This window comes from Acidocella sp. (assembly GCF_050253495.1).
Taxonomy (GTDB): domain Bacteria; phylum Pseudomonadota; class Alphaproteobacteria; order Acetobacterales; family Acetobacteraceae; genus Acidocella.
The window spans coordinates 1-50,614 of record NZ_JBFWIX010000023.1 but is presented as its reverse complement, the minus strand read 5'-3'; the positions used below and the strand labels follow the sequence as shown (position 1 = coordinate 50,614).

The window sequence follows — 50,614 nt, the reverse complement described above, 5'->3', positions numbered from 1 at the left end:
CCGCTTCGAACCCGCACCCTCTGGGTGATCCATCAAACGCGCCCCTCACGGCCATCAACACCATGATTTATATCGGAAATATTGAGATCCTGACAGCAAAATCAGCGATTTACTTGGGGAATGTGGGGTGAACGAATTTCTCGAATGCGTCGATCTCATGAAAAAACACATGCGGATCGAACGTGCTTCTCTCCTTTTCTCTGAAAAGGAATATTTTTGGTGGACCGGGAGAGGCGAGTCAGCACTTTCCGATGAACAGCAATCGACAATAGACGATCTTCTGGAAACCGCGTCCGGGGTTCGGTTTGACCATATGAGCACCGCCACGAAACAAATCGTGTGGAAAGGCGTCCGGTTTTACTACGGTCTTTCCGAAACCGATTTGCCTTACCCTGCCTTCCTTGATACAAAATCGCGTGCATCCAAGCTTCCATTTGCCAATCCACTCGACAAAGAGAATCCGAAACCCACGTGGTCAATCCCTGGCGCCGCGATCATTGCTTTCATTGCTTGCGCGTTCGCTGCTGGAATGCTTGCTGGCAATGTATTATTGCCGCCTGCCTCTCAAAATCCATCGCCGGTTGCAGCCGCTCTTTACAATCGTTCAACCCCGAATGTACCCGAATTTGGCCGGCACGAACAACAAAGCGACGCTGTTCAAATGCGTTCTTCTACCGTTCGGGCGCCTTGATCCCTTAGCACACCCTTTTTCTATCACAGATCCGCCCAAACCGTGTTCTTGATCGAACTCTCTCAAGAGAACCTTCACTTTTACCAAATCATACTCGCTTTCCGAGGCACATAATGAGCGAGCTACAGCAAAACACCTGGACGCATCAGGCGGCCAAGAGGCCGCCTGACCGGGCTCTACTCCGCTTCGCTCCACCAAGCCCCCTGCGGGGTCTCGGCCCTTCGGGTAACGATCCCTTGCGCAAAAGGGACACCGGCACCACCACCGGCAGGCCGCAGGCCGCAACCAGCTCACGGCAGCCCAAAGGCCGAAGCCTCGATCCGCTCCGCTTACGACGATCTGGCCCTGCCGAACCACATCCAACGACCACATCCGATCACCGCCGTCGCACGATGATCGCGCTTGTTCGAGACTTCGCCGCCCATAGCATGGCGTCAATCACCTCTCCCCGATCCCGCGAAACGGGCAATCCCGTCAAAAGGCCATCGCAAACCCCGACCCAACCTGTTCAAGACAATTCAGCGGGCATGAGTGGCGAGTCCGCGACCTCGCCGCAACCGGCACCAGATCGCCATCCGTCTCCCAATGCACGGACACCTACCGACCTCTACCGATGGGGACGATCACCGGCCTGCCGCAACCCCGCAACCTCCACCTGCGGCTATTTTCCCCTGCCCTGCGGGCATTCCTCGCGAAGCAAAATAGCCGCCGGTTCCGGCCCTTCGCTGCGCTGCGGCCGCTCCGCGGTGCAGGGCTCCGGCAGGCCGGTGCTTTTACGTCCCATCGAGGCCGATAGGCGGCCCGTAACCACAGGAGACTAACCATGGCGATCATCGGCACCTTTACCCGCGACGAGAACGGCTTTACCGGCACCATCAAGACCCTGACGCTGAATGTGAAGGCACAGATCAAGAAGGTCGAGGTTGCCAGCGAGAAGGCCCCTGACTACCGGATCACCGCCGGCAGCGTCGAACTCGGGGCCGGCTGGACCAAAACCAGCAATAACGGGCGTGAATACGTCTCGGTGAAGCTGGACGATCCGAGCTTCCCCGCCCCGGTGTTCGCCAGCCTGGTCGAACAGGATGGCGGCTTCGGCCTCATCTGGACCCGCTCCTAACCGGGTCCATCGCACAACGGCGGCCTTCGGGCCGCCGTTCGCATGTCTATGGCCTGCCATCGAAAGCGGGCCAGTAAAAACACGTCGCCGCCGACGCGGCAGCAAAGGGGAGGCGAGCTTTCCCCTCGCCTCCCCAAAGCGCCGCCTACAGGCCAGCAGGGCCGCCCAGGGCGGCAGGGCTACGCCCCGCGCCCCGCGCAGCCCGGCTTGCCCCGCCAGCACTTCTCCCCGCCACACCCCTGTTCACACCAGAAAAAAGGGCGGCGGGTTTTTTCCTTAATCGACGGCCCAATCTGCTATAGTGGCAGCACCCCGCGCCTCGGGGTTCAACAGGGGCAGGAGATTAACAGATGACGGTCATGGCGTTCGACACACTCAAACTGGCGCGGGCACTCAGAGATGAAGCCCATTTCACTCAGGACCAAGCGGACGGTGCCGCCAACGCTATCGCGCAGGCCGTGCACAGCGAACTGGTCATGAAATCCGATATCAACCAACTCGACCTGTCATTGCGGCAGGCCATTAGCGAAGCCAAATCCGACCTGCTCAAATGGACATTCGGAGCGGTAGGGTTTCAGATCGTGGTGATCGTCGGGTTCTTGCTGGCATTGCTCCACGGGATGCACCCGTAATCCGGCATGACCAATCATCCGAATAGAAGTCGCCGGGACCGCCCCGGCGACCGCCTACAGGGGCTAGGCGCAACCGTGTCGCGCGTACCCGAAAAATCCGAACTGCCCAACCTGATCGCCCATATCGTCCGCCTATGGGGCGAACTTCACGAGGCCGATCCGGCCCTCGCCCGCGAACTCGCCCGGAAACTGCCCGCAGCCGATATCCGGCAAGGATACCCCCCTATCCCGCTGGCGTAACTCACCGGCCCTGACGGGCCGGGGTCTTTTTTCGCCGCAGACGCGGCTACGCGGGGCGGCGCGCAGGCTCGCGCCTCCCCAAAGCGCGGCCTGCTGGCGGGCAGGGCCGCTTCCTGGCAGGGCTTCACCCCGCCAGGGCGCAGCCCGGCCCGCCTCGCCCGCACTTTCCCCCTCCATCCGCCTTCGCACCCCAGGAAAAAGAGCCGGGGTGGTCCCGGCCTTTTGACGGAGACAGGGCGATGTCTGAAACCACCACCGAAAATTGCCGGGCAATGGCGGCAATCCTTCATCACTCTTACGACCAGGTTGATTACCTGAACCGGCAGGGCCGCATCAGCTTCGCCACCTGGCGGCTTTACAAGGCACTCTGGACATGGAGCGCCCCACGCTTCTCAGGCCCCGCCAATCTCGCACAAGCCGCTTTCGCGGAAACACTTGGCTGGGATGCCGTGTTTCGGAAGATCGAGCGCACAAAACGACTGATCCAGATCATCGCACGCCTTGGCGAAGGCAAAACCCCGTGGCCCGTGCATGTGACGCCTGCACCCACCACCAGCAGGACCATCGCTTATGGTCATGACGATGCCGTGCAAATCTTCGCGGAATTTGCCGACGCAAGGCCGTCCATTTTGAATTTTGCCACGCGGCTTTGCCATGACTACGGCAAACCCGGCCGTCCGGCGATGATCTGCATCGATCACGAGGATCATTTCTATATCGCCGTTGGCCCCTAATCGCCGCCTTCATCCCGAAAGCGCGCCCGCCCGGTATTCCGGGCGGGCGATCTCATGATGTCTTGATTTCTATATCACTAGAGTCCCTGGCTTCATGCCGGTTCTGCCGCCCGAGGTGATGGCGGCCCTGGCGGGCCGGGACCGATCGCCGCAGACGCGGCGACCGCAGGGAGGGGCGGAGCACCGCCCCTCCCGCAACGGCCCGCTACAGACCGGCAGGGCCGCCCAGGGCGGCAGGGCTACGCCCCGCGCCCCGCGCAGCCCGGCCAGTCCCGCGCGCCATTGCCCCCTCCCCTCGCTCTCACACGCCAGAAAATAGCCGGGGCCTGAAACCGGCATAACCAAAATAGGATTTACGCAATGAACGATATCAATGTTTCCGCCGTGCCGCTGACCAAGCTGGTCCCGAGCGCAATCAATGTCCGCACCACCGGACGCGATAAAGGCATCGATGGCCTTGCCGCCAGCATCGCCTCTCGCGGCCTGCTGCAAAATCTCGTGGTCCGCGCAACCGATGATGGAAAATATGAAGTGGTCGCCGGGGGCCGCCGTCTCGCCGCCCTCAAGCAGCTTTGCAAAACCAAGAAACTGCCGAAATCCTACATGGTGCCGGTGCAGATCGTGGGCGAGGAAGCCGCTCTTGAAGCCAGCCTTGCCGAGAACGTCATGCGCGAGCAGATGCACCCCGCCGACCAGTTCGCCGCCTTCTCCGCCTTGATTGCACAGGGACACAGCATCGAGGACGTGGCCGCCCGCTTTGGTGTCACCCCCGGCGTGGTCACACGCCGCATGAAACTCGCCAGCCTGTCGCCCGTTATCGTCGAAGCGTTCCGGGCCGACAAACTCACACTTGAGCAGGTCATGGGCTTTACCGTTTCGGACAATCACGCCGAACAGGAACAGGTTTTTGCCGATATTTCCGAATCGCACTACCCGGCAGAACGGTCGAGGATCGTTCAGCTTCTCACTCATGAGAAAATGAAAACGACCGACTATCGTTTCCGCTTTGTTGGCGAAGAAACCTACATCGCGGCTGGTGGAGCCATCACGCGCGACTTGTTCGATGACCGGGATACCGGATATGCCGAGGACAGCGCGCTGGTGATGCGGCTCGCCACCGAGCGGCTGACCGCCATGATCCCCGATGTTCTGGCACAAGGCTGGAAATGGATCGAGGCCACCCCCTCCCTGACCTACGACACGTTGCGGACCTTTGCCCGTATTCATACGCGCCATGTTCCGTTGAACGAGGATGACGCGGCCCGCCTGAGCGCCTTGGCTGAGGAATACGACCGGCTCGCGGAAGATGGCGAGACGCCGGATGACGAAACCTGCGAACGGCTTGACGCCATCGATGCGGAGATCGAGACCTTGCGCGACAAGGAACGGGCCTTCAACCCGGAAGAGATGACCCTTGCCGGTGGCTGGCTGACCTTGCACAACGATGGTTCCGTCAATCTTGAACTCGGCTATGTCCGGCCCGAAGATCGGCCCGCGCTGGACGCGCTGCGCCGCCCTTCCCGCGAGAGTGATCTGACCGAGACCAGCGACGACGAGGCCGAGCCGGTGACACCCGCGCCGACCGGCCCCAAGGTTCCCGATGCGTTGCTGACCGAGCTTCACGCCGCCCGCACCATTGCGTTGCGTCTCGAATTGGTAAAACGCCCGGATATCGCATTGCGCGTGCTGGCCCATAGCCTCGCCGTGCGGGAGCTTTCCCACGGCACGCCGGTTCTGACCGTTCACCCGAGCACAACCTACATTCCCGAGAGCCAGCGTGTCGGCAGCCCCGACGAAAGCCCGCTGAACGAGCGGCGCGGACATTGGAATCTCCGCATCGGTGGCGATCCGGCGCGCATGTGGGATGCGGTCATGGCCCTCAGCAATGAGGACGTGCTGGACCTGATCGCGGTTCTCTCCGCCTCTCTGGTGGATGCCACCTACAGCAAGGGGCAACACGGCACCCCCGCCAAGCCCGGCATTTATGCCGATAAACTCGCGGCAACACTGGACCTCGATATGAGGCAACACTGGACCCCGACCGCCGAAACCTATTTCGGACGAGTCAGCAAGGACGCAATCACCGAGGCCGTGACAGAAGCGGCGGGCGAGGCCGAAGCCGCCAAGCTCGCGGGGCTGAAAAAAGCCGTGATGGCCGAGGAAGCCTCCCTCATCGCCGCAGACACCACGTGGCTCCCGGCTCCGCTGCGGACCAACCGGGGCTGACGTTCCGGGGCGGGGAGACCCCCCGCCCCTTTCCCTCACCGGCGTTGGCGTAAATTTCCGGCCCTCCGGGCCGGGGCAAGCGCCGCCAAGGCGGCGCAGCAAAGGGGGCGGCGCGCAGGCTCGCGCCTCCCCCGAAACGCGCCCTGCCGGGCAGCAGGGCCGCGCCAAGGCGCAGCCCGGCTACCCTCGGGCGCATTTCCCCCCTCCATCAGCCTTCAACGCCAGAAAAGGACGGCGAAAGCGCCGCGTATCACGGAGACACGACATGGCATTTTACAAGGAAAAAACCCAATCCGCGCTGGCTGTGCTGGATGCCGAGCGCGAGACAATTCGCCCTGAAAGCTATGCAATCGGCGTGGCGACAATCAAAGCAAATGATTTTCTCGCCTATGCTCAGGACGTGCAGACCGCGCTTGGCAAAGCACGAAATTTCTACTGGACATATCACGGTTCCCAAAAGCTGGTCAGGGCTGCTTATGCCGAGAACCGGCCAGTTGCCGAAGTGGCGGCGGAATTGCTGGACCTGCGCAAACAAGAAATCGCACGGCAACGGCAAGCCACCCGTGAGCTAAACCGCCGAATGGGATGGACATAGAGAAACCCGCAATGTGGTCACATGGTCCCGGATCATGTGACCACATCTCCTTCTGATCCGGCTCGGCCGAGAGATTGCCGGCCCTGGCGGGCCGGGGACCGATCGCCGCAGACGCGGCGACCGCAGGGAGGGGCGGAGCACCGCCCCTCCCGCAACGGCCCGCTACAGACCGGCAGGGCCGCCCAGGGCGGCAGGGCTGCGCCCCGCGCCCCGCGCAACCCGGCCAGTCCCGCGCGCCATTGCCCCCTCCCCTCGCTCTCACACGCCAGAAAAGAAGCCGGGGCGGTCCCGGCCTTCTGACGGAGAACTTTCATGAGCATCGCAACGATCAACCCGGCCCCCGTGAACGTCCCTTCCCAGCCCATGCGTCCGATGCGGCTGATCCTGCGAAACGGATATCCTTATCCCTATCCAACAAACATCAGCGAAGCTGAACACGAGACCCATGCCAGCCAAGCCGCCGGAGTTATGCTGGAACTCCCCGGCGTCGTGCATTTTGAGTGGCTTCACGTTGTCACCGTCGAATTTGCAGACGATGACGCTTTGGAACACGCGCAGCGCACCACCGGATGGAAAACGTGGGGCTATCGCGTGCTGGAAGCGCAGACAAGTGCCGCCGATGGCTATCAGCATCCGGCGATCATCGCCGCCAACTGCGCATTTTGCGGGTTCAACCTGATTCCCGAATAAGCCGAGCAAGGGGGCAACCCGCCCCCTCTTTTGGGCTTGTCGAAGGCTCCCCGCCCAACCCCCACGACAGAAGCAAGGCGACAATCACGCCGCCATAACTTGGAGAAAATTAAATGTCCTCACGTCTCATCGATGATTTTGCCGCAGTCCGGTTCAAGGCGGCTGACCTGAACGCTCTCTTTGAAACCGATCCGTTCTACGCCGATCAATTCATGTTTTTCGAGCTGGGAGGCGACAACAACCTTTTCGAGTGCAGGAGCGGCGGCAGACAAATCCGTGTCCGCTCATGGTCCCTGCTTGGCGTTGGGATGGAGTGGGAAATCATGCAGAAAATCGTGACCTTCGCATCCGCTTGTGAAGGCGGTTGCCTGCGTTTCGCAGGCGACCGTCAGACATTAGCCGAAAGCTACATTCGCAAGGCACGAAACACCCTCAGCGAAGCCGTCGAACCGGCAGCACTCTACAATGCCGGTCTTTCGTGCGGCTTTGAAATCAAAGTGGACGCAAACGAGGCACGCGGGCGATACATGGAGGACCGGATGGAAGAATTGCGCAACTACATGCCCGCGCATGAGCATGGCGATGTGTTGTCGTGGAACCTGCTACCGTTCAACGACCCGAAACATGCCGCCCTTATGTTCATCTATCGCGGACTCGATACGCGGGAGACTTACAATAAGGCTCGCGTGTCAGGACAGGAATATGCCGGTGCCGCAATCATGAAACGCGCCCGCCTCCGGGGTCAAATGGCGATGGCTGACCTCTAGGCTTAATGGTCTCATGATGCCCTGATATCATGGTGTCATGAGACCTTGAACTATAGATGACTTTAGAATCACAGGCACCGCCCTAAAGATTGCCGGCCCCGGCGGGCCGGGGACCGATCGCCGCAGACGCGGCGACCGCAGGGAGGGGCGGAGCACCGCCCCTCCCGCAACGGCCCGCTACAGACCGGCAGGGCCGCCCAGGGCGGCAGGGCTACGCCCCGCGCCCCGCGCAACCCGGTCGGTCCCGCGCGCCATTGCCCCCTCCCCTCGCTTTCACACGCCAGAAAATAAGCCGGGGCGGTCCCGGCAGTGATGGAGATGAGCAATGCCCGATGAACGCACACAATGGATCGAAGCCTTGAAAGAGTTGGAAGCGAACAAAAAGGCTTACGCCGAGAGCAACAATTCCCGCGATCTCGATAAGGTCTATGACGCATTTTACATGCTCGACCTGCAAGGGCTGATCGAATTTCTGGAAACGGTTTGAGGGGGCAGGACAATGGAATTTTACACATCGAAGGAAAAGGCTCAGCTTCTCGCCAACAATCTGGCCGGGCTGGCGGCAAGGGAAACAGAAGCCGACCATGATCCCTTGCCGGTTATTAAACTATTCCTGCCCGGCACGGGGATGACCTGGCTCATCACCGAACTGGATGACGAGAGCGGGGAGGATGAAATTGCTTTCGGCTTGTGCGACCTCGGATTTGGAACCCCCGAATTAGGCTATGTGTCTCTAGCGGAGTTGCGCGACCTGAAATCCCGTGTCGGGTTGCGGGTCGAGAAAGATCAAGGCTTCAAGCCCGAAAAACCCCTCTCGGCCTATACCGCCGAAGCCTCAGAAAAAGGAATGATCCTGGCGTGAACTCAGCCGCGCCTACCCCTCCTTGATTGGAGCCCAATGTGGCGGGTTCACGCCCGCCACCCATTGGTGAAAAAACCGCGGTTGTTGGCCCGCGCCTCTGGCGCGGGGATCTCTCGGCCGCAGACGCGGCCAAGAGGGGAAGGCGCGCTGGCTCGCCCCTTCCCCAAAGCGCCGGCTACAGCTTGGCAGGGCCGCTCTCTGGCAGGGCTTCGCCCCGCCAGACCGCAACCCGGCCAAGCCCGCCCGCGCTTTCCCCCATCCACCAGCCATTTAACGCCAGAAAATAAGCGACACGCGATTTTGAAAGGATTGATAGAGATGGCTGCGAAAATGATGATTTGCACGATGTATCCGGTGACGCGGACTCACACGGCGGAATTGCGGGAACAGATGAAGGCGGCAGGCGTTGAGAAGCCTCGCGCCCGGTGTTTCCCGACCGGCGTCGGACGCATCAACATCAAAACCATCGCCGACCGCGAGAAGATCATCCGCATTTTGCTGGATCGTGGCGCCTGTCATTCGTGGGGTGTGCCGCTCACCGAGAAGGATATGGAAAACTGGATCGGCAATGGCGGGCTTGAATATTTCTTTCAATGGAGCCGCCCGCAGACGGCGGCGGGGTAGGGCAAACACGTCACCGGCCCCGACGGGCCGGTGAAATCGAAAAAACTTGAAGTTGATTGGCGAAAGTCGCCATACCACCAGAACGTAAGAACAGAGAGTGAACAGTATGACTCAGCTTATCTACGGCCTCGGCCTTTTGGCGATTCCCGCCTTGCTCTATCTCGGCGTCGCTACCAGACAAGAACAAACAAAGCCCGCCTTGGTTATTCCGGCGATGCTTTGGATTTTGCTTGACGCTTATCTCGCTTACCGCCTGGCGTTTCCTTCTGTTGATCCGGGTCAAACAGGCTGCTCAATTTTGGCGTATTCCTGCCCGCCGCCCCCGAGCGAGCTGGGCCATTTCATGACAAACGCCCACCACATCCTTGATCTGGTCCTTCTGTTGGTGCCGCTCGGCATTGTTTCCTTTATAGGGACTCACTTCGGCGCGAAGCGCCGGTTCTGACTTCCAGGCCCGCCCCGGTCAGGCGGGCATTCCCACAAGCCAAGAGATCAAGGGTTTCTTGTCTCTTGGCTTCATGACTCCCTAATATCATGATGCCATGACGCCTTGAACTATAGATGACTTTAGAATCACAGGCGCCGCCCTAAAGATTGCCGGCCCTGGCGGGCCGGGGACCGATCGCCGCAGACGCGGCGACCGCAGGGAGGGGCGGAGCACCGCCCCTCCCGCAACGGCCCGCTACAGACCGGCAGGGCCGCCCAGGGCGACAGGGCTACGCCCCGCGCCCCGCGCAACCCGGCCGGTCCCGCGCGCCATTGCCCCCTCCCCTCGCTCTCACACGCCAGAAAAGAAGCCGGGGCGGTCCCGGCCTTCTGACGGAGATACGCAATGCCTCGTTTCCTCAATCACTATGAATGCCCCCGGTGCGACAATGAATGGTCCGATGAATGGGACTGCACCTGTGATGACCGCTGCCCGGATTGTGACCTGTCATGTAGCCCGGTTGAAAGTGATGATCTTGAGGGAGACGAGGCATGAACGCCGACACTGCCTTGGTCCGCAAGGATAGCATCGAGGAATTATGTGGTCATCGCGCCCGCGCCCTTACCCTTTACGCTCAAGCCTTCGATCTGCTCTTACAAGCGCGGGACGCCCATGCGCGCGCTGCCGTAGGCAAATCTCACATCGCTAGTTTCCCGTCTGAGGCTTTGCGGTGGATTACCACTGATCGCCGCGCCGAGTTTGTGGACCGCATACGGACCGATATGGACCGCGATGTCTGGCAGGGGTTAATCCTGAATACCGCGCTGGCTGGTCTGATGGATGCCGAAGCGCGAGACAGTTTCGAGCGATCCCTTAAGGAAAACCCGCCAGAAGTGACGGCGGATACCGTTTTTGCAACAATGTCCGCTCTGGCCGGTGATGCCGACATGATATTCAGACGCGGGCTGGTTAATGTGTTCAGCCAGCTTCACCGGAAATATCGGTCTCATGATGGCTTCAAGATCAAGGATCGCGTCATCCTGCACTATGCCGTGCGCGTGTTTTACCGTTCGGCGATGCTCACTCACGATGCCCAGCTTATCGACGTGGACCGGGTTATGCACGTTCTCGATGGAAAAGCCGCCCCACACCACACCGCCGGTTTGTGTGCCGCGATTAGGGCGGCGATGCACGCCCAACCGGCGCAATGGGAAGCCGAAACCGAGTATTTCAGCGCGAAATGGCATCTAAACGGCAATTTGCACCTCCGGTTCAAACGGGCCGACCTGGTGAAGCGGGCGAACCAGATCATTGCCGAACATTTCGGCATGTCTCTTGGTGTCAGCCCTCACGCCGCCCCGAAGCGGCGTGAACCACCGGCCCCCGATGCCGAGGCATTTTTCCCGACGCCGCCCGAGCTGGTGGCCCGGATGATTGAAGAAGCGGATCTGTCCGAAGGGCTGACCGTACTTGAACCGTCCGCCGGCGACGGGGCGATCGCTCTGCCCGTGGCCGAGCACACGGGCGGGTCAGTTGTCTGTTTTGAAGTGTCGCCCAATCGGGCCGCTATATTGCGGGCCGACCTGGGCGCACGGGGCCGCGTCATAAACGACGATTTTCTACGCTATCGGGTTGATGAGAGGCGATATGATCGCATTATCATGAATCCGCCGTTTACGCGGGGAGCCGACGCTCTGCATGTGATGCACGCGCTCGATTTCCTCGCGCCAGGCGGGCGGCTTGTCGCGATCGTATCGGCCGCTATTCACGGTCCCGGCGATGGGCGGCGGCCCCATGACGAGTTGCGGCACGAGATCGAGAGGCGAGGCGGGCAATTGATCCGCCTGCCTGCGGGCAGCTTTAAGACCGTGGGAACGAACGTGGATACTGCCATGGTCATCATCGACGCGGCGTGATCTCCATCGCCCGGCAATCGGTGGCGATTGCCGGGTTTCTATATATCATGATGTCATGTTATCTATTGTTCTAGTTTTCCTATTGCCATGCCCTATCTTCATGATATATAGGCTTCATGACTAATAGAGTTATTGGTCTGACCCACACTCTCGCGGAGGCACCATGCACGTCATCACCATCGCCAATATGAAGGGAGGCGTCGGCAAAACCACATTGTCCCTGCTTCTCGCAACAGAACTCGCCCTTGAAGGCCATCGCGTTGCCATGCTCGATTGTGACTTCAATCAACATGGCGCGGCCTTTGCCGATAAAGCCTCGATCCCGAATTTTACCGTCATCGGTAATGTGGACGAGGACACTGTTCTGCCCGCTTTGCGGGACGCTAAGGCGACCCACGACCTGGTTGTGATCGATCTTCCTGGCGTATCGTCAACCCTGGCATTGAAGGCGTTTCAGCGGTCCACCCTGGTATTGATCCCGAGCCGCCCGTCCCTGCCGGACCTGCGCGATGCCATTCGCACCAATACCCAGGTGGATGATGCGCAAGAGTTGCGGGGATCGCCGATTCCCAGGGCGGTTGTCTGGACGCAGATCGCGCCCGGCTTTGAGAGTCGGGCATCCAAGCATGTTCGCTCCGCTCTCGATGGGCGCGGTGTTCCCGTGGTTTCTGTCGGCCTGATGGATCGTGTGGCGTTCCGTGAAATGCACATCACCGGCAAGGTGCCGCGTCAGGTCGAGCCAACCGGCTCGCCGGCCGAGAATGTTTCTGCCCTGACCGGCGCGATCCTCGCCGCTCTAACCCCTGCCACGGAGGCCGCATAATGGCTAAGCATCCGACACCCCTACCGGATATTGTCGCCGACCTCGACCCGCGCCCGCGCCATCGTCTCCCGGCCGCGCCGGTTGAAGTGGTCGAGCCGAGCGACGAGCAGGTGGAGGCGAACACGGCGCAGATGACCAAGAGATGGTCCGCCGTGACTAAGGCAAGAGGGGAGGGGGCAACAAAGGAGAAGCCGGAAAAGCTGGTGCCAATACAGATCAACATTCCGCCAGCGTTGAACCAGCAGCTCGCGCGGGCGTGCTTCGAGCAGGGCTGCACCAAGACCTATCTGATCCTCAAGGCGCTGGCCGGCGACGGGTTCAAGGTCGATCCAGTATATCTGTCGCCGGATCGCAGGAAGCCGAAGGCGTAAGATATGCCTAGGCGCGCATGGAATGCGCCACAAAAAAGCTAATGAACTACAACCAACGATGATTTCGGAACGCCCTATGATTGCTACAACAAAAACCCGGATCGTCTCATGACAATGCAAACCCGCAGTTATCAAGAACGATTGGCCCGCCAGCTTTTGCACATCCTCAAAGACGGCACACACGCCTATCTTGAGGCTCCGACCGGAACGGGCAAAACGCTGGTCATTGCCCTAGTAGCCGAAAAGGCGGGGCTCAAAGACGTCATCTACGCCGTTCATGAGCGCGACCTTGTCGAGCAGACCAGCCGCGAGATCGAGGCATTTCAGAACGCGGGCTTAATCTCCGATAAAATCCGCTGGCAGTTCATGACTTGGCAGCGCTATGCCAGCATCGCGACGCGCAGGCCAGAAATGTTTCCGGAAAAAGGCCATCTGGCTATAGTCGATGAATGCCACATCGGCGGCGTCAAACAGCGGCTCCTGATTCCTAAGAAAGCTTTTCCCGCCATCAAACAACATGCCCGGAAAGTCTTATGGGTCTCCGCCACCCCCTGGGAGCTGGACGAAGCCATTATGGGCGTCAGGAAGGGGCATACAGCGTTCTACAGCTACGAAGAAGCCTATGAGAGCGATCTGTTAAACCGTACTGATTTGATCCGGGTCGATTGCAGCTTGAACTTGCAATTCAAGTTCCATGCAGACGAGTTCAGGGCCAGGGATTTTTATAATAGCGAGACCAAAAAGTTTACCGTCAAAGGAATGTCTGCCGACGCCACCTTTGAACAGCTTTCCGACCACGTGAAGGAACTGGCAGATAGGGGCTTGCGGACCACCGACGTTCCGGCGCTGGTGGCCTTTCGCTGGCGCCTCATGGCGCAGCTCTATGCCCAGCAGCATGAGAGTGAGAAAGCCATATTCTGGCTTCCCACCAAGGCTCATGCCCGCGACTGCGCCGCTTATATCAATAAGATCATGAAAACCGCTGGCTACGCCGCGCCGATCCTCGGCGAGCCGCCCAACACGCAAGGGGCGGCAGAGGCCGCAGAGGCTTTGGCGGACTGGCGGCGTCCGGCGGGCGACGTGAAGGTGGCTTGTGTTGTGTACCGGCTGCGGGAGGGGTTTGACTATCCCGCACTGGCTATCGGTTTCGATTGCGCGTGGAACCCCTATAATTACCGCAGCACCGTGCAAAAAGTCGGGCGACTGATCCGACGCGCCATCGGTAAGCCCACGAGCAAATTCTATTATGCGGTTGATGCTGTGAGCATCGCCGCCGCAAATCGCCGCTTTGCTGCTGCCTTCCTGGGGCGTCTTGGCGACACATACCGACCAGAAGCTTTGGCGCTCTCGGCTGACTCATTAGCCGATGCCGCCGCCCTGAATGAAGCCTTGATGGGGAAAGCGGCGGTCAAAGCTTCGCCGCCGAACATCACGGAATACCGTTTGCGCGGAGCGCCGGTTCTCGCCGCACGAATCCCATTGTTCGACATTCTGAATGCAAAAGGCATGAGCTTGGGTCCGCAAGTTAGCTTGCAGGATATGTTCAAGAGTAAGACCAGTGAGCAGATCGAGGCCATCGTTGACGACATCATTGGCGGGAAGAGGCCGTGGCCTGGACTTGACGGATCGAGCGCTGAAAGCGCGGAAATACGTCATTTTCTAACCCCGTCTCATAGCAGTTTTCGGCCTGATCTACGCCAAAAACTACTCGATGCTGGAATTTTTGTTCACAAAAATGATCGACGCGCCATCGCAACGCGCAAGATTGAAGCGCTTTTGCAAGAGATCGAGGCAGGGCGCTTGACGCTCTCATACCGCTCCCTTGAGTACAAATTTCTTTTCAAATATTTCAATCCGACCAACAAGACGTTTCGGCCAGAGGTGCGAGAGCGTCTAATACAATGTGGCGCGCTCCTTTCTAATAAGAAGACGCCGAGGGGCCGTACTAAAGATGTAGAAGCCCGAATAAACGATCTACTAGATCGTTTGCAACGCGGTACATTAGCATTCCATGAGACAAATTCTGATTACACATTTATTAGATCGCTGATTGGCCCCAAATCACCTATGTATGATCCAGAGGTACGGCGCCGATTTATCGAGGCCGGTTATTTGACGCCACAGGATGTAATCGTACAAAGGGTTTCAGAAAAAATCGATGCTATGGTTTCAGATATTGAGGCCGGGCGGCTTAGGTTTCATACTAAAGCCCCCGAATATAGATTTTTGCTTAAGTATATTACTCCCGCCAATCAATGTTTTCGACCAGATGTTCGTGAACGGCTTATAGCTGCTGGCGCCATCCGCCCGCGCGAAACGACAACTTAACCCGGAGAACCACAAAAATGACTCACGGTGCTGTATTGGCCCCCCTCGTTAACAAAGCCGTGGATGGCTTTCATTCCATCACTATTCTGATTATTGTTGTCGGAACCATCATGGTCGCGGTTACTCTCGCTTTCAGGAAAATAGAGGCGAGGCTGACAGCTAAACGAGGCCGGCGGCGAGAGGCAATCAAATGACCGGCAACCAAACCCGCGTTCCCGCGTTTCTTTGCCTCCAGCGCATTTTGGAGGCATGGGGGCTTCTGTTTCTAGCGACTGTGTTCATCTTTTATCTGGTAGAACGCACCAAAAACGAACCGAGATGGCTTTACGGCCTCGCGCTTGCCTGGATAGGCTTGATTACGCTTTGGTTCTTTCACCGTCTCTATCGGCTGTTCTTTAAAGAGGCCACATCATGAGCAACCAAACGACCGACAGCGATATTTCCAGTAGTGCTGAGTTTTTTAGGGAACCGATATGTCGGCCCGGCCCTGGCATTGAGTGGTACGAATGGGACGATGAGAATGAAAACATCACCGATGCCGAGGGAACATCCTTCGGCATCGAATATAGGGACGGGAAAACGCTCATCTGGAATATTGAAGATGAACGTCTTGCGATGATCTTTCCCCAAATTCTTTCGCTTAATACCGTTGCGATATTGGGGCTCGCATATGGGATTGGCTGGGCAGACGGTTGCTCGTTTGGGCGAGCCAGCCCCCAGGAGGGTGCTAGTGACTGACCACCAGACCACCGATGACGAAATCAATGCTGTCATGACAGATCCGGCCGCCTCCGGCTGGGTCAAGACTGCGCTTGAAGGCGCCCTCCGGCGTGATCCTGTTGATGCCGTGAATGATGCTGAATTCCTGCTCGGCGTGCTCTCGCGCCGGCTTCATATGATCTTCCGCAACGCCAAGCGATCAAGCCATGATCCCTAGACTTCATGGCATCATGGTCTTCTGAAATCCCGGCCCTTCGCCGGGATTTTTTATGGGCCGCTGATGCGGAAAACGGGGGAGGCGCGTAGGCTCGCGCCTCCCCCAAAGCGCCGCCTACTGGCTGGCAGGGCCGCTTTCTGGCAGGGCTACGCCCCGCCTGCTCGCAACCCGGCCAGCCACGACCGCGCTTTTCCCCCTCCATCAGCCTTCATACGCCAGGAAAAAGAAGCCGGGGCGGTCCCGGCCTTTTGATGGAGATGAGCATGGCATACACGGTCGCGATCTATCTGGTGGACAGGGCTTATGGCGGTCCCGAGGAAGGAGGCTGGTGGTATGAATGCGGCGAACCTGCGCTTGAGTTTGCCGCGAAAACCCGTGGCTTCGCGCGGGAAAACGACGCCTACCGCTACGCCGAGAAGCTGAATCGGTCCCCCTTCATTGAGGAATTGAACGAAGGCCGACCCGACATCAATAGCGTGCTCTCTCAGGGGCAATATTCGGCCGAAGTACGAGAGGGGTTCCCGGCACCATTCCCGGTCACCAAACCGCATTATGAATAACGGCCAACCTTTCAGCCGCACCGACCAGCCGCCTTCGGGCGGCTTTTTCGTGCCTCTAAGGCGCGATAATGTTCCCTTATCGCGCCATTGCGACTCTCGCCTTATTTCCGCTATCCTTCTGAAATCATGAGCGTTCGCGAGCTATCCGAAGCCGCCCAGGCGGCGATCGACCGCGCCAAGGCTGATGCCGCCGAAGCGAAATCAGCGGCCACGGCCCGCGCTTACCGCGCGGACCTCGCCGACTTCCGCGCCTTCTGCGCGGAAACCGGCCTCGCCGCGCTGCCAGCCACCCCGGAAACTGTCGCGGCCTATCTCTCCGCCCGTGCCGCCAGCCACAGCCACGCCACCCTAAGACGCCGCCTGGCCGCTATAGGGGCCGCCCAGGCCGCTTCCGGTTTCCCTTGGGTTCCTGGCCACCCGGTGATCCGCGACACGCTACGCGGCATTGCTCGCCGCCTGCCGGCGCGCTCGCGGCCTGCCGGCGCGCTGACCACTGACCTGATCCGCCGGCTTGTCGCCACCTGCGATACCGGGATGACCGGAACACGCGACCGGGCGTTGCTGCTGATCGGCTATGCCGGCGCCTTGCGCCGGGGCGAGCTGGTCGCGATCGAGCGTAGCCAGATCACCTTTGAAAATTTCGGGCTTCGGCTCCTGATTCCAACCTCGAAAACCGATCAGGAAGGGCAGGGGGCCGAGATCGGCATTCCCCGCGGTCTTAAGCGCGAGACCTGTCCCGTTCGGGCGATAGAAGAATGGCTGCGACTATCGGAGTGCGATATGGGGCCAGTGTTTCGCCGCATTGACCGCTGGGGCGGGCTCGACATGCAGGCCCTTCATCCGGATGCGGTGCGGCGCATCCTACTTCGCCGCGCCGCGATCGCCCATATCACAATGTCCGGCAGCGAACGATTGTCGCCCCACGGTTTGCGGGCTGGCTTTATCACCGAAGCCTATCAGGCTGGTGCCCGCGATGAGGATATCATGCAACATTCCCGGCACCGCAGCCTGACGGCCATGCGCCGCTATGTTCGGCGAGCCAAGGCCATCCAGGACTCCCCGGCCAAGCTCTTGGGGCTGTGACGTGGACGGCGATCACCGCGTTGCCGCTGATCGCCACAGCCTGGACATTCTCGCCCTGCCATCGCCCGACTGGCTTTATCACCGTCTGACCGTCACCGGGCCGGTCGATGACCTGGCCCGGTTTAACGAGGCGGCGGCAGGGCCAGGTGTTGTCCCATGGCGCCGCGATTATGATGCGCTAGTCGAGCACCTGGTCATTTTACTCATCCGGCCGGATCGTCTCGGCCGACGCTCCATAGCGATTCACGACGCAAGGCTCCTGGCCGGAAAGATGCGGGATATCTTTTGGCGTGATGATCAGCTCGCCCTTGAGCATTATTACCGCCAGACACGCCGCTGTCCTTTTGACCTGCACCGCTTGGTGCCCGTCCCCGACTCAATCCTCACGCTTGGCTCAGACGCGGCAGCCTCGATGCGCTGGATGTGGGAGCATTGGGGCACGACATGGAGCCTGCGGCGGGTTTGCGACCGGACCGCTCATTTCCGGGTTGATCCAGCGACCACACGGATCTTCGAGTTCTGGTCGGCCGACTGGTCGCCCTGGCGCGCGGTCGCGACAATCGCCACCGCCTGGCCGCGCCTGACCATCGTCCTGCGCCCCTACTACTGATTTTCCGTTGGAGTCAGACGCGCCGTAAGGCGCGCGAGAGATACTGAACATTCCGGCATAGCCGGAATGTTTCATCCTCCGCCTGCTCTGGCCACAGGCCCCATTCGCGGCGTGCTGTTTTTTATTTCCCCTTTTGCCGTTTTGCCGTATAGCCGGTTTTATCTGTTGCCTAATTTGCCTTTTACCACTTATGCGAGTGTCCAATGCGACGTGCCAGTTACCGCCAGGCGGTGGAGTGGATCAGAACGCGGCTCACGCCCCCGACCGATCCCGCCCGCATCAGAAAGATGGAGCTTGCGATCTTTGTAGCGTTCCTATTCGATGTTCCTACGGATCGAGTCGTGGCGGATATCGCGCAAAGCCGATTTCGCGACTCTACCCACACCACGAATCAGGAGTCGTAGCTGTCGTCGCCTAGACATTATGGCTTGGCATGAAACCGTTGTTTATCAAGTCGGTACGTGGTTTCTTTCGCCCGCCTTCATACAATGGACTGGACGTGACAGAACTTTTGCCTCAAGGTCCGCGATACGCGCGACTCTTGCGCAACCTAACCGAGCAAAGAAGGAGATTCGAGCCGATTTACCCCTAAAATGACAAAGCCCGGATTGAGGAAGCACACCCCAAACCCGGACCCGTCAAAATAGCAAAACTGGTTAGACCGACACTCGCAATGCGGTTTATCCAACATCTCAATCGTTAATGCAAGCCCATTCTTGCAGCGGGGATGCTTTTGCCAAAATTGTCGGCTCCGACCTCGCACTTCCTGCGTCCGGTTCACCTCAAAGGAGAGAACCGTGGAAATACCAGCAGGATCAGAGACCCGAACCCGACAAGCAGGCACCAGGCGGCTGACAACCAGGATGCTTCCCGCCGATCAATTTGCGGCCGCATTCAAAGGAACCGATGCCACACCAAGCGCCATCCTGGGGGCCTTCAAAGCGGCTGCGCCGCATATGGGTATCGGTGCGCGTGTTGTTCACGCGATCGATTGGCTGTTCCGGTTTACGCAGCCTCAAGACTGGCGCGACGGAGCGCGGCCTATCGTCTGGCCAAGCGCCGCACTGCAAAGTGCGGACCTTGGTGTCACGCCGACCCACGCGAAACGGCTTAACCGGCAACTCGCCGAGCTGGGCTTGATCGTGATGAAGGACAGCCCCAATGGCAAACGCTATGGGCGACGGCTTCCCGCCAACACCGGCCGGATCATCGAGGCGTATGGTTTCGATCTATCGCCTATGGCGGTTCGGATGCCAGAATTTATCGCGATCGCTGACGAGGGCCGAAAGGAACGCACCGCCATGGCCCAGCTTCGGCGCAGAGCCTCCATCGCCAGGAACAGCCTGCGGCAGACCTTCGAGACCTATCAGGAACAAGGCATCCGCGATCCTGAAATCCCCGCTCTCAAAGCGGCGTTCGATCAAACAGCGAAAACCCTCAGACAGATAGAGGTATCGGAGCGACTGGCCCATGTTGTTTCTGAACTTGAATCACTGGCGGCCACGGCCAGGGAAGCTCTCGAAATCGCTTTGACATACGGCACAAGCAAGCCGGCCGATGTCCAAGCCACTGTGAATATGTCCCCCAAGGGGCACGAGAATGTGCCCCACCATTACAACTACAAACCAACCTTAAATCCTTTACAGGATACAGTAATGGCATTGGGAAGGAGTAGCGCCCTTCCGGCGACCCCACCCCCGCCGACCGACCTGGGCGGTGAAGGCCGACCGGAAAAAGCAAGAACAGCACGAACAGACCGTGGAGCCCATGGCACTGTGACGCCCGACGAAATCGTGCGCCTGGCCCCACGGCTCCGCCCATATCTGACGACACCGGCCCCGCGCTGGACGGATCTAGTCGAAGCCGCAGACTGGCTGCGGCACGACCTCGGCGTGTCCAAACCGCTATGGGGCGATGCCTGCCTCACAATCGGACGGGAGAGAGCCGCGATTGCGCTTGCGATCGTCTCAGCTAAGCCGACCGAGCACTTCAAAAGCGGGCCAGCCGGATATTTTCATGGAATGATCGCCAAGGCGAAAGCCGGCGAACTCAATCTCGACCGCACCATTTGGGCTCTACGGCGCAAGGCCCCGCACTCGGCCGAGCCCCAATGCCACTAATCCCGTTTGTCTTTTTGCCGGTTTTTCCTTTATCGTCCTGGCAGTTGATGGTAATATCGTCGCGATGCTGAAAGAGGTTTTCATGGCCCGCCGCCCACCTTCACCCGTTGAGGAAGCTCCGGAGCCCGCACCGGGCGCGGGCACACGGAAAGCGAAAGCAACCAATGTCGCGATGATCCGCGTCAATCTGCCGCCGGAGATCCATCGCAAACTCTGGCAAATGCGGATTGATACGCGCCAGAGCATTCAGCAGATCGTGACTGATATTCTCGCGGAAAAGCTCGCGGAGATGGACAAGTGAGCGTTTCCGGAAACGCCGCACAATCTCCGTTTCCGGAAACGGGGCACGCGATCAGTCCGCGATCAACCGAGCGTGTTCGGCGCTACCGCGCCAACCGTGATGTGGTCAGGGTCGAGGTTGAAGTCCCGACCCAAGATGACGCGCTGGCGGTAAAGCGTTTCGCGCGCCAGCGCCGCGAGGCCGCTGCTCATCCAATCCCCATAATGTCGGCTGTTCCGCCAAGCAGTGACAACCTGGCCGACGTGATCGCAGAGCTAAGCCCCGCCGCCAGAGCAGCGGTTGAAACATTCGCGCGGGCCGTGGCGACCGCCGCAGAACATGACCTGATCGATCGCGCCGGGCGGGTTGCCACAAACTATGATGATGCCGTGCGACGTTCATCCCATGGCCGCAAGGTTGCCGCCTGATACCATGAGCATCTGCCGGCGGCTTCATCTGGAAGCTCGCGATCCTGGCCGGAATTGTTTTCGACACTGGCAGCTCGATGCCCAGCTCGACCTATTCGGTCGCTACCTGGTTCAAATTACCTACGGTCGAATCGGCGGGCAGGGCCGGACCATTACTCGATCTTTCACCGATGCCAGGGAGGCGTCGCGATATATCCGCAATGCCATCGCGCGACGCCGCTCGTCGCCGCGCCGGATCGGCATACCCTACCGCGTTCTGATTGATGAGAGTTGGCCGGCCGCCGAAAGGGCAACCGGCTAAAAGAAGCGCCCGATCGCGATGCCGATGGCCAGGATGGCCAGCCCACCGAACGTCACATAAACGATGTATTCAACCCGGCGAACGACACGGCTGAATTGATCAATCTGAGCTAGCGTGCGTTGCCCGACTGCTTGAGCGGAGCCCTCTGTCGCTCCGCTCAGAAGCGTGATCCCGTCACGAAAAGCTGCGGCGATGTTTTCTTCCAGCATCTCCGACAGCTCATTCGCTCGGTGGCCGAAGCCTTCATTGTGCTTCTCAAGCAGTATTCGAACCTGTCGGTCAGCCGCATTTGCGGCTGCCGTCCCAGCCATCGCCGCAACCCGGTCCACCATACCCTCCAAAAGCCGGTGGTTAAGCAGAGCAGCGATGATGATCGGGTCATCTAATGAGAGCGCTTGTCGGGTTTCTTTAAAAACATCATCGACAAGCTGCTTTACGTCGATCTTAACTGCAACGGCCTCGGGCGATACCGTTCCCTCGGGCACTACACAGATCCTTTCTGCATTTCCTCGAACATCTGGCGCTGCATCATCTTAAATCTCTGGCGCTCCATCACGAAGAAGGGCACGCCGGTATCAGGCCGCGGTTCGCCAGCCGCAGCTTGGCCGAATGTCATGCCCAGCTTGCGGACCTCCTGGATATCGCGAGCGAACATCTGGCTTCGTGGCGCCGGTAAAACGACGGTAGAACGGATGCGCCCCCAAAACTCCTTGACCACTCCGAGATCCTCAAACTTTATATTCTTTAGGGCGACGGGACCGTGAAGCTCATTAAGCCATACGACCGGGCGAATCGTCTCTGGCAGACCGTTCATCAACTGCTCAAATCCGTCTATCGTCGTAGATGCGGCGTCACCACCAGCAACAACGATATGGGGCACTACCTCTTTTCCCGAATCGGCCAACACTTCAAAAGCACCACTCTCGGCGCAGTAGTTCATCAAGGGCAGGAATGTCGATGAACCGTTGTCTATGATCGAAAATATATCCGGAGCGGTGACCGCTTCCATCAGACGATCAAACCGGCTCGGATCAATTGAATGATCCTGCCCTAGTATCTCGACCAGCTCGACATTGAATTGCTTATACGTCGTGAACGTGGGATTCTGCGGGTCAGTGTCAAAGCAACGAAGTTGCGATACTCGCGTTGAAAAAAAGTCGGCAAGTAGAGTCGCTATAAATGATTTTCCGACACCACCCTTACCCTGCAAGACTAAGTGAACCTCATTCTTTCGGTTTCCCCTTACTTCCGTAAACGAGTCTGTCGATGTCTGGGACTCTTGTGACAAATCGCTTTGGTTCGTGGCGGGTTTGGCTTGGCTGGCCATTCGGTTGCTCCTGATTTTGAGATGAGGGGGATGGCTGGGAGGGCGGTATGGGTAGCGCTGGCGGCTGGTCCAAAGAGGCTGCCCTGGCAGGCGGAGACGGTTTACTGGTGACACGCCCCCCCCGCGAACCCGCTTTGCCGGTAATTTCACGGGCCACAAACTGTCGGAACCACTCGTAGCCAGACGGGATGCGGTCTTTCAGCTCGTCGTAGATCATAATCACGGGCTTATGGGCCGCCAGCCCGGCTTCAATTTCCGGGCGCAGCGCATGAAGCACGACCTTCATTGCACCCTTTCGGGGTTTTGAAGCGGAATTTTTCACAAAATTTCTATACCCGACGACGAACCGTGAGCGCAATGGCAATCGTCGCTATTATCGTTGGATATCGTTGGATATCATTCGTTGATCGACGGATTTCCATGGGTATCATTTGCAGATCGTTGGATATCGTTGGATATCATTCGTTTCTCCCCTCGACCAACGAAAACCAAACGAGAGACCATCAATGCCCATACGATCTCCATACTTGGAGTAGCAGGCAAGATGGGTGTTTGTAGTCACAAACACGATGGGCTATACCTTACTCGCCTGCGGCTCGACGGGCAAGAAACTGGCGCACAGCGCCAGTAGGAAAGGGGATGACACCAATGAGACGGCCAAGCACGCGGAAGCCGAGAGCGGAGAAGGAGCCTCGCCAAACCTATCTCCGGTTCAGGTGCTCTTTGCGCGAACGGGCCTTGGTCGAGACCCGTGCGGCATCCGTAGACATGCGCTTGAGCGATTATCTCCGGGCCGCCGCTCTACACGGCGAGATCCGTTCAAAGGCTGACAAGCACGCGGTTCGCGCCCTCGCCGGGTTCACCGGCGAACTCGGGCGGCTAGGGGGGCTGTTGAAGCTCTGGCTATCAGAACGGCGCGGCGACGGAGCGGCGGCGATCGAGGTGGACCGGGTATTGGGTCAGATTTCCGCGACGATCACACGCATGGACGAGGAAATGGAGCGGCTATGATCGTCCGGCGCGTTCCTCCAAAGGCCACACGGGCCGGCGGCTTCCGCCGGTTGGGGCAATACGTCATTGCCCCTGTTGTGCCAGGCAGCGGGCCGACGCCAGACGGCGGCGTCGAAGCCCTTGGGTCTTACATCGCTGATCAATCCCGGCACGCTGACCGGGTTGAATGGACGCGCGTCACGAACTGTCAGGCTGCGACCGTCCGGGGCGCCATATCGGAAATCGACGCAACCCAGGCTCTCAACACCCGCTCGAAGGCCGATCCGAATTACCACCTGGTCATCGCCTTTCCGCCGGGCGAGACGCCAACGCGCGAGCAGATCGAGGACATTGAGGACACGCTGGTCCGGGGCCTTGGCCTTGGGGCTCATCAGCGGATTTCTGCGCTGCACAACGACAAGGCACATCTGCATCTGCATGTGGCGATCAATCTGATTCATCCAGAGACGTTCAAAGCAGCGAAGATTTTTCGGGATCACACGACGTTGGCGCAGTTGGCGGCGGGGCTAGAGGTAAAGCATGGCCTGGAACGAACCAGCCATGAGATTCCCAACGAAAGGGGCGGGCGCACGCCGGAGGCCGCGAAAACGATGGAGACTCACACGGCACAGGAGCCGTTTGTTGCTTGGGTCCGCCGCGTCGCGGGCGATGCGCTGGTTGCAGCCGGACAGGGCGAAGGCGGGTGGCAATCATTGCACGAGGCCGCTGCGCGCTATGGGCTCGAAATCCGACCGCGCGGCGCGGGCCTGGTCATTGCCAAGGCCGACGAACCGGCCTTGATGATGAAGGCAAGCGATCTTGACCGTTCGCTATCCTTCAAAAGCCTGGTTGATCGGCATGGTGCATTCGCACCGGCTTCTGCAGAAACCGGGCGGGCCGCGCCCGAGGCGGTTTATATCCGGGCGGTTCCACCTGAAAAGCGTGTGGATCAGACACTTTGGTCTCGCTACGTCGAGCAGCGGGACCGCGCCCTGATGGATCGTGGTCTCGCCATTGCAGATATCAACGCACATGATCGGCGGTATCGTGACGCTGTATCTGCGCACTACGCCGCCAAATTCGCCGAAATCAAGCGCCTTAAGCTTACAATGGGGATTGACCCCCGCATTCGCTATGACGCGCTGAAACGCGAGCAGGCCAGCGTCCTACGGCGGCATCGTGAGGCGACCACGACAAAGCGGGAGGCGGCAAGGGCCAGCCACACCGTTATGAGCTGGCCCGATTGGCTCCGCCAGCAAGCTGAAATGGGTGACACCGCATCGGTTAATGCGCTTCGGGGTATGGCGACAAAGCAGGCCCGGTTTACCGACACACTGGTTCGCTGCCCCGCAAACGCCGGAAAGACTGTTGCCGCGCTTGGCGTGAAGCCGAAAATGTCTCGCAACGGCGATGCCACCTATCGGTTGCCTGATGGTGGCGCTGTCGTGGAGAAAAAGGATGGGCTAACCATGCCTCAGCCGTCCCGTGGCGCTGCCGTCCTGGTTCTGGAAATGGCCCGTGATCGTGCGAACGGTGCCCCGCTCGCGGTGGATGGTAATGCGGATCAGAAGCGGGCGCTGCTCGATGCCGCCGTCCAGGGGCGGTTCGATATTCGGTTCGCTGATGCGGCTATGGAGACCGAGCGGGATCGTCGGGTCCGCGAGCTGGACGAGGAACAAGGGTTCACAGTGCCCGAGAGACGCCAACAGACATTGGCAATGTTCATCGCCAACCGCAATGCGTGGCCAGAACCGGGTGACATGACTTTTCATCGGCCATTAGCTGAAACCGATGCTGGTGAAGCAACATTTGTTGCAACCCTTCGGCTGCGGGGCGTTGATGTAGCTATCTGGCGACAAGGCAATGAGACGTTGGTGCAGGATATCAGTGGACAACCCGCCGCCATCGCTTATACGCTATTGCCGGGCGACCGGGCTGACATAATGGCGATCCGCGAGCCAATGAATCAAGACGCCGAAAACCAGACCGGGAAACCAGTCGAGCGGGGTCGGGATAACGACATGGAGATCGATTGATGGCGGTTTATCGCAACACAACCCATCGCCTGAGAACAGCGAGTGCAGCAGCACTCGCTGTTCTCATTACTATTTTCGCCTATGGCTTTGTGGCTAGCAGTTGGATTGCCAAGGCGCTCGGCTACGTTCCGGCCCTCGGGCGACCGTTAACCGGACATATTTATCCGCCGTTCGCCTGGATTGCCTGGTCGTTCAAATACTATCGGGCAGACCCGCCTGTGTTCGCGCACGCTTATTGGATTTTCATCGTCGTCACGGTTTTTGTGCTTGGTGGCGCGGTCATCGTCGTGGGCATCTCAACTCGCAAGCTGACGGTTTTCAATGACGTTCACGGGTCCGCCCGGTTTCTTGCGAATGCCGACGAGATTCGTAAGGAAACCGGGTTGCTGCCGGCGGTCGGGGACGAAGGAAAGGCAACGGGTGTTTTACTTGCGCTCTGGCAAGAGAAAGTCGGGCGTTTCATCAAGCGCACGCGCACCTATAGTTTGAGGCACGCTCAGATCGAGCATATTCAGCTATTCGGACCGCCCGGCTCCGGTAAAGGAGTCGCCTTTGTTTTCAATGCGATCAACACCTGGGATTCCTCCATGGTGGTACTGGACCGCAAGGGAAGCCTGCACGCCATGGCAAGCGGTTTCCTAGCGAAAAAGGGCTATCGCGTGCTGCGCTGGTCGCCGAATGACGAGAACACAATCGGCATCAATATCCTCGACACGATCCGTATCGGCACGCCCCACGAAACTGGTGACGCCGAGAATTTTTCAAAATCACTACTGCCGCCAAACGCCAGAAGCGACAACAGCTTTTTTACAGATGGGGCGGCTCGCCTGATCGCGACTGTCGTTCTCTACGTCATCTACAGGGTGAGAAAAGAACAAAACCGCAAGGCCACTCTTGCTGATGTCGTGGCGATCTTCGGCACAGCCACCGCGACCACGGCCGATCTCTACAACGCCTTGATGAACAATGACGTTGGCCCCGACGGCCAGCGCCACCAATGGATCGCTGACCAGGGCGCTATGGCGGTGAAGGGGGCAAAATCAGAGCGCACCGACGCGAATATCTTTGAAACCGCATACCAGAAACTGGCGCCGGCAAAAGACCCACTGGTGCAAGCGGCCACGGCCGAGAGCCACTTTCAGCTCGATGATCTTATGAATGGACCAAAAAAGATTGCTCTTTTCCTGGTCCTGCCGCCTGGGGAAAGTAACTTGCAGCGGCTAAGCGGCTTGTTCACGACAATTCTCTCGATGATGATCGAGATACCGACCCGCAAGGAAATCCGCCCGGAAGCGGGCAAAACCAAAATTCCGCATGAGCGGCCTCTCATGATCCTGCTCGACGAAATCGGCAATGTCGGACAGATCAACGCATTACCGAATGCGCTGACACAGCTTCGCGAATATGGTGTGAAAATCATCGGTATTTGGCAATCGATCACCCAAATCAACAAGCAATACGGCAAGGACAATCCCATTCTAGGCGCAAGCGAGATCCAGATGAGTTTTGCGCCAAATGATGAGGATACCGCCAAGTGGCTCTCCTGGCGGCTTGGCGTCACAACCGTAGCCATCGAGAATGTTCAATTGAGTGGTCATCGCTTCGGTATGGGGATGCACAATACAAATCAATCAATGGGCTATCAGAAGCGGCCGTTGATGACCGAAGATGAAACCACGCGGCTGCCTGGCCCAACTAAAGACGCGAACAACATGGTGACAGCGCCGGGCGAAATTCTAATCATGAAACGGGGTGCGAACCCGATCAGAGCGACGCAGGCGCTTTGGTGGGAGATTCCCGTAATCGCAGAGAACGCGACCGTTCCGCCGATCGCACACGCCGACTCTGACAACACGGCTCCACCTTCTCCACCCGCGCCAGGCCCACAGAGCAATTCAGGATATATCGCTCCTGTCGCCAGCGGCAGGCGGCGCTTTGCAACCCGGACGGGGGGAGCGACGCCGGCGTGAACACGAGACGGACGGGCATAATCACATTCCTTTTAGGCGCTGGCATTATTGCGGTAGCCAGCGCCAAACCCGTGATGCTGAACACCACCAGCTCGGAGCCCGAGGGGCTGTATCTCGTGGTTAAGCGGGAACCGGCGCAGGTTGCGCCGGGCCGATATGTGGCCGCGTGTCCGCCAATGTCTCCCATCATCCATCTTGGCGTCATCCGCCACTACCTGGCTACTGGCACATGCCCTGACGGGACGGTACCAGTTTTGAAACAGGTTGAAGCCGTGGCGGGCGAGGCCGTTCACTATTCAGCCGCCGGGATTGCGGTGGATGGGCGGTTATTGCCGAACACCGCCCCGGCCGCGCGCGATCCGCGCGGACGGCCTTTGCCTCATTACCCATTCGGGAACTATGTCGTTGCACCCAATCAAGTATGGCTGCTCTCGACATTTTCGCCCCTCAGTTTTGACGCGCGATATTTCGGCCCGGTGCCGGTCGCCGATATCAAGGCCATCGTCCGGCCGGTTTGGACCCAGCGATGATCGCCGCATATGCCGCTTGCGCGCCATATATCGCGCCGCCAACCCTGGCTGCGGTCATCCGGGTTGAGAGTGGCGACGATCCGCTCGCCATCGATGTAAATGGTATTGGCCGGTTCAAACCGACATCGCGCGCGGATGCAGAAGCGATCGCACAGCATTTCATCGCCCGAGGCCATCGCGTCGATATCGGTCTCATGCAGGTGGACAGCACGAACCTCGCCAGTCTCGGCGTCACGGTCCGCGATATGCTTGACCCTTGCAAGAACATCCGCGCCGGCGCCACGATTTTATCCGACGACTACCAGAATGCGCTTGCGGCGGGCCAGCACGGCCAGCGGGCATTGGCGGCGGCCTTATCGGCCTACAACACGGGCAGCCTTACAGCAGGATTTCTAAATGGGTATGTCGCTCGATATCATATGACCATCCGCCTGCCTGGCACACTGACCACGGCGCCGATGACCGTCTATCGCACTGGCGATACCGCTTCCCACGCAGATCAGGCTTCCACCGTCAAAGCCGGATCTACCACCGCACCTTCCATGACGGTCTATCGAAAGGACAATTCATGAACCCGCCGCGACAGCTCCGTTCAACAGATCCTGCCGACATTATGCGGCCCGGTTACGTGGTCGAGATCGATCACGATCTTGCCGATCAACTCGGCGCTTTTGTCGAGGACGCGATATCTCTCGATGACGCGATCGATTCAGACATCGATATCGAGGAGCAAGACGATGGCCAGCAATGACTATGCGGAAAAGGTTGCTGGGGTTCTCATCCAGCAATTGAAAGATGGGACCGCCCCATGGATCAAGCCCTGGCAGCCTGGCGCTGACCGCAGCCTGCCGTATAACGGCTCTACAGGCGTTCCCTACAAAGGGGCCAATTCCCTTTATTTGTATGCGGTTGGCCAGGTGCGAGGTTATGACGACAATCGCTGGCTGACTTATGTGCAGGCGGAAAAGCTCGGTGCGCAGGTGCGGCGCGGTGAAACGAGCACCAAAATACAATTCTGGCAATGGACAAGCCGTGTTGCGATGACCAATGATGCTGGTCAGCCCCTCAAAAACGAGAAAGGCGATCCTCTTTATCAAATCATCCAGCACGAAAAGCCGCTGATTCGCGGTGCTGCCGTGTTTAACGCGGCGCAGATCGACGGGTTGTCGCCGGCCGAGGTCAGGCCCGTGCCGCCGATGGAAGAACGCCATGAACGAGCAGCCAGATTGCTTGAGGCGTCACAGGCCCTCATTCGGGAAGTGTCCGGGGACAGGGCCTATTACAGCCTCACCACCGATGAGATCACGGTCCCCGACCGTAGGCAATTCGTGGCGCAGGACGGCACACCAGCCCTTGATGGTTTTTTCGCCACGGCGCTGCACGAGCTGGGGCACTGGACAGGTCATCCCGATCGGCTCAACCGCGATATGGCGCACCCTTTTGGTTCTGACGGCTACGCCCGTGAAGAACTTCGCGCCGAAATCGCCAGCATGATGTTGGGCGAAGAACTCGGCATTGGGCATGATCCAGGGCAACACGCTGCTTATGTCGGCTCATGGATCAAAGCGCTCGAAAATGATCCGCAAGAGATTTTTCGTGCCTCCACCGCCGCGCAAAACATCATGAATTATGTCTTGGCCTTTGAAAAAGCCAAGGACGTGACCACTGACGAGACTGTCGAAGCTGAGGCCCGCAAGCCGGCCCGCAGCATCGCGCGCCAGCCGGACCTTCTTGAGCAGCAGGAGACAGAAGTGGCAAACAACAAACGCCGGTATCTAGCCGTTCCTTATGCCGAAAAAGATGAAGCCCGCGGGCTTGGCGCGCGCTGGGATAAAGCGGCCAAAGCCTGGTGGATTGGCGCCTCAGTAGATCCGGCCCCGTTCTCACGATGGATTGAGGGAACGAACAACATCACCGCAGAGCCAACAGCCGACCCACAGACAGCGTTCGCCGAGGCTCTGCGAACGGCAGGGCTCAAACTGCAAGGTGCGCCCGTCATGGATGGCACGATCCATCGTGTGGCCGTTGATGGCGATCGCGGCGCACAGCGTAGCGGCGCCTATGTCGGATATCTCGACGGCCGACCGGCCGGTGTGATTCAAAACTTCAAAACGGGCGCGAAAATCAACTGGAAATCCGACCTCGATGCGCCGATGGACAAGGATGCCGCCGCCAGACTCGCCGCCGAGGCCGCTCAGCGACGGCAAGAGCGCGACCAGGCCATCCGCGCAGAGCAAGCGGAAGCCGCCAATAAGGCGGTCGCACAGCTCCGGGACGCGCAGGCCGTCACCGAACACGAATATCTTTCCCGAAAAGGGATCGAGGCACATGGGCTGAAACAGGATGCCATCGGCCGCCTGATGGTGCCGATCGCCGACTATGAAGGCAAAATCGCTTCGCTTCAAACGATCGACGCTGACGGCACCAAGGGGTTCATGAAGGGCGGTAAAATCGCCGGCGGCCAACACATGATTGGCGATAACGATCCAACCAAACCCCTCTACATTGCCGAAGGGTTTGCTACCGGCGCGACGATCCACCAAATGACCGGCGAAGCCGTCTCTGTCGCATTCAATGCGAGCAATCTTCTGCCGGTAGCAGAAGCCGCGCGGGAAAAATGGCCCGACCGGATGATCATTATCGTCGCTGACAACGATGAAGCCTTGACCAGAAAAACCTATCCAGATGGCCGGCCGATGCCCAATATTGGGGTTGAAAAGGCCGAGGCGGCCGGCCGAGCCATCGGTGCCCCCGTTGTCATTCCCCCCGCCGGACCTGGCGGACAGTCCGCCGATTGGAACGATCACCGCCAGAGCGTTGGGCAAGAACAAGCTATGCGCGAGTTCAAGGAGCGGCAGACGGTGGCGATGATAGAATTGCGGGTCGATCGCGAAATCGCCCGCGAGAATGAAATGATTGCGCTCGGCCAGAACCCGAACGATGCAACGCGGGACGCCACACGGGACATTGTTGAGACCGAAGCCCAGGCGGTTCTAGCACCTCGCGCGGAGCAGGAAGCCGAGCGCATCGAGGTTGAACAGGAAATGGATTAGCTGGTGATGCGGCAGCCCTCCCCGCGTCCGGGTACGGTCTGCCGCCAATGCCTTGCACGCCAATACAGAAAATAGCGGAGCGGTCGGCATAAGATGCCTCGCGAATAACCGCTGCGATTGACGGTTTTCCTTGTATTTTTGGGGTATCTATGGCATTATGCCTTTTCGGCATTATGCCTTTTCGGCGTTTGGATGGAGGGTTGATGTGTTATGCGTGGCAAGACGAAACTTCTGGACGAGTTTGTGTTGTTCACCCTGGTCGAGCCGGTTTTCACGGTATTGCTGGGGTTGGCCGGCGTCATCGTTGCGATCGTGCGGTTGAGCTGGACTGTCCTGCTCGGCTTCCTGCTGATCGGGTGGATCAGTGAGACTGTCCTGGCTTTGATCGCCTGGAACGAGCGTGGGCTGATATTCTGGTTCTATTTCGGCGGTATCTTCCTGGCGGGCCTGATCGCCAAGCGGATTGCCACGTTCCCTGTGAAAAAAGGGGCAGAGTGGGTTATGGCCGGTGGACTTAAGCGACGAGTTCATGATGAACCCTTTGCGGACGTGCCGGATCATCGTCCTGTCATCCAATTCGCTGCCAGCCACCGAGCATAAGATGCGCTACCGCTATAGACCCCGTTCGCATCTGCTTGGCATAGGCATCCTTCTGTTTGGTTTGTATGTCGTGCATCACCCGTGGCTGGCTCAAGCGATCAAGAACAGTCTGTCCGATGGTCAGTTGCCGAGCCTTGGTTTCAGCAATGTCGCCACCTCTAGTCCGGCGTTGGGGCAGGTCAGCTCGCTTTCCGGCCTACCCAACCCGGCCCTGACGCCTGGTGCTCTCAACAGCATGGTCACGCCAGATGATCTTTACAACACCATTTGCCGGCGGGGATGGACGCGGACGGTGCGGCCGGACGAGGACTACACCGAACGGCTGAAACGCGACCAGATCCGGCAATATGGCTACGCCGATCGGCGCTTGGGCGCTTATGAGGAAGATCACCTGGTCAGCCTGGAACTCGGCGGATCACCAACATCGCCTAAAAATCTTTGGCCGGAGCCGCACCAAGCAGCAGGAGGGTGGGGAAGTTACGCCAAGGATCGACTGGAAAATCGTCTCAACCATCTGGTCTGCAACCATGAAATTTCTCTGGCGGACGCCCAAACCATGATCGCTACGAACTGGATTGCCGCCTATCAGCGGTATGTCGGCTCGACGCCCGATAATCGGCCGTCTTACTAACCCCCCATTCCTTGGCGTCTCTCTAAGCCGGCACCTGGTGCCGGCATTTTTTTGTTTCAGGGTTTCCGCTACAGTGATCTGCCAGCGGCGCCAGCGCCGCCGGCTTCATCAGGCGGGACTTCATGGTGATCCGAGGGCAAATACCAGACAAGCGGCGAAAGCCGAGGCCAACGCCTGAGCGGGCTGTATTTGGCGCGAATTTCAAGGCGGCAAGGGAGAGGCTTGGCTTAAGCCAGCGCGAGGCGGCCAGAAGATTGAAGGTGAATCAGCCGTTGCTCAGCGCGGTTGAAAACGGCGCGGCCAATCCGACCATCGAAAGGATGGCTCTGCTCGCGCGGTTTGTGGGGATGCCGCTTTTCGAGCTGTTGCGGCTGCCAGCGATAGACGAAACAATAGACACTATGCCTCCCGGCGACGACAGCGAATGCGACGACGCCGGGAGGGAGTAATTTAGAAGCGGTATGCGACGCCAACTGTGACGACCGGCCACCAGTTCAGAAAATTGAGTTTCGAGTTGACCGAATGCTGGGCTGCGGCGACATCCGCCGCGAGCTTCGGATTGCTCGCCGCGCCGGTTGCGCTCAGGCGCACTTGCGGATTGCCTTCATACATGGCGCCTGCATTGGCCAAGAAGGTCCACCGGCCGCCATCGAAGGGATTGCCCCAGCCTATTCCGACATAGGGCGCGACCCGGTTAAAATGGGTCTTGCCGCTCATCGAGCCGACCTCAGACGCCGTGTAGCGATCGCCATTGATCGTATAGACCCCGCCGGCGTCCGGGGTTGCCGTCGCCGAGACCTGGTTCTGATTGATGAACACGCCGGCATCGAGCGATAGATTCCCGTGGAACGGATACCACGCGAGAACGACAGGGATCGCGCCAAGCCGCAGGTGCGAACTGAAATGTGCGTTATCGGCAGTGAAGTTGAAATTATGCCCGAACCGGGACAGGCCGACATTGAGATTCAAGGTGTGGGGCACGAGCTGGGTTGAAATGCCCCCGCCGATACCTTCTGTGCCGACACCAAGATTCACCGCCACGGGCGGCATGGTGACAGCGGCATGAGCGATGCCTGGCCCAACGAGGACCGCGGATAGAGCGAGAACGGAAAGCGCCTTTTTCATGAAACATCTCCTGTTGCAAGCGGTGAAGCCGCAATCAGGAATAGCATTTCAATGCGATACTCTCAAGCCTATCACTTTAGATTATTCCATACTGTGCGCGCATATTTTTCGTTCCATTGTGGCGTATGTGAGTTGTAGTCGCCCACATGCTGCCAGTATTGCGCGGGATCGTGCGGATCGGCGCCCGCCATCGCCTGCGCCAAAATCCAAGCGCCCAGCGAGACGTTAAGGCAGCCATTATTGAGCACCATCGATCGTGAGATTCCGGCTCGGGCCAACGTCGGCAGCCAGGTCGAGTTGATCTGTGCCGGCCCCATATCGTAGCTGCCATTGGCGTTGTGATGGATCTGCCCAACAACGCCGCCCTCGGTGCGCAAAACCGCAGAAAACAAGGCGACGGGTAGATGATAAAACCGGGCCGCGCCCTGGATACAGGCTGCGGTCACTTCACCCGGACGGTCACTCGTCTTTGCGTCGGCTGGTAGCTCTGGCGCAGGCGACGTTTCCGGGGCGGCGGCCTTGAGTCCTGACTGCATCTGATCGAACGCCAGAACCCACGCCCCCGCTTCGATATTCGTACAGCGGTCATGTATGACCTTGGCGGGCTCAAACCCGACGCGGCCGAGGATGCTAAGCCACGCGCCCGGTATGTGCATTGGACCCACCCCGCCCGCACTTGCGGGGCGGGATATGACCGCTTCGATCGCCGGCACACTGACCCCATAATGAGAGGCGGCGAGAGATACACATGCCAGGGCCATCGGTTATCCCGACACCTTTTGAAAAATCACAGAGTGAGACGGGGTTTTCGAGCGATAACGCCGGTGCTGTACAAACCCGTAATCCGCAAATAGCATCCCCATGTTCTTGGCGTTGAACCATTGCAGATGCTCGGGCGGGCAGATGTCACCCCATCGCGCAAGATCACCCGGCACGGCCGAATGGCCCGCGTCCGGCGCGGATATATAGGCAAAGCCCTGCGGCCTGACACATTCGCGTAGCGTCATCATGTACTCGTGCGGATCGAGAACATGTTCCAACACTTCCGACGAAAAGACGAAATCAAACTGCTCGCCGCGACTGGCGAAATCGGCCAGCGGTTCCGCGTAGAAGCGGTGCTGTGGAAACTCACGCTTGGCATAGGCGATGCTGTTTTCGGAAATATCAACACCAACCGCCTCGCGGGCAAACCGGCCAAGTGCCGCCACCATGAAGCCGCCGCCACAACCAAGATCAAGAATGCGGCGGCCTGCGACGTAGCGAATGAACAAGAGGCTTTGCCAGAACCCTCTCCACTTCCGATCGAAGGCTTTCGGGTAAAAGGTCTCCGTCGCGCCACGATAATTCTTGGCATAGTGATCAATCACCACTGAAAGCGCGGGCCGCGGCGACACGAACAGAAACTCACATTGTTCGCACCGCCGCACTGGAAATCCGTCTTTCTCTAGAGCCAGATTGGTTGCGCCGCGACAGACTTCACACGCCAAATCATACTCTACCATATTCGCCAACATCTATGATTTACCTTGTTACCATGAGTGAGCAGGACATATTCGATCCAACAACATCAAAATAGTCACCAGCGGGTACAATCGCTGACGCCGACGGTATGCCTGCGAAATTCGCGTCACTACCGCCCTCCTGGATCTGACCATTACTTGAAGATATCTGCTGTCCGGCCTGATTGCGAACTATGATCGTCACGTTTTCGACATAGCCCGATGAATACGGCGTGCTATTGCAATTCGACGCCAGAAACATCGGACCCGACCCCGTGTTTTGATACCAGGTGCCGTTGCCTACACCCATCTGATAGGATTGTGTGAACCCCGTGCCGCCCGCCGCCTGCCAAGTGCCGTTCACACACGCCATGAGCTGGCCCGAGCCATTCGCGTTCGCCGCAATCTCACCATTCGGGTTGCAGCCCCCACCTTGATTGGCGCCGCCAAATGCAGTGCCTAGTTCGAGACGCGATCCCACAGTGAATGTATCAGTTACACCGGCATAGCCATTGTTGTAGGCATAGAAGGATTGCCCACCACCTGGTTTGTTCACATACATCGCACCATTTGTTGCAATGGATGCGTTGTTGTTCGAGCCATCATCGGGCACGTTTATCGAAACGTAGGCGCCGCTCGAATTATCTGCTCCTATAAATGCTTGAGTATTGTTGGACAGACTCGACGTACTGACTCCACCGTTTGGGCTTACAGTTTGTACCTGACCTTGAGTGCCCCCGTTCCCGGTTAGGTCAGCAAGCAGGCTGCCGTTCGTTCCGGCACCGACAGAGCCATTCGCGTATAGATCCCACGTGTGAACACCGCCGCCCCAGCCGGCCGGATAACCGGATGTTGCAGACTGCCCGGCCGCCCCGATCCGCCCGTTCGCCTGTATGTTGTTGGCGTTATTAACGTCATTGTTGCCCATATTCAAAGCGGTCTGCATCGTGTTCAGTTGGGGCTGGCCGGGCACGGCCACCCGGTAGAGGTAATCATTTTCGAGGTTGCCGTTGTTGAACGCCAACAAGGCGGCCAGGTGGCCGGGACCGGGATTCGTATAGCCATTCAGAGCCACGCTCCAATGACCATAGGCACCTTGCGCGGCGGCCGCGCTCAGCGACCCATATTGGCCGTTGTAGGGGACGAACCCGCCTTCCTGGCCGGTTTGCGTGGCAATCGCCGGGGCCTGCTTTTCGGGAATCGTCGCCCCGCCCGTGCTCAGCACAAGGGCTTGGAGCTGACCTGGCGACGGCTGCAAGACCTGCACCACCCAGGTTTGTCCGAACGGATTAGTGGGTGACGTGGATGGCGACAGATAGCCCGTGCTTTCCAGCATCGGGACGGTGATCGTCGCCGGCGAACCGGCCGTGCTGTTCGCTTCGACCGCCGCATAATTTGCCTGAATATAGGCTTGGGCGGCTGTCGCGATCTGGCGCATCTGCCCGGCGGTCGCGGCTGACTGGACGTTGTGGAGGGCCGCTTCCTGGTAAGAGATCACTGGCCGGACCGCGAGCAGGCCGATCAATACCGCAAACAACGCACCTAATATCGGTCCCATGTCAGCCTCCTAGCTGCACAACAGAAATCATGTCACCAGAAGGGATGCCCGCCGGCAGTGTGCCCATTGTTCCATAGGCCGGTGTGTTCCACACTGTGCCCTCGGCACGGCCGATCGATACATCGCCGCCAAACTGCATCACGGTCTCGGCGACTGTCCCAGTCGGCGCTGGCGCCCACGTGTAGACAATTCGTGATCCGTTCGGGCCTGGCGTAATTAAATTGCCAATGCCAGCAGGCAAATTGCTCACCGCCACCCCCGGCGGAAAAATCAGGAATTGCGGGAGCACATTCGCATTGCCGCCCGTGCCGACGCTGGCGTTTGCCTCAGCGTAGGCCAGGACCGCATTTCTATAAATCATGAAGTCTTGACCTGTCGCCAGCGCTGCCGGCTGCGATGATGCTGCGGGGACGTTTAGCGACTGGACACGATCGATCGCGCCGATTCCAATGAACGACAATACGATCATCACCGACAGAATTGCCCACATCATAGCGTACCGCCCCCCAAAAATAGCCGACGTTGGCGTTCAATCTCGCTTCCGAGCTGGTCGAAATTTCCCGACCGGATGGCCGAGCGCACCTGGTCGCGAGTGCCGTCAACCACCAGCAACGGAGATACCGTCAAGAGCCGATCCGGTGGCGATGAACGGCCGGGCAGCCCAGGCGGTAACGGCACGCCAGGCATAAGACGGGGGTTGCGCAATGTCAGATGAAATACCGCCGTCAGGGCGTGGGCGAGAGCGTCCTTTTGATCGCCCGTCGAGCGGGCGAATCGCAACAATCCGGTTTGTAGATCCGGACCGTGAAACGTCGTGACGACAGGATGTCCGGACGTGCTCAAATTCAGCACCTCGCGGGCGGCGATATCGGTCTTGACTTCGCCACAAAACAACAAATTGGCTGCACTACGGAGCATTCCCCGCAGCGCTGGTCCCATATCATCGTCCGATTCTACTTCGGTCTGATAAACGATACCTTTACCGTGCCGGCCTTCCAGATCCATCTCGATCGGCGCCTCGACCGTCATGGCAACGCCGCCATGGCGCGAGATATATTCCACAGTGAAGCTCGATGCCGCGGTGGTTTTGCCAGCCGCCATCGAGCCGATGAACAGGATTAAGCCGTTCCGCACAGGGTGGCTCAATAGCCGATCGACAACAGCAGCGGGCATTCCCAGCTCGATGAGCGGCTTCGGCGTGCCTGCGAAACGCCGGCAGACGAATAGCGGTTCGATATGGGCGGTCATCAATGGTTTGACCCGCAACCGCTCCCGGCGGGCCGTGCCCCACTCAATGCTAAATGATTGGGTTGTCGAACGGGCCAGCAGATCGCGCCTCAGCCCCTGGATCTCCGGGAATAATGCCTCGGGCACGAACTCCATCTCGCGCGTGTCCGGCGTCGCTTTCAACCAAGACGACGCCGGATCACCGCTCACGAAGAGATCAGAAAACGGGAGATCAAGAAGCTCCACTGTCGCTCCTGATTACGAGGCGAACGTGAACTGAATCTGATTGTTGCCGCCAGACGTGCATTGCGTCGCCACGGTGCCCGGATCAACCGGCGAGGTGTCTGCCGTGCCGTTGATCGAGATACTTTTGTAGGACGACACTGCCGTCGCCAGCTTGTTGCAAGCCGCCTGCGGGATGCCCGCGAGAATGATATCGAACTCGCCAGGGTTGGCGTCCGGCTGCACCGTCACAGCGCCCGCCCACGGGTCGAGCAGTGTATTGCCGCTGACCATGCTATTCGGCGCTGCTTTCGCTGAAATCACCACGGTATCGCTCAGAGACGCAGTGCTGGCCGTCCCGCCATAAAGTTGCGCGACATTCGATTGGAGTGTGGTGACATCCGCCGCTGCGGTCGATACCTTGTTGCTTGACAGGGCTTCATAAAGCACCACGACAACCGCAACAATCGCGAGTAGTCCAAGCAAATACTTGAACAGGGTGCCAAGAATTTCCGACATGAGCTTCTACCTCCTTAAGACAGACCGGGGACATTCCCGATCTGGATCGACAAACTGTTGATGCCGAGCAACACGATCAGCATCAGGGCATACATCGCGATATCGAACGCGAAACCGAGGGCTCGCACGCGGGCTTTCGTGATCCATTCCAACTCATCGGCCCACTGCACCGCACGGCGCATAATCCGCTCGGGGAAGTCATCGAAGTCCGACATGGAGCCGATATCATCGATCAGTTCCGGGTTCGGAAAACCAAAGCCAGACGTTTCCAGCGCGGGCGCGAGGCCCTGCCCGTTCAACATCCGCCGCCTGACCGTTATAAGCCGCTGACGCAGCCATGGCGTTGCAAAGCGTGCCTGATCTTCCAGCACGCGCGTATCACTCATCCCGGCCCGCAACATCGAGGCGAATGTCAGCAGCCACACATACCCCTGAATGTCGCGATAGAAATTGAAAGGGAAAAACCGCTCAGCGATGACACGTTGCGCGCCGATCCACCGGGGCAACGCCCAAGTAGTCCATCCGGCACCGCCGACCAGTAGCCCGACCGGAATCAGCATCCACGGGCCGGTCGCAAAATTACCCAACGTGTAAAGCAATGCGCCCGCACCATGAACTGCATCAGCAGGCACTGTCTTGGCAATGCTCGGCAAGAAGAACGTCCCAATTGCCCACAACATGCCGTAGATCGCGAACAGGTAGACGAGCGGTGTCGTGAAGGCGCTGACCATCGTTCGCCTCACATTCGCGATCCTTGCCTTGGATTCCACGAGCAGGTCGAACGCCTGCTCGATCCGACCAGCGGTTTCACCGCCGGCGATCGTCAAGGCTTCATCCATCGGCACCCAGCGGCGCAGGGCGACGGATAACTGCCCACCGTCGCGCATCCGTCGAATCACGTCCTCGACCACCATGACACAACTTTTGCGCTTCTGGCGTTTCAGGCGACGGACGAACGTCTCAAGCGCCGCGATCTCCCCGATATGATTGCCGACCTGCACCGACATATGCCGATATAGTGCGGAGCGGACGGACCACGAGAATGCCAGCCGGTTCAACCACGTCTCGAATGAGCCTCCTTTCAGACTCACCCCATTCTTTGGTGTCATCCGGTCGATGAACGACCGGGCGCGTTTCAGGGTGGCGCTCATTCGTCCACCCTATCCGCCGGCACAACCACATCGACATACTCCCCGACATCGCGCGGATCGATCCGTCCTGCCATTACACCATCCATGGCTGTATGCAGCACTGACCAATCGGCATCTGCGCGCATCCGATAATTCTTACGGGCGGTGTCGGCGCCGTGATCGACAAAATCGCGCATCAAATCAGCGTCAGTAACAATAACCTCGGCGATGGCGATCCGGCGGCTGGTGCCATCGTGGTGGCAGGCCGCACATCCCGCCCCCCGCAACCGCACGCCCGACAGATCCCCATAATGCGCCCATGCGGCCGCATAGGTGTCCAGCACCGCCCGCAGGCGAGGCCAGAGGGCATCGCTGGCTGCGTCCGCCAGGGGTACGGCACAATGCGGGCAGAGTTGCGGCACAAGCCTCTGATTGACGATCCCACGGATCATCTTGCTATTGCAGAACATCTTACGCGGCAGACGAGCCGCATCCATGATTTCGATGCGATCTGGCACGGAGAATGGATCTTCGGTGTGGATCGTGCTGAAAACTTTATGGCCGGTCAATGATGCCTCGAAAGCCGTTAACGCCACGCCAACAGAACGGATTTCGCCAAGGAAAATCAAATCCGGGTCCATCCGAAGCGAATGGCGGAGATAATCACCAAAGGCATCGCCTTCATCATCGCCTGCCTCATCGCCCGTAATGGATAGCTGCACGGCCCATGGCATCGGGTATTCTACGGGCTTTTCGATCGAGACAAGCCGCCGCCTGGGCGATAACCGCGCCGATTCACGCAGCAACTCATAAATCGAAGTGGTTTTGCCAGAGCCCGTTGGCCCTGTGAACAGAACGATCCCGCTCGATCCCTCAATCAGAAACCGCAACTTGTCTGCCTGTTTGGCCTGGTAGCCCATTTCTTCAAGCCGCAGGATTCCATCGGGGCGGCGAGGATAGTCTAAGACGGCTTTTCCGACTCCTTGTTTGCGGGCCGCCGCAGTGTCCAGGTATTGCAAGCGCAGAATCATGAAGCCGCCGCCAACTTCCACAGGATGCGCTGGGCCGCGAACGATGCGGACTGATGATAGCCCGAACTCCTGCACAATTGGCCCGCTGATCTGCGCATTCTGCGTTTCCAGCGGGGTGAACGACGCATCCTTGACGACAGCGATTCCTTGGTAAAACGCCCGGATGATCGCTTCGCCTTCTTCTTGTGTCAGCCGTTCCGCAACGCGCAGCTCGCCCTTCACGCGGAACTGAACCTCTGTGTGCGATCCGCGCAGCAGAATATGAATATCAGACGCGGTATAGCTCGCGGCCCGCGCCAACATCGTCATGGCCGCCTCACGGTTTTCGAGCGCTGCCTCATTGCCCGGCGATGGCGACCGCATAGTGGGGCGAAAGCCATTTCGCCGCCACTCAACGATCTCATCGAGATCGAGCGAGACCACCTCGAATTTCACGCCCCGCTGCCGACACCGATCTAGCCATGTCAGCAATAGCGGGTCCGCTTTGCGGCGCGGCTCAACATAAAGTTTCTGCGCCGCGTGATCGAGCGCGATAAATTCGCTCAAATGCTCCGGCAACGCCGGTAGATCACGACCGATACGAACATCATCTTCCATAAATCATCCCCTGAATAGACCAGCCATCAGCTTTTTTTTGCACGAACGTCAGCCTCAATCCTGGTATCTGATCGAACGCGATACCGAACGGCGCCACCGGCAGGGTGAACGCCACTGATTGAGCTGGGATTGGCGGTGGTTTCGTGGTGTCTGTTGAGCCAGGAAGCTGCGGCGGTGCGGGAGGCGCGGAAATCTGCGCCTGCACACCGAGCGGTTGCAGCAGGGCGTAGAGCGCAGCGTCAGCAGCAGCCAGGCCCCGCGCGTCATCTGTCCCATGAGCCAGCGGCGGCCAGGCTATGGATTGCACGACACTATTGCCATCCGACGATAACGCGCCCGCCGGCCTCTCGGCCACGGTCGCACCCATGTCCCGCTTCCATGTCACGGTCGCGCTGGACGCGCCGCAGGCCACACCCGCGTTCACCCAACCATCTTCGGCGACCGGCACCGCCCCGGTCGCATCAGAACACGCCGACAGCCACTCATCTGGCGCGGGCGAACTGAGCAACGGTGAAACCGCCTTCTGTTCCGCCAGGATGCGCGCCCGCTCGGCCGCCAGGGCTTCAAGCCGATGCCGTTGTTCCACCTCGACGTGATGATGCCACAGCCACGCCCCGCCGATGACGACGAGGATCACCCCGATCCCCGGAACGATAACCCGCCAAGGAGATACCGGCTCAACCGATCTGACTGGCACCAGAGCGTCGGAACCCCGTGCCGCTTCTAAGATCGGCAGCAGATCATCCGTCAGCGTGCCTTTGAGATACTTCCAGTCTGCGTAGTTTTCGTGCCGTTGGCGGGCCTCAAGAATGGTCTCGTAACTGCCAATCACATCACCATCGGGCAGGACCGCTTGACCGTCGCGAACCGCCAGATACCACCACAGATCATCGGAAAGCTGGTAGATGCCCAACCAGGGCTGTTCCTGCGACTGCGCGATGGCCGCCGCCAACGAAAACACCCGCTTCGGCTTGCTGTTTTCCACCGCAGGACAAAAACCCGCCTGGATAACCTGGCTGGTCCCACGAACAGCAACCCAATCCGCGCCGAGATCCTTGGCGTCCTCCCGCAGCTCGGCGAGCTTCGGCCGATCGGCGAACGAACGCCAAACGAGCCCTGCGATCCATTGCCGGTCTCCGGCCTCGATGACTCGCGCGGCTGTCATTGAGACGCGCCGGGCAGAGCCGGCGGGTAAGACGCCGGACGGGGGACGCTGACCTGCGATGCCGACACCGCCGGCGCTGACGTACTATCCTGCGCGCTGACAAACGGCAGCGGCAGGAGGTTGCCGGCCTTCATCACGTTCACGCCCGAGGCGGTCACGTCATGAACCGTCAGCCCATCGCCAAGGCCAAGCCCCCGCGTGGCGACAATCTCGCCGCCATCTGGCATCATCAACACTGCCGAAAGGCGAGTGCCCCGGCCATCGATCGAGACAATGCGCGGCATCGTATCCTGCGGTGCCGGCGCGGCCGAGGCGGGTTGCGGTGGCTTGCCGAATGCCACGCCTGGAAATCCAGTTGGCGCTGCCGACTCCCCTGTTGACGGATTGCCCGCATTCTTAATCCCCGCTTTGAGCTTGGCGATTTGCAATTCCTGCTTGAGCACCGCGATCTGAGCGTTCAGCGCATCGAGCTGGCTGATCGTGGTGGTCTTGTTTGACGCAGGTGCGGGATCGGCTAACGCCAAGCCCGGCATCAGCATCGCCATAGATGTGGCTAGAAGAAGGACGGATTTACAAGCCATGATGTTATCTCCCCGGTTCACAGCGACCGCGCGCTGACCACGATCGCGATCAGGGTTTTCTTCACCTGCGCGTCACCACCACCGCCCAGGAAGGCAAAGAACGGCGTGCCAACGCCGTTGTTTGTCGTGTTCCCGTCCGCTTCTTTGTAGCCGGTGATCATCAGTGTGCTGCCCGAACGCAGGGATGCCGATTGATTGACGACGGTATCTGTCGTCGTCGGCACCTGGATAGAAGCGCCGCCGCTGCTCACTGTCTTGAGGTTGACCAGCGACGAAATCGTCATGTTCATGCCGAGCAGAATCCGGTTGCCGACAACGCGCGGCGTCACCGTTCCGGTGAAACCCGTGGTGACCGTCCCTGGTATCAATCCCGTGGTGGACCCGACATTGGCCGCCTGGTTGATCTGGCTCTCCGCCAGATATCCCGTTTGCTGCGCTACCTGGATCGCGGCGGGCTGACCATTCAGCGTCACGCGCGACTGGCTGAAAACCTGGCTGACATGGCCCAGCGTCGCGAGCGCCTGCACCGCCGCCTGCGTGCCGGCGAACTCACCCGCCGCCCCTTGCGCCGTGCTCAGGATGGACGCGCCAAAGGAAAAGGTCGAACTGCCCGAGGCAACCGCCGGGGCCGGTGCGCCGGCCAACGAGAGACCAAACGACTTCGCCGCATTCTGAAAAGCGAGAGTCGGGTTGAACCCGTAATTCTGTTCGTTGTTGAGCTGTACGTTATAGATGTGGATTGTGATCGCCACCTGCTTCGAGAGAGTCTGTTGTAGCGTCTCCACCCATGATGCGACCTGGCTCACCTGATCAGGCGTTCCCGTCACGGTAATCGTGCCGGAGGACGCATCCGCCGTCACCTTGGCGCCCCCACTGACGGCCTCGGCCGTCTTTTGCATCCCCTTCCAAATATCCGTGGTGGACGTGTTGGTGATCGAGGTATCGCCATTCGAGCTATTGCCGCCAGAGCTTCCGCCGCTCGACGAACTCAGGCCGAGCGCCCCGGATGAACTGGTTGCGCCCGCGCTGGCCACGATCTTGCTCTGCGTTGTCGTCGTGGTCGGCAAAGCCGGAATCAAAAAGGTTCGCGACTCAATCTTGAATAGCGTAATCGTGCCGCCATCCAGCCGCCAGGATAATCCCGCGCGGGCGGTGATCGTATCAAGCAAGCCCCGCAGCGTTCCGTGATATCGCAACGAAAGCGACGGCACATGCACAGTGTCCCCACCGCTCGCAGCAGCGGAGAACAGCGCCGCCGGCGGTGGAGGAAGCGCGCCAGCGGTCTCGGATGACGGTAGCGCCGGAATGGCGTCAAGCCCGCTTGACGGCATCGACAAGCCGGTGACGCGCACCGGCACGCCGGTAATGTCGCTGATCCGGCCAGCCAACTCATGGATCGACAGCGGTTGGGCGCTGACCAGCGTCACATTTTCCAGAAGTAGCGGGTTCGGAGGCGGCGCGATCTTCACCGGCGGCCCCATCAGGAACGGTGCGGGCGTGCTCTGCACGATTTTCGGAAAATACGAAGAAGCGCCATCAGCTTCCGCCTTTGCTTTGGCGTTCATATTCGCCGCTTGGTGGAATGTGGCGCAGCCGGACAGAGCCGTCGCGGCGAGTAGGATTGTCCAGCGTTTCATTGGTTGACTCCAGTCACAACAAGAGTGTGGTTGCCGCGATAAAATGTGGCGTGAATCGGCGCTCCCTGTGCCGCCAGATCCTCGATGACCTGGCTTGCCGCGCCGGAGAACGTGCCTTGGAAATTACTGGCACGCGGGACGGGCCAGTCCTGCCCGACATTCCAGATGACATGCCAGCCCGCGCTCTGGCCCCAGGACGCAAGCTGCCGTCCGACCAGTTGTCCGGCGGGAAGCGACCAGGTGGGAAGCGGCGGCGGGACGGGCGCTGCCGCCGTTGCATTGGGTGGCAACGGCAGAGATGGCACCGCGACAACACCGTTGCGATTATGAGGGGTGGTCGATGCCGGCGGTAAGGTGCCTAGCAACGACTGCGGATGGCCTGACGCATCGTTCGGGCCACTCTTGTCCGGGGCGGGCGTCACCAATTGCTGATGCGAGAGGTGGTTCTGCTGCAACGGCTCCGCGATCCACATAGCTTTGTCGGTTTGCGTGGAGGGGGCATTGCCCGCTTCACTCGACAATGCCGCGACCGATTGCCATGGTTTAATGACCAAATCGCGGGTGATCATCACGTCAAACCTGTAGCCTTGCCGAATTTTGAGTGTCGGCGCGATGCCGATATCCCGGTTGATCAGATTTTGGCCAGTCTGGCCGAGCTGTTGGCCGAGCGAACCCGCGATGATCTGCTGACTCGAATAGGTGCTGCTCGGCGACGCCTGCGGCTGCGAAAGCTGCACGCCGGCGGAAAAGACCGACATGAGCAACGCATCGCCGAAAATCCGGAAATAGTGATTGTTCACCTGGTCATGGAAACCGGCAAAGCCGCTCGGACTTGCCCCCGGCATTGAATCGATATCGAGGCTCGACCCATCCGGGTAAATGATCCGGTTCCAGACGACGAGCACACGACTTTGGCCGTTCGATACCTGGTCGTCATAAGTGCCAATCAACTCCGCCCCTTGCGGGACCAGGACCTGCGAACCATCCGGGGTGTTGTAGACATTGCTGGCTACTCTCGCGAGGATCTGTCCCGGCAAATCGCTATCAATCCCGGTCTCCATCACTGCGGGAATGACCGTCCCCGCCCGTAAAACATCCGACGAAATCGGCGCTTCACGGCCCGTTGGCAAATAATCCGGGTTGCCACGCAATTTGCCGAGATAGGAGGATTTTTGCGCGGCGGAGAGCGCGGCCGACTGACCCGACGAGCCGCCGGCGAAGGACACCGCATTGCCGCTGGTGCTGCCGCCGTCCGGTGTCAGAGTCCCGTCCGGCGATGTCCCGTTGATCATACCAGCCAGCGGGTTAGTGCCCGCCGGCGCCGTAAACGACGCAGGCGTGGTCGCGACCGTTCCGGCCGCGCCAGGGTTCCCACCGCTCGATGCGGCCAAGCCTGACGAGAGAGCCTGCCGACGCTGGTCCGTCAGCTTTTGCGTCTGCTGAATAACCCCCGACACATACTGCACCCATGCCTGCTGCACGATCTGCTGTGTCGGGCTTGCTGTCGCGGACTGATCGGCCAAGCCTGTCGTTTTCGCCCCAGCACCCGAATTGTTCGACCCGGCCGGGGGAGTCGTTTTTGGCGGAGTTACGGTTAACGGAGCACTGCCACCTTCCTCCTGTAATTTCTTCATCAGGGCCGCTGAGGACGAGTTTGTATCATCGCCCGTGTCCTGGCTCGCTGTTGCTACAGATGTCGCCGCCCCCGGCTTCTTATGCACACGAACAAATGTGCCATCGATGATGACAGCGGCCATGACGCCCACAACACCAACGCCAGCAATCGCGATCATGGGCGAAAGCCGGCGCACTTTGGCTGACGATATTTTGCTCGAAGGCGTTAGGCCGCTACGTTGGCTAAGCGGGTCATCCTTTGACAACCTTACCTTCATTCGGCCCGCCCAACAGTCATTGGCGACACCGGCACCAGCTTGCCCGCCTTATCCGGCTGATAAGCACGCGACAGGACTTCATTTTTCGTCCAGACACGTAGCAAGATCGATTGATCGAATGTTGAAACCGCGTAGCGCACCTTGATGCCGGTTTTCGTAGACACCCCGAAGCCGCGCGAGCGCATCGCAGCGTCGATGGCTTTCCCGACATTCTTGCCCGCTGGCCCCGAGGCTGGTTGCAGCATTACCGTGGTCTTAGCGGGCGGCAGCGCGTGCGCGACCAGGCCGGTGAGGTTTGCCGCGATCTCCTGATCCTTGACGGACGACGGCACCGCCGCAAACGAACCCGTTCCCATCGAGGTCGCGCAGCCGCTTAGCCCAAGCATCGCGACCAATATGATGACCCGCTCGCGCATCAAAACCTCTGTCCTGTATATGTTATGCGAACCGAGCGCTGGTCTGAGCCGACACCCGCGATCAGTTCCGCGCGTGTCAAGACACGATCAACGATATAGACCGCTCCATTGACCCGGTAATTGACCAACTCTGTTTTACCATTGTTGCCCAGCGCGAGCAGAACCGGCGCCGTCGTCACGAGCATCTTGTCCGGGAAATCGATGTATGTTTTCGTGCCATCGGTATAGACCCGAACCGGGCGCCAGCCTGGATTATCGCCACTCAGCCGATAATTGAAGTCGAGCTTCGCAACAGATTGGCCTGACGGCAGCACATTGTCCGTCTGCTCCTGATCCATTTTGGCGTGATATGCGGCCCAGGCCGCTTGCACATCGCTGGGATATTGGAAAGCTACGACCGGCATCCAACGATGACGGTCCGAGATGAGTTGAATCGTGTAGGTCCGGCGATTGGTCGAGATCACCATGTCCGTCGAAAGCCCGGAGTTCACCGGCTTGACCAGAACATGAGTGACGGCATCCGCCCCATCCCCACTGACTGCCGGGATCGCCTGCCACTCGGTCGAGTCACCGATATTGATCTGCTTCACGACCTCGCCAGGTTGCAGGCTGATATCACACACGCGCAATGGCGCGCAGACCAATGTCGGCAGCGTCGCCCCATACAAAAACTGCACAGCCCCGTCACTTCCAGGCGTCGGCAGGTTTCGCGATCCGGTCCACGCCTCAGATATCCGCAACCCCGCTGCGGCCTTCGCGCCTAACGGCACGACTTTATTGCTCAGCAGCGGAACCGGCGGAGGTAGCTCCTTAGGGTTGATTGCTGGCACCGCTTGTTGCGCCAGCGCCGACATCGGCACCATCATACACGCCGCCAAAATGCCCCAACCAATACGCATCAGTTCACGCTCCGCGACCACGAGAAATTCGTAATGTAAATACCCATAGGGTTTTTCATGATTGCCGACGCCGACGCCGGCGGCTCGATTTTGATCGTGATGATTGCCGACCAGTTTTCAATATCGTCCGTGCCGTCATGACGGCCGCGATCATTCTCGGTCCATGTCACACGATAGACGTTCGGCGAGATTGGCAACACGTCATGGACATTCACCGATACCGCATCATCATGGCTGCGCTTGTAGGGGTTATTCTGTTGCAGCCATTGATTCAGCGAAGCGAACGCCTGACTATCTGGCGCAATCGAGGTATAGGCATCCGCAAGAATTGTCGTCTCGGCGCGCTGATCGTTGAACACGGACCTGACATCAAAAATCCAGCGCGCGAGCTGGGCCGCAATAACCCGCCCGTCCTCGGGTGGGGCTTCGGTGAGCGGCGCTACGGCGACCGCATCGCCGAGCTTGTTCACCTGAACCACGAACGGCACGAACCTGCTCTGACTGGATCGATAGCCCGCCCATCCGACAGCGACGAAAGCGACAGCCAAAGCCCCGATGGCGACAAGCCGCCATTGCGACGCTTGTTTAACGAAATCACCATAGCGTTCATTCCATTCCCGCCGACCCGCCAAATAAGGGCTGGCCCCATCAGATGATGAGGCCAGCTTGTCGAAGTCTGCCGGGCTTTCGTTCAAAGCCGGCGGTTGCCGACGAGTCAGAGGATTACGCATGGTCTATACCTTACGATAGCGGACTATGGTTGTCACTATTATTTTGAGCTTTTTATGCGGAAAAACGACGCATGCCATGGGCTATAGCGTACGGCCTTATGGGTCCGGCGTCAGGCGCGGCACATCCGATTTAGACGTGTTCGCACTGCGAATGCGGCGGGCCATCCGACCGCCCATTGTGCCGCCCCGAGAAGCTGGGTCGCCCTCAAGGCGGCCTTGCATATCCGCCATTGCGGCACGGCCGAGGATACCAGCAGTCCGCGCCATCAACTGCCCCCGGCCCAGGCTCGAACCGCCGCCACTGGATGCTCCGCCAGCGGCGCTTTCGCCCGCTCCGCCGCTCGCGGCCGCGCCCAATGCCCCCGCCGCGCCTTCCGCACCTGCGCCCCCACCGGCTGCTGCGGCAAGCTGACTTGCCTCACTCGCTGCTGACAACGCACCAGCGCCACCCGCCATGGCACCAGCCGCTGCGCCGGCCAAGGCCGCGGTCGCGGCGGACATTCCCATGCCGGTATTGAGGTTGCCTCCGTTAATGATGCCTTGAACGAGATCGGGAATGCCCTTCATCAAAACATAAAAGACTACCACCGCGCCCAGCAACGCCAATATAGAGGCCCAGGATGCGTCCGGGATTTGATTAGCGAATTGCGTGATTATTGTTTGACCAATCCCTACCACCAATTCCATCACAAACAACTTCGCAGCGATCGACATAACGTAGCGAATTACGCTGAGAGCATAAGTATTGGTCCAGCGCGATCCGCCGAGACCCATGAAAATGATTCCAGCGGCGACGGCAAAATGTGCTTCGATGACAACGAACACAATATTCGCTGTGATCAGCGCAAAGATAATCATCATCGCCATAGCCGCGATCGCCAGCGCGATATCCGCCCCGACTTTCCAATAAGCCATGTCACTGGTTACTTTAGTGACAATATTCAGCGCTACCGTGAAAATGTTGCCTGGATTCGCTAGTGAAACCCCACCAACACTTGATGCGGCATCTTGTAACCCCACGATTACGTCCTGCGCATATTCCGGAAAATGCGATAGCATTCCGTAGAAAAAGCCGATCACCACGATCTGCTGGATCAGCTCAATCACGATCTCCGCGATATCCCCGCCTCGCAATAAGATGCGCGAGATCGACCACGCGACCTCGATACCAGCAAGCGTCCAGAATAGTTTTTCGGCAATATTTTGAAGCGGTGTGATCCACGTTGAGGTCGCATTTTTGTATGTCGTGACGATATCGTTGACAATTGCCGCAGGCGCCAATGACGCAGGGATAGCAGCGGACGGAGGCGTAGCCGCCCATGCAGCGTGTGTCATAGCCATTGCCATAACGACGACCGTTATGGCACCCAATATCGCCCGCGCGGACAAACTACTGACTCGATTGCGTTGCATCAGTATCCGGTCCCCTTGTTATTGAGGGGCAAATTAGCCGGTGCAAAAAAGTTTTTCTTTTTTGCCGCGCGCGCGTTTTTACACTCACTCGAATTTTGACTCGGCCCACATTTCGCGAGCGCTTTAACCAGAGCCGTCGGATGCTGGCTAAACCATTTGACCGAATGGCTATGATGACAACCAGCGAGTGGAAGGATCAAAACTACCGCTAAGACTGCTCTAGTGCGCATGACGAGACTCTTTCGTGCGAGGGGTGCGATCAATAGCCAACGCCCTGCCCGTTCAGGGGCAGATTTGTCGGCGCCATAAACTGATTGGTTGCGTTTACTTGCGCCTGTTCTTGCAGCGCAGCTTGCTGCTGCGCGCGGTCCGCACTCGACAAGAGCGCGTTCTGTTCGGTGAGCTGGCTCGCGACATTGCCGACGAGCTGGTTCGTGGCCTGGATTGCCGCCGTTGGCCCCGGAGCGCCAGCG

At 59.2% G+C, this 50,614-nt stretch carries 58 protein-coding genes; 37 read left to right on the top strand and 21 right to left on the bottom strand.

Annotated features, from left to right (window positions below):
- Positions 1–127 precede the first annotated feature (127 nt).
- The 27 genes from AB7D48_RS14665 to AB7D48_RS14535 all read left to right on the top strand — a co-directional run bounded on the left by AB7D48_RS14665 (position 128) and on the right by AB7D48_RS14535 (position 21,362).
- On the top strand, positions 128–691 hold the full coding sequence (locus AB7D48_RS14665; RefSeq protein ID WP_427980574.1) for a hypothetical protein: 564 nt from the start codon (positions 128–130) through the stop codon (positions 689–691).
- 823 nt (positions 692–1,514) lie between these two features.
- Positions 1,515–1,808 (top strand): DUF736 domain-containing protein, encoded by a 294-nt coding sequence (locus AB7D48_RS14660; RefSeq protein WP_427980572.1) that lies wholly within the window; start codon positions 1,515–1,517, stop codon positions 1,806–1,808.
- A 350-nt stretch (positions 1,809–2,158) separates the two neighbouring features.
- Entirely contained in the window at positions 2,159–2,440 is a 282-nt protein-coding gene (locus AB7D48_RS14655) for a hypothetical protein (RefSeq protein WP_427980569.1), read from the top strand.
- A 75-nt stretch (positions 2,441–2,515) separates the two neighbouring features.
- The gene (locus AB7D48_RS14650; protein ID WP_427980566.1) at positions 2,516–2,680 is read left to right on the top strand and encodes a hypothetical protein; all 165 of its coding nucleotides are present in this window, start codon (positions 2,516–2,518) and stop codon (positions 2,678–2,680) included.
- Between the two features lie 239 nt (positions 2,681–2,919).
- On the top strand, positions 2,920–3,414 hold the full coding sequence (locus AB7D48_RS14645) for a hypothetical protein (protein WP_427980563.1): 495 nt from the start codon (positions 2,920–2,922) through the stop codon (positions 3,412–3,414).
- A gap of 360 nt (positions 3,415–3,774) precedes the next feature.
- Positions 3,775–5,640, top strand: coding sequence for a ParB/RepB/Spo0J family partition protein (locus AB7D48_RS14640; RefSeq protein WP_427980561.1), 1,866 nt, complete (start codon positions 3,775–3,777; stop codon positions 5,638–5,640).
- Positions 5,641–5,905: 265 nt separating this feature from the next.
- On the top strand, positions 5,906–6,235 hold the full coding sequence (locus tag AB7D48_RS14635; RefSeq protein WP_427980558.1) for a hypothetical protein: 330 nt from the start codon (positions 5,906–5,908) through the stop codon (positions 6,233–6,235).
- A 312-nt stretch (positions 6,236–6,547) separates the two neighbouring features.
- Positions 6,548–6,925 carry a hypothetical protein gene (locus AB7D48_RS14630; protein ID WP_427980555.1) on the top strand — a complete coding sequence of 126 codons (378 nt, stop codon included), beginning with the start codon at positions 6,548–6,550 and terminating at the stop codon, positions 6,923–6,925.
- A 113-nt stretch (positions 6,926–7,038) separates the two neighbouring features.
- Positions 7,039–7,692, top strand: a complete 654-nt coding sequence (locus AB7D48_RS14625; RefSeq protein WP_427980552.1) for a hypothetical protein — start codon at positions 7,039–7,041, stop codon at positions 7,690–7,692.
- 325 nt (positions 7,693–8,017) lie between these two features.
- The gene (locus tag AB7D48_RS14620) at positions 8,018–8,179 is read left to right on the top strand and encodes a hypothetical protein (RefSeq protein WP_427980550.1); all 162 of its coding nucleotides are present in this window, start codon (positions 8,018–8,020) and stop codon (positions 8,177–8,179) included.
- Between the two features lie 12 nt (positions 8,180–8,191).
- Positions 8,192–8,554 carry a DUF2958 domain-containing protein gene (locus AB7D48_RS14615; protein ID WP_427980547.1) on the top strand — a complete coding sequence of 121 codons (363 nt, stop codon included), beginning with the start codon at positions 8,192–8,194 and terminating at the stop codon, positions 8,552–8,554.
- A gap of 36 nt (positions 8,555–8,590) precedes the next feature.
- A complete protein-coding gene (locus tag AB7D48_RS14610) occupies positions 8,591–9,178 on the top strand; it encodes a hypothetical protein (RefSeq protein WP_427980544.1) in 588 nt (195 codons plus the stop codon).
- A gap of 106 nt (positions 9,179–9,284) precedes the next feature.
- A complete protein-coding gene (locus tag AB7D48_RS14605) occupies positions 9,285–9,623 on the top strand; it encodes a hypothetical protein (RefSeq protein ID WP_427980542.1) in 339 nt (112 codons plus the stop codon).
- A gap of 533 nt (positions 9,624–10,156) precedes the next feature.
- The gene (locus AB7D48_RS14600) at positions 10,157–11,521 is read left to right on the top strand and encodes a DUF4942 domain-containing protein (RefSeq protein ID WP_427980541.1); all 1,365 of its coding nucleotides are present in this window, start codon (positions 10,157–10,159) and stop codon (positions 11,519–11,521) included.
- A 163-nt stretch (positions 11,522–11,684) separates the two neighbouring features.
- Positions 11,685–12,344, top strand: a complete 660-nt coding sequence (locus tag AB7D48_RS14595) for an AAA family ATPase (RefSeq protein ID WP_427980538.1) — start codon at positions 11,685–11,687, stop codon at positions 12,342–12,344.
- A complete protein-coding gene (locus tag AB7D48_RS14590) occupies positions 12,344–12,715 on the top strand; it encodes a hypothetical protein (protein ID WP_427980535.1) in 372 nt (123 codons plus the stop codon). The genes AB7D48_RS14595 and AB7D48_RS14590 overlap by 1 nt, the downstream gene beginning before the upstream one ends.
- Positions 12,716–12,823: 108 nt before the next feature.
- Positions 12,824–15,043 carry a DEAD/DEAH box helicase gene (locus AB7D48_RS14585; protein ID WP_427980533.1) on the top strand — a complete coding sequence of 740 codons (2,220 nt, stop codon included), beginning with the start codon at positions 12,824–12,826 and terminating at the stop codon, positions 15,041–15,043.
- Positions 15,044–15,233: 190 nt separating this feature from the next.
- The gene (locus AB7D48_RS14580) at positions 15,234–15,458 is read left to right on the top strand and encodes a hypothetical protein (RefSeq protein WP_427980530.1); all 225 of its coding nucleotides are present in this window, start codon (positions 15,234–15,236) and stop codon (positions 15,456–15,458) included.
- Entirely contained in the window at positions 15,455–15,781 is a 327-nt protein-coding gene (locus AB7D48_RS14575; protein ID WP_427980528.1) for a hypothetical protein, read from the top strand. The genes AB7D48_RS14580 and AB7D48_RS14575 overlap by 4 nt, the downstream gene beginning before the upstream one ends.
- Positions 15,774–15,980 carry a hypothetical protein gene (locus AB7D48_RS14570; RefSeq protein ID WP_427980527.1) on the top strand — a complete coding sequence of 69 codons (207 nt, stop codon included), beginning with the start codon at positions 15,774–15,776 and terminating at the stop codon, positions 15,978–15,980. Before AB7D48_RS14575 ends, AB7D48_RS14570 begins: the two co-directional genes overlap by 8 nt.
- A gap of 263 nt (positions 15,981–16,243) precedes the next feature.
- Positions 16,244–16,540 (top strand): hypothetical protein, encoded by a 297-nt coding sequence (locus AB7D48_RS14565; RefSeq protein WP_427980525.1) that lies wholly within the window; start codon positions 16,244–16,246, stop codon positions 16,538–16,540.
- Positions 16,541–16,666: 126 nt separating this feature from the next.
- Positions 16,667–17,623, top strand: coding sequence for a site-specific integrase (locus AB7D48_RS14560; protein ID WP_427980523.1), 957 nt, complete (start codon positions 16,667–16,669; stop codon positions 17,621–17,623).
- A 1-nt stretch (position 17,624) separates the two neighbouring features.
- Positions 17,625–18,233 carry a hypothetical protein gene (locus tag AB7D48_RS14555; protein WP_427980521.1) on the top strand — a complete coding sequence of 203 codons (609 nt, stop codon included), beginning with the start codon at positions 17,625–17,627 and terminating at the stop codon, positions 18,231–18,233.
- Positions 18,234–19,030: 797 nt separating this feature from the next.
- Positions 19,031–20,353 carry a plasmid replication protein RepC gene (repC, locus tag AB7D48_RS14550; protein WP_427980519.1) on the top strand — a complete coding sequence of 441 codons (1,323 nt, stop codon included), beginning with the start codon at positions 19,031–19,033 and terminating at the stop codon, positions 20,351–20,353.
- A gap of 82 nt (positions 20,354–20,435) precedes the next feature.
- Positions 20,436–20,654: a hypothetical protein gene (locus AB7D48_RS14545; RefSeq protein ID WP_427980516.1), complete on the top strand. Its 219-nt coding sequence runs from the start codon at positions 20,436–20,438 to the stop codon at positions 20,652–20,654.
- A complete protein-coding gene (locus AB7D48_RS14540) occupies positions 20,651–21,061 on the top strand; it encodes a hypothetical protein (protein ID WP_427980514.1) in 411 nt (136 codons plus the stop codon). The genes AB7D48_RS14545 and AB7D48_RS14540 overlap by 4 nt, the downstream gene beginning before the upstream one ends.
- Before the next feature lie 4 nt (positions 21,062–21,065).
- Positions 21,066–21,362, top strand: coding sequence for a WGR domain-containing protein (locus tag AB7D48_RS14535; protein WP_427980512.1), 297 nt, complete (start codon positions 21,066–21,068; stop codon positions 21,360–21,362).
- Here AB7D48_RS14535 and AB7D48_RS14530 read toward each other — a convergent pair.
- Both AB7D48_RS14530 and AB7D48_RS14525 read right to left on the bottom strand, forming a co-directional pair.
- A complete protein-coding gene (locus AB7D48_RS14530) occupies positions 21,359–21,847 on the bottom strand; it encodes a hypothetical protein (protein WP_427980510.1) in 489 nt (162 codons plus the stop codon). The genes AB7D48_RS14535 and AB7D48_RS14530 overlap by 4 nt on opposite strands.
- The gene (locus AB7D48_RS14525; RefSeq protein WP_427980507.1) at positions 21,847–22,689 is read right to left on the bottom strand and encodes a hypothetical protein; all 843 of its coding nucleotides are present in this window, start codon (positions 22,687–22,689) and stop codon (positions 21,847–21,849) included. The genes AB7D48_RS14530 and AB7D48_RS14525 overlap by 1 nt, the downstream gene beginning before the upstream one ends.
- A gap of 639 nt (positions 22,690–23,328) precedes the next feature.
- Between AB7D48_RS14525 and AB7D48_RS14520 the strand changes: the two genes are divergently transcribed.
- From AB7D48_RS14520 to AB7D48_RS14475, 10 genes are all read left to right on the top strand, one after another.
- Complete coding sequence (locus tag AB7D48_RS14520; RefSeq protein WP_427980504.1) at positions 23,329–23,700, top strand: plasmid mobilization protein; 372 nt, start codon at positions 23,329–23,331, stop codon at positions 23,698–23,700.
- A complete protein-coding gene (gene traI, locus AB7D48_RS14515; RefSeq protein ID WP_427980501.1) occupies positions 23,697–25,715 on the top strand; it encodes a TraI/MobA(P) family conjugative relaxase in 2,019 nt (672 codons plus the stop codon). The genes AB7D48_RS14520 and traI overlap by 4 nt, the downstream gene beginning before the upstream one ends.
- Entirely contained in the window at positions 25,715–27,685 is a 1,971-nt protein-coding gene (locus tag AB7D48_RS14510) for a type IV secretory system conjugative DNA transfer family protein (protein WP_427980498.1), read from the top strand. The genes traI and AB7D48_RS14510 overlap by 1 nt, the downstream gene beginning before the upstream one ends.
- Complete coding sequence (gene traF / locus AB7D48_RS14505; protein ID WP_427980495.1) at positions 27,682–28,215, top strand: conjugative transfer signal peptidase TraF; 534 nt, start codon at positions 27,682–27,684, stop codon at positions 28,213–28,215. Before AB7D48_RS14510 ends, traF begins: the two co-directional genes overlap by 4 nt.
- Positions 28,212–28,787: a lytic transglycosylase domain-containing protein gene (locus AB7D48_RS14500; protein WP_427980492.1), complete on the top strand. Its 576-nt coding sequence runs from the start codon at positions 28,212–28,214 to the stop codon at positions 28,785–28,787. Before traF ends, AB7D48_RS14500 begins: the two co-directional genes overlap by 4 nt.
- Positions 28,788–28,828: 41 nt before the next feature.
- Positions 28,829–28,966, top strand: a complete 138-nt coding sequence (locus AB7D48_RS14495) for a hypothetical protein (RefSeq protein WP_427980489.1) — start codon at positions 28,829–28,831, stop codon at positions 28,964–28,966.
- Positions 28,953–31,268, top strand: a complete 2,316-nt coding sequence (locus AB7D48_RS14490) for a zincin-like metallopeptidase domain-containing protein (protein ID WP_427980486.1) — start codon at positions 28,953–28,955, stop codon at positions 31,266–31,268. Before AB7D48_RS14495 ends, AB7D48_RS14490 begins: the two co-directional genes overlap by 14 nt.
- Before the next feature lie 210 nt (positions 31,269–31,478).
- Complete coding sequence (locus tag AB7D48_RS14485; RefSeq protein WP_427980483.1) at positions 31,479–31,868, top strand: hypothetical protein; 390 nt, start codon at positions 31,479–31,481, stop codon at positions 31,866–31,868.
- Between the two features lies 1 nt (position 31,869).
- On the top strand, positions 31,870–32,499 hold the full coding sequence (locus AB7D48_RS14480; RefSeq protein ID WP_427980480.1) for a hypothetical protein: 630 nt from the start codon (positions 31,870–31,872) through the stop codon (positions 32,497–32,499).
- A gap of 122 nt (positions 32,500–32,621) precedes the next feature.
- On the top strand, positions 32,622–32,948 hold the full coding sequence (locus AB7D48_RS14475) for a helix-turn-helix domain-containing protein (protein WP_427980477.1): 327 nt from the start codon (positions 32,622–32,624) through the stop codon (positions 32,946–32,948).
- A 1-nt stretch (position 32,949) separates the two neighbouring features.
- Here the strand turns inward: AB7D48_RS14475 and AB7D48_RS14470 are convergent, their stop codons facing one another.
- The 19 genes from AB7D48_RS14470 to AB7D48_RS14380 form a co-directional block, all read right to left on the bottom strand.
- On the bottom strand, positions 32,950–33,624 hold the full coding sequence (locus AB7D48_RS14470; protein WP_427980475.1) for a hypothetical protein: 675 nt from the start codon (positions 33,622–33,624) through the stop codon (positions 32,950–32,952).
- A gap of 71 nt (positions 33,625–33,695) precedes the next feature.
- Positions 33,696–34,280: a transglycosylase SLT domain-containing protein gene (locus AB7D48_RS14465; protein ID WP_427980473.1), complete on the bottom strand. Its 585-nt coding sequence runs from the start codon at positions 34,278–34,280 to the stop codon at positions 33,696–33,698.
- A 108-nt stretch (positions 34,281–34,388) separates the two neighbouring features.
- Complete coding sequence (locus AB7D48_RS14460; RefSeq protein ID WP_427980471.1) at positions 34,389–35,138, bottom strand: class I SAM-dependent methyltransferase; 750 nt, start codon at positions 35,136–35,138, stop codon at positions 34,389–34,391.
- A 7-nt stretch (positions 35,139–35,145) separates the two neighbouring features.
- Entirely contained in the window at positions 35,146–36,681 is a 1,536-nt protein-coding gene (pilV, locus tag AB7D48_RS14455) for a shufflon system plasmid conjugative transfer pilus tip adhesin PilV (protein ID WP_427980468.1), read from the bottom strand.
- Position 36,682: 1 nt separating this feature from the next.
- On the bottom strand, positions 36,683–37,174 hold the full coding sequence (gene pilM, locus AB7D48_RS14450) for a type IV pilus biogenesis protein PilM (protein ID WP_427980465.1): 492 nt from the start codon (positions 37,172–37,174) through the stop codon (positions 36,683–36,685).
- Positions 37,171–38,154: an ATPase, T2SS/T4P/T4SS family gene (locus AB7D48_RS14445; protein ID WP_427980463.1), complete on the bottom strand. Its 984-nt coding sequence runs from the start codon at positions 38,152–38,154 to the stop codon at positions 37,171–37,173. Before AB7D48_RS14445 ends, pilM begins: the two co-directional genes overlap by 4 nt.
- A 12-nt stretch (positions 38,155–38,166) precedes the next feature.
- Complete coding sequence (locus AB7D48_RS14440; protein ID WP_427980460.1) at positions 38,167–38,649, bottom strand: type 4 pilus major pilin; 483 nt, start codon at positions 38,647–38,649, stop codon at positions 38,167–38,169.
- Between the two features lie 14 nt (positions 38,650–38,663).
- Positions 38,664–39,800 carry a type II secretion system F family protein gene (locus AB7D48_RS14435; protein ID WP_427980458.1) on the bottom strand — a complete coding sequence of 379 codons (1,137 nt, stop codon included), beginning with the start codon at positions 39,798–39,800 and terminating at the stop codon, positions 38,664–38,666.
- Positions 39,797–41,407, bottom strand: a complete 1,611-nt coding sequence (locus tag AB7D48_RS14430) for a GspE/PulE family protein (protein ID WP_427980455.1) — start codon at positions 41,405–41,407, stop codon at positions 39,797–39,799. The genes AB7D48_RS14435 and AB7D48_RS14430 overlap by 4 nt, the downstream gene beginning before the upstream one ends.
- Positions 41,397–42,572 carry a type 4b pilus protein PilO2 gene (gene pilO2, locus AB7D48_RS14425; protein ID WP_427980452.1) on the bottom strand — a complete coding sequence of 392 codons (1,176 nt, stop codon included), beginning with the start codon at positions 42,570–42,572 and terminating at the stop codon, positions 41,397–41,399. Before pilO2 ends, AB7D48_RS14430 begins: the two co-directional genes overlap by 11 nt.
- Entirely contained in the window at positions 42,569–43,117 is a 549-nt protein-coding gene (gene pilP, locus AB7D48_RS14420; RefSeq protein ID WP_427980450.1) for a type IV pilus biogenesis protein PilP, read from the bottom strand. Before pilP ends, pilO2 begins: the two co-directional genes overlap by 4 nt.
- A 53-nt stretch (positions 43,118–43,170) precedes the next feature.
- A complete protein-coding gene (locus AB7D48_RS14415) occupies positions 43,171–44,790 on the bottom strand; it encodes a secretin N-terminal domain-containing protein (RefSeq protein WP_427980448.1) in 1,620 nt (539 codons plus the stop codon).
- A complete protein-coding gene (locus AB7D48_RS14410; protein WP_427980446.1) occupies positions 44,787–46,583 on the bottom strand; it encodes a TrbI/VirB10 family protein in 1,797 nt (598 codons plus the stop codon). Before AB7D48_RS14410 ends, AB7D48_RS14415 begins: the two co-directional genes overlap by 4 nt.
- Positions 46,584–46,678: 95 nt before the next feature.
- A complete protein-coding gene (locus AB7D48_RS14405) occupies positions 46,679–47,098 on the bottom strand; it encodes a hypothetical protein (protein WP_427980443.1) in 420 nt (139 codons plus the stop codon).
- On the bottom strand, positions 47,098–48,018 hold the full coding sequence (trbG, locus tag AB7D48_RS14400; protein WP_427980441.1) for a P-type conjugative transfer protein TrbG: 921 nt from the start codon (positions 48,016–48,018) through the stop codon (positions 47,098–47,100). Before trbG ends, AB7D48_RS14405 begins: the two co-directional genes overlap by 1 nt.
- Positions 47,997–48,728, bottom strand: a complete 732-nt coding sequence (gene trbF, locus AB7D48_RS14395) for a conjugal transfer protein TrbF (RefSeq protein ID WP_427980438.1) — start codon at positions 48,726–48,728, stop codon at positions 47,997–47,999. Before trbF ends, trbG begins: the two co-directional genes overlap by 22 nt.
- A 96-nt stretch (positions 48,729–48,824) precedes the next feature.
- Positions 48,825–50,141: a P-type conjugative transfer protein TrbL gene (trbL, locus tag AB7D48_RS14390; RefSeq protein ID WP_427980435.1), complete on the bottom strand. Its 1,317-nt coding sequence runs from the start codon at positions 50,139–50,141 to the stop codon at positions 48,825–48,827.
- Entirely contained in the window at positions 50,141–50,371 is a 231-nt protein-coding gene (locus tag AB7D48_RS14385; protein ID WP_427980433.1) for an EexN family lipoprotein, read from the bottom strand. The genes trbL and AB7D48_RS14385 overlap by 1 nt, the downstream gene beginning before the upstream one ends.
- Before the next feature lie 29 nt (positions 50,372–50,400).
- On the bottom strand, positions 50,401–50,614 hold a 214-nt coding region (locus AB7D48_RS14380; RefSeq protein WP_427980431.1), incomplete at its 5' end, for a hypothetical protein.

What these genes read in the sequence shown, in the direction of transcription:
- AB7D48_RS14595 (WP_427980538.1), top strand. Translation starts at nt 11,685, where the DNA reads ATGCACGTCATCACCATCGCCAATATGAAGGGAGGCGTCGGCAAAACC.
- AB7D48_RS14605 (WP_427980542.1), top strand. Translation starts at nt 9,285, where the DNA reads ATGACTCAGCTTATCTACGGCCTCGGCCTTTTGGCGATTCCCGCCTTG.
- AB7D48_RS14615 (WP_427980547.1), top strand. Translation starts at nt 8,192, where the DNA reads ATGGAATTTTACACATCGAAGGAAAAGGCTCAGCTTCTCGCCAACAAT.
- AB7D48_RS14575 (WP_427980528.1), top strand. Translation starts at nt 15,455, where the DNA reads ATGAGCAACCAAACGACCGACAGCGATATTTCCAGTAGTGCTGAGTTT.
- AB7D48_RS14620 (WP_427980550.1), top strand. Translation starts at nt 8,018, where the DNA reads ATGCCCGATGAACGCACACAATGGATCGAAGCCTTGAAAGAGTTGGAA.
- AB7D48_RS14415 (WP_427980448.1), bottom strand. Translation starts at nt 44,790, where the DNA reads ATGAAACGCTGGACAATCCTACTCGCCGCGACGGCTCTGTCCGGCTGC.
- AB7D48_RS14410 (WP_427980446.1), bottom strand. Translation starts at nt 46,583, where the DNA reads ATGATCGCGATTGCTGGCGTTGGTGTTGTGGGCGTCATGGCCGCTGTC.
- AB7D48_RS14475 (WP_427980477.1), top strand. Translation starts at nt 32,622, where the DNA reads ATGGTGATCCGAGGGCAAATACCAGACAAGCGGCGAAAGCCGAGGCCA.
- AB7D48_RS14535 (WP_427980512.1), top strand. Translation starts at nt 21,066, where the DNA reads ATGAGCATCTGCCGGCGGCTTCATCTGGAAGCTCGCGATCCTGGCCGG.
- AB7D48_RS14470 (WP_427980475.1), bottom strand. Translation starts at nt 33,624, where the DNA reads ATGAAAAAGGCGCTTTCCGTTCTCGCTCTATCCGCGGTCCTCGTTGGG.
- AB7D48_RS14640 (WP_427980561.1), top strand. Translation starts at nt 3,775, where the DNA reads ATGAACGATATCAATGTTTCCGCCGTGCCGCTGACCAAGCTGGTCCCG.
- traI (WP_427980501.1), top strand. Translation starts at nt 23,697, where the DNA reads ATGATCGTCCGGCGCGTTCCTCCAAAGGCCACACGGGCCGGCGGCTTC.
- trbF (WP_427980438.1), bottom strand. Translation starts at nt 48,728, where the DNA reads ATGCGTAATCCTCTGACTCGTCGGCAACCGCCGGCTTTGAACGAAAGC.
- AB7D48_RS14465 (WP_427980473.1), bottom strand. Translation starts at nt 34,280, where the DNA reads ATGCACATACCGGGCGCGTGGCTTAGCATCCTCGGCCGCGTCGGGTTT.
- trbL (WP_427980435.1), bottom strand. Translation starts at nt 50,141, where the DNA reads ATGCAACGCAATCGAGTCAGTAGTTTGTCCGCGCGGGCGATATTGGGT.
- AB7D48_RS14565 (WP_427980525.1), top strand. Translation starts at nt 16,244, where the DNA reads ATGGCATACACGGTCGCGATCTATCTGGTGGACAGGGCTTATGGCGGT.
- AB7D48_RS14560 (WP_427980523.1), top strand. Translation starts at nt 16,667, where the DNA reads ATGAGCGTTCGCGAGCTATCCGAAGCCGCCCAGGCGGCGATCGACCGC.
- AB7D48_RS14385 (WP_427980433.1), bottom strand. Translation starts at nt 50,371, where the DNA reads ATGCGCACTAGAGCAGTCTTAGCGGTAGTTTTGATCCTTCCACTCGCT.
- pilP (WP_427980450.1), bottom strand. Translation starts at nt 43,117, where the DNA reads ATGGCGATGCTGATGCCGGGCTTGGCGTTAGCCGATCCCGCACCTGCG.
- AB7D48_RS14490 (WP_427980486.1), top strand. Translation starts at nt 28,953, where the DNA reads ATGGCCAGCAATGACTATGCGGAAAAGGTTGCTGGGGTTCTCATCCAG.
- AB7D48_RS14460 (WP_427980471.1), bottom strand. Translation starts at nt 35,138, where the DNA reads ATGTTGGCGAATATGGTAGAGTATGATTTGGCGTGTGAAGTCTGTCGC.
- AB7D48_RS14485 (WP_427980483.1), top strand. Translation starts at nt 31,479, where the DNA reads ATGCGTGGCAAGACGAAACTTCTGGACGAGTTTGTGTTGTTCACCCTG.
- AB7D48_RS14630 (WP_427980555.1), top strand. Translation starts at nt 6,548, where the DNA reads ATGAGCATCGCAACGATCAACCCGGCCCCCGTGAACGTCCCTTCCCAG.
- AB7D48_RS14500 (WP_427980492.1), top strand. Translation starts at nt 28,212, where the DNA reads ATGATCGCCGCATATGCCGCTTGCGCGCCATATATCGCGCCGCCAACC.
- AB7D48_RS14635 (WP_427980558.1), top strand. Translation starts at nt 5,906, where the DNA reads ATGGCATTTTACAAGGAAAAAACCCAATCCGCGCTGGCTGTGCTGGAT.
- pilO2 (WP_427980452.1), bottom strand. Translation starts at nt 42,572, where the DNA reads ATGACAGCCGCGCGAGTCATCGAGGCCGGAGACCGGCAATGGATCGCA.
- AB7D48_RS14545 (WP_427980516.1), top strand. Translation starts at nt 20,436, where the DNA reads ATGGCCCGCCGCCCACCTTCACCCGTTGAGGAAGCTCCGGAGCCCGCA.
- AB7D48_RS14655 (WP_427980569.1), top strand. Translation starts at nt 2,159, where the DNA reads ATGACGGTCATGGCGTTCGACACACTCAAACTGGCGCGGGCACTCAGA.
- AB7D48_RS14440 (WP_427980460.1), bottom strand. Translation starts at nt 38,649, where the DNA reads ATGTCGGAAATTCTTGGCACCCTGTTCAAGTATTTGCTTGGACTACTC.
- AB7D48_RS14625 (WP_427980552.1), top strand. Translation starts at nt 7,039, where the DNA reads ATGTCCTCACGTCTCATCGATGATTTTGCCGCAGTCCGGTTCAAGGCG.
- AB7D48_RS14600 (WP_427980541.1), top strand. Translation starts at nt 10,157, where the DNA reads ATGAACGCCGACACTGCCTTGGTCCGCAAGGATAGCATCGAGGAATTA.
- AB7D48_RS14510 (WP_427980498.1), top strand. Translation starts at nt 25,715, where the DNA reads ATGGCGGTTTATCGCAACACAACCCATCGCCTGAGAACAGCGAGTGCA.
- AB7D48_RS14480 (WP_427980480.1), top strand. Translation starts at nt 31,870, where the DNA reads ATGCGCTACCGCTATAGACCCCGTTCGCATCTGCTTGGCATAGGCATC.
- pilM (WP_427980465.1), bottom strand. Translation starts at nt 37,174, where the DNA reads ATGATGTGGGCAATTCTGTCGGTGATGATCGTATTGTCGTTCATTGGA.
- AB7D48_RS14660 (WP_427980572.1), top strand. Translation starts at nt 1,515, where the DNA reads ATGGCGATCATCGGCACCTTTACCCGCGACGAGAACGGCTTTACCGGC.
- AB7D48_RS14405 (WP_427980443.1), bottom strand. Translation starts at nt 47,098, where the DNA reads ATGCGCGAGCGGGTCATCATATTGGTCGCGATGCTTGGGCTAAGCGGC.
- AB7D48_RS14525 (WP_427980507.1), bottom strand. Translation starts at nt 22,689, where the DNA reads ATGGCCAGCCAAGCCAAACCCGCCACGAACCAAAGCGATTTGTCACAA.
- AB7D48_RS14610 (WP_427980544.1), top strand. Translation starts at nt 8,591, where the DNA reads ATGTGGCGGGTTCACGCCCGCCACCCATTGGTGAAAAAACCGCGGTTG.
- AB7D48_RS14590 (WP_427980535.1), top strand. Translation starts at nt 12,344, where the DNA reads ATGGCTAAGCATCCGACACCCCTACCGGATATTGTCGCCGACCTCGAC.
- AB7D48_RS14585 (WP_427980533.1), top strand. Translation starts at nt 12,824, where the DNA reads ATGACAATGCAAACCCGCAGTTATCAAGAACGATTGGCCCGCCAGCTT.
- AB7D48_RS14580 (WP_427980530.1), top strand. Translation starts at nt 15,234, where the DNA reads ATGACCGGCAACCAAACCCGCGTTCCCGCGTTTCTTTGCCTCCAGCGC.
- AB7D48_RS14645 (WP_427980563.1), top strand. Translation starts at nt 2,920, where the DNA reads ATGTCTGAAACCACCACCGAAAATTGCCGGGCAATGGCGGCAATCCTT.
- AB7D48_RS14430 (WP_427980455.1), bottom strand. Translation starts at nt 41,407, where the DNA reads ATGGAAGATGATGTTCGTATCGGTCGTGATCTACCGGCGTTGCCGGAG.
- pilV (WP_427980468.1), bottom strand. Translation starts at nt 36,681, where the DNA reads ATGGGACCGATATTAGGTGCGTTGTTTGCGGTATTGATCGGCCTGCTC.
- AB7D48_RS14435 (WP_427980458.1), bottom strand. Translation starts at nt 39,800, where the DNA reads ATGAGCGCCACCCTGAAACGCGCCCGGTCGTTCATCGACCGGATGACA.
- AB7D48_RS14520 (WP_427980504.1), top strand. Translation starts at nt 23,329, where the DNA reads ATGACACCAATGAGACGGCCAAGCACGCGGAAGCCGAGAGCGGAGAAG.
- AB7D48_RS14495 (WP_427980489.1), top strand. Translation starts at nt 28,829, where the DNA reads ATGCGGCCCGGTTACGTGGTCGAGATCGATCACGATCTTGCCGATCAA.